The following is a 41498-nucleotide window of genomic DNA, read 5'->3' as shown; positions in this document are numbered from 1 at the left end:
ATCCACCGAGCAGGTTTGGCCAACCACCAGATCACGGGTGACCGTTTTCAAGAAGCGCCATCAGCGGGAACCAAGGCGTGACCGAAGGCAACGACTTGAAGGTCAGAGAGTGGTCCACCCCCGGTGCCGGCGTCCGCGTCGGCGACGGCTCGGCGGTCGTGTCGGGAGCCGCATGGGGCCAGGGCTCCTACACGCAGTACAACGTGGGCGACGCCATCGTCCCGATCGCCCCCACCGGATCCTCAGCCCGATCCGACCTCGTGTGCCTGCGAGTTGAGGACCCGGAGTACGAAGGCAACCGTGACCCAGCTGCCGACGAGATCGGCTACTTCCACGTCGTGTCTGGCGTCTCCGCATCGACGAAGACAGTTCCGACCGGCATGACGGCGATCCCACTGGCTCGGCTTGACATTCCAGCGAACACTGCCACCCTCACCAGCGCAATGATTAAGGATCTGCGGCAAATAGCGAACCCACGGCGCGAACGGAAGCTCTACATGGCCTACCCGTCTGCCCTGAGTGAGCTGAAGTACCAGGACAACAAGTGGCACGCTTGGCCGGTCGCGGCAAGCTGGTCTGTCCCGATTCCCGCCTGGGCCGTCTCAGCCAAGGTCGTCATCACCATCGCCGGACTCCGCATGGCGCGAGCGGACGTATTCGCCTCCATGCAAACGAAGTTCGGCTCCGACCTCGGAGAGAACACGATTATCGACGACAACCAGGGCTCCGTCGTCCGCCGCCAAACCGTCGTCGTAGCCGACAACATCAGCGTCAGCGCGGCCCAGCGCGGTACCACCCAGACCCTGTCGCTGCAGACCTACATGTCCAAAGCCGAGACAGGCGACCTGTCTGTCGACAGCTCGACCTCGATCATCTCGGACGTCGAGTTCACTGAAGCGGTCCTCTAAAAGGTTCAATGGTTGAAATCGCATGTATTTCCCCTGCGAGAAGATGTGCAGGTCGCCAACGATTGTTGCAGTATGGAGGTGAGCGGTGGGGAGGCGAGTCCATCCAAGCTCCAGTGGCGTTCACTCAGAACGCCTCTCCATCGATAACGGACGACGGGTATCGGGCGCACGACTCCAGGGTAATGGGAGATCGAGATGGCCACCGATCGTGATATCAAGTTGAGTAGGCTGTTCTTCGGCAAGGACGACGCAGAGTCTGATTTCGCGGCCGGCGGTCTCCTGCGGCGTGGTTTTCTCGAGACCGCGGCTTACGAGGCTGCTCTGACTGGACGGAAAATGCTCGTTATCGGGCGTAAAGGTTCAGGGAAGAGTGCGATCTGCGTAATGCTTCACTCGGCGCCGGATCTCCCCAAGAAGACATATGTTGTCACTCCAGACAAGATATCCGCAGACGAACTCCTTAGATTTGAATTGCCTGGGATTCCCTCACCTTTGGCGAAGGAATTGGTTTGGCGGTACGTCCTAGCAGTTCAAGTAGCCAAATCGATCGTGAGTCACGCTAGCGAAGAGCATCAGAATGGCGGAACACCCTCCTCTGTGGCCGCATTGCGAAAATTCCTACTGGACAACCAAGAAGGACTCGAGGATCCTCGACTGCACGAGAAGTTTTGGATTATTATCAAGCGACTAAAGTCCTCCATCTCGCTTGATGCGTTCGGTGTAAAAGTAGCCGTGGACGCTCAATATCCAAGTGAGGGCATAAGGGCTTCAAGCGAGCTGGATGTTCTAGAAAAGAAGGTTGTTCAAGCAATGAAGGACCTTCGCTGCGAGGAGGGGCATAAATCAATCCTCATTTTGGTGGACAAACTGGAAGATGTTTGGTCAAACGATCGTAATTCCGACGCAATGGTAGTCGGCTTGCTGGATGCGGCCAAACACATATCCTCAGTATTCTCCGCAGTGAACTGTGTCGTCTTCCTCCGGACCGACATCTATGATTTCTTGCAGTCTGCCGAGCAAGACAAATTCCACAGCGACGAGATTCATATCAACTGGACGGCTGAGCGACTCGTAAAGTTGGCCAGCCTGCGTGCGTGCGCCTCCCTTGGCCTAGAGGGGTCTGATACCGAAGTGTGGCACTCGCTATTCCCCAGTAGGTTTTCTGGAAAGCCGATCGATGAATACCTGACTAGCCTAACGCTTATGCGGCCTCGGGATATGATCCAGCTCTGCAATGTGTGCCGCGATACTGCGGTAAAAAACGGACACGATGCAGTTTGGGACTCCGACATAAAGGAGGCTAGTGTTCAGTTCTCGAACTGGAAGCAAGCGGATCTCGTAAGAGAGTACGTCGTCAACTATCCTTTCCTATTGGATTTGTTTGTCCTGTTTCAAAATTCTGGCTATCTAGTTACCCGCCGAGTGCTTGAGGGGCGAGTTGCTTCACTAAGGGAGGCTCTAGCTTCACGTTACCCGGGAAGTGCAGAGATTCTTACGGTCAGCGGAATTCTCGACATCCTTTACGCCGTTGGATTCCTTGGTGTGCGTCGTAATGGAAATGTTTCTTACGTCTACGACGACGCCAATCAAATCGAGCCGTATGAGAATGAATTTTTGATCCATCCTTGTTTCCGTTCGGCCTTGCGATCGACTTCAGCTATGGACCTTCGCACGTACGAGCCAGTGGTTGCTAGGGAGCGCGTGAGTAGTCGCCGTGTTGAGAGGGGAAAGGCTCCTCCGGTCAGAGGTTCCAGGGCGTATTACTTTATCCGCGAAATGGCTACCTGGGGAGAGCGAATCCGGCTCTTGGTCACCAGGAGTGACTTCCCTAAAGAAGTAGGTGACGAGATAAAGCAAAACCTGGAACTGTACGAGAATGACATTCATGTAATGCTGGGCGGAGAAAATATTAACGCCTCAAACGTGGTCTCTTTGATGAACCAGTCAAGAGATTTCTTCGTCGGCCTCGCTGGCCGCTTGGAAGAGAGTGATCTAGTTTCAGGGCGGCATGAGCGAGAACTCGTTAATACGCTTTTCGATGCGGCGCGAAGCATTGAAGAAATTGGCTCCAGCTTGCTGTATGCGTGATTTGCCGTTCCAGTAACGAGTGATACGTTATTGACCATGCTACCCAGCATGAACAAATGCGGCGCGGGGGAGAAGCCGGAACGCGCCCGATGGCATCTCCGTCGTACCGCTATCTCACAACCGACGCGCTCACCAACAAGGTCCTGGCCTGGGATCTGCCCCTGACCGGTGTCGAGTTCGGGCCCGCACTGTGCGCGACCGGCAGCCTCACCGGCGCGGTCGAACCCCGCTTGGCCCACCTCGTCCGCTCCCAACTCGACCCCGGCAACACCAAGATCTACGCCGAGCGTGACGGTCGGCTGTTGTGGGGCGGCCTGATCTGGCGAGCCGACCCCCAGGGCCAGCAGCTCAACATCGAGGCAGCCGGCTGGGGTTCCTACCCCTACCGGCGCTACGACCTCCACGGCCAGCTCAACGCACGCGGCCCCTACACCTACGCGGATCCGTGCAAGGTCATCCGCGACGTGTGGGCGTACTGCCAGGAGACGCCGGACGGCCAGCTCGGTATCCAGGTCGACGACACCACCTCGAAGGTCACCGTCGGGACTCCGGAGGACCCCTACCGGATCGACTGGTGGGACACCCCCTCGCTCGGTGATGTCGTCTCGGACATGGTCGCCGTCGAAGGCGGCCCCGAGTGGACCGAAGAAGCCGCCTGGCACAACGGCACGCCGGAGGGCCGCGTCCGCATCGGCTGGCCCCGCCTCGGCCGCCGCCGCACGGACATCGACTTCGAGTCCGGCGTGAACGTCGTCAAGGCGGTCCCTGTCGAGTACGACGCCGACAACCTGGCCCAGGTCGTCATCGCGCTCGGCGCCGGCGAGGGCCGCAACCGACGCCGCGCCGTCGACGCCGTACGGGACGGTCGGCTGCGCCTGGAGCACCTCCTCGAAGTACCGGAGGAGAAGGCGAACGACCGGCTGGCTGCACGCGCCCGCACGGAACGCATCTCCCGCCAGGTCATCGGCGAAGTCACCGAGATCACAGTCCGCGACCACCCTGCAGCCCGCTTCGGTTCCTGGCAGATCGGCGACGATGTACGGGCCCGGGTCCACGACCAGTGGACCGACTTCGACGTCTGGTCCCGCATCGTCGGCTGGCAGATCCAGCCCGCCTCTGGCGACACCCCCGAACAGGCCGTCATCCAGCTCCAGCGCGCAGACCGCTTCACCTACGGGGGAGGCACCGCGTGAGCAGCGACATCGCCCGCCTGGCCGCCCGCGTTGCCGTCCTGGAACGGCAGCTGGCCCGCACCGCCCGCACCGCCCGCATGGCGTACTCATCCATCGAGGACGGCGCGATCGAGGTCTACGACCAGGACGGCACCCTGCGCGGCAGCATGGGGCTCCAGGACGACGGCACCGTCGGCTTCGTCGCCCACAACGGGCCGCCACCTCCCACCCCCACGCCGCCCGTGGTCGAGTCCGCGCTGTCCGGGCTCACCGTGACCTGGCCCGGAACGTGGACGGACGCCGAGACCGCTCCGCTCGATCTGGCCGAAGTCCAGGTCCACCTGGCGACGACCGCCGACGCTGCCCCGGACACCACCAGCGCCGTGGCCGCCTTCCACACGACCGCCGGCGGAAGCATCACCCTCGCCACCGACACCTACACCCCGCTGTGGGTGCACCTGATCGCGGTCAACACATCCGGCACAGCCGGAGAGCCCTCGACCGCTGTGCAGGGCCAGGCCCGGAAGGCCGTCCCCGCCGACCTGGTCAACGCGATCATCGACGAAACCAAGCTCGCCCGCGGCGCGGTCACCGACGCGGCGCTCGCCCTGGGGGCCGTCAACTCCACCGCGCTCGCGGACGGCGCGGTGCTTGCCGAGAAGCTCGCCGCCAACTCCGTGACGCTGGGCAAGGTCGCGAGCGGCGCGATCACCCTCAGCGCGCTCGGCGGCGCGCTCGCGGACGCCACCAGCCAGCGCCTCGTCGACACGATGGGCGAGGCCGCCGCCTGGCAGACCGCCGACCAGGGCAGCGGCGCCACGTGGGTGCACCTCACCGGCGTACCGGACGCTCCCACCGGCCGAAGCGTCGGTGAGGCCCGCGGCTTCATCCGGCTCCGTGGTACGACCCTCGTCCCGTACGAGCCCGGTGGCCTGTACCGGATCAGCGCCCGGATCCGGGCCACAGCCCAACTCGCCTCCGGCCCGGACGCGTTCTACGTCGGGGTGCTCGGCGTGGGGGCAGACCAGACCACCTTGGTCAACCGCGCCGGGGCGAACAGCCCGAACAGCCACTACTACATCGCGGCGTCGTACCGGTCACTGCCGACCACGGACGGCTGGGTCACGGTCGTCGGCTACCTCAAGGACCGCGCGGCCGCGGGCTCTGCCGGCCCGAACAACGACCCGCGCTCGCCCGGCATCGTGCACGACGCCGTCCGCTTCATCACCCCCTACTTGTGGCTGAACTACGCCTCGATGGGCGTCTCCGGCTCCCCGGCCGTCATGCAGGTCGACGCCGTTGCCATTGAGGCGCTGAAGACGGGGATCGTCGACGCGACCAACCTCGTGAGCGGTTCGGTGACCGCCGCCGCACTCGCGGCTGACTCGGTGATCGCCGGGAAGGTCGCGGCCGATGCGATCACGGGACGCGAGATCGCCGCGAATTCGGTCACGGCGACCGAGATCGCGGCGGCCTCGATCTCGACCGACAAGCTGGTCGTCGCGGGCGGTACGAACGTGCTTGGCGACCCTTCGTTCGAGGGTGCCTACACCGCGGCGATCGCCGCGAACGTATGGTCCGTCGTCTCCGGCGGCAACGGCTCCGCGAAGGCGCTCCGGGTTGACGCTGCGGCGACGGCCGCCACGACACGGTCCCTGAACCTCACGTCGATGCCGATCCTGAGCGGAGAGCAGCTCTACCTCGCCATTGACGCTAACGCGTCCGCCGACTGGGCGGGCGGCGCCCTCAAGTTTTATGCCCGGTGGCAGGACGGCACCGGGGCCACCGTCGGCTTCGGCGTCGCCCAAGTCGACGTCCCGGCCCGCGGCTCGTGGCAGCGCCTCGCCGCCACCGTCACGGCGCCGGCCAACACCACCGCCGCCACGGTGTGGGTGGAGACCTACCAGTCGACCGCCGGAGCCGTGCTGTGGGACAACGCCGTCGTCCGCCCGGTGGTCCCGGGCGTACAGATCGCCGACGGCGCCGTCACCGCGCCCAAGATCCTCGCCGGAGCGGTGACCGCCGAGACGATAGCGTCCTTGGCCATCACGGCCGAGAAGATTGCGGCGCTGTCCATCACCACGGACAAACTGAACGCACTCTCTGTCACGGCGGACAAGATCGCGGCCAACGCCGTGACAGCAACGAAGATCTCGGCGGGCGCGATCGAAGCGACCCACATCAAGGCCGGGGCAATCACGGCGGACAAACTCGACGCCGACGCCATCAACGGCAAGACGATCAACGGAGCCGTCCTCACCGGCAGCACCCTCCAAACTGCCGCGAGCGGACAGCGAGTTGTCATCAGCCCCGGAAACACCAGTCCGGAGACCGGATCGATTGAGTTCTATTCCGGCAGCGCCGATGAGTCAGCACCGGCAGAACTCAACACCGCCATCGCATACTCCTCGGACTCCTCCAGGACCTACGAAGTGCCCAGCGTCTCCCTCAGCGCACCCAGGGTCACCGGCTCGATCCAGGAGACAGGACTGTTCCTGCAAAGCCACTCACCGGGGTACGCGGGAGGAGTCTTCAACCTCTACGCAAACGACTTAATCGGCAACGGAGTTGCGTATATCAACGGCTACGGTGCCGACACGTTGGCCGCCGGATCCTCGATCGAACTGTACGTGCGCGACGCACCGCCCAGCTCCGCCCAGTCCGCGGCCAAGCTCACCTCCAGCGGATTCGCCATCGATCGAGACCTCAGCGTCAATGGCAAATCCCAGGGGCGCGGATTCGTGACTCAGAAGACCGCGACCGCCAACGTCACCTTCTCGAGCACGGAAACGGCCCTGATCACCACCACGGCCATCACGTTCAAAGACGGCCGCGCTTACCGTGTCTCCCTCTCGGGCCTGCACAGCGCAGCTAGCGACAGCTATGCGCTGTACCGGATCCGGAAGAACTCCGTGTCGGGAACGATCTACAAGGACCAGATACGGGTCAATAACCTGCAAGCCTCCGCAGCGAACGCGACTGTTTCCGTCCAGACCATCCTGACCAACACGACCGGAAACGACATCACAGCGGCATTGTGCTGGACCGGAATTCAGGGCGCCGTCGCGCAGACGTGGACGCTCGCCGCTAACAGCAGCAACGTCGCCTACCTCCTGCTGGAGGACTGCGGGTCCGCCGACGACTACGCAGGCCAGGCCATTACCTGACCGGAACCGGTCAGGTAATGGCCTGGCGTTCCTGGCTGACTAGTGCAGGACGCTATGGTCTCGATCCAGGGCTTCCCGCTCATCGCCCAGCCCACCCACGCCTATCCCTCACGGCCTACCACATACGGAATCGCGCTACCCCCCAGCCCGTAGCAGCGAATTTCGCGCCGACTCTAACCGCGTCGTCGCGGTGGCTTCCGCGCGAGTCCACTCTGGCGAGCCTGTCGGCGCGTCTTCGCTTCCTGGTGACGACGACGGTCCTTCCACCACTGCAAGCGGTCACGGGAATCCTGAGGGAAGGTCGTACGCACAACCGCGACCACCACCCCCAGGCACAACCAGGTCGCGACGCACCACGCTGGCACACCATGCAACGCAGAGGCGATCTCACTAAGCCCGACCGGGCTGGGTTGCGGTGGCAGAGCACGGGACACGGCCATACCTCGTTTCATGGAACTAGACACCTTCGATGCCGACTTGATGCCACTGTGTTGGGAGCCGGGAGCTTGCGGGAAGCGGCAAGGGGCATTTCCGCAGATCGGCAAGGTTCCCGGGCCGGGAAGGTGCAAGGCTCTTGTCGACGAGAGAGCAGGAGGGGAACGCATGAACGAGCCGGCCGGCACCGACCCGCTTGCGGATGCCTACGCGGCAGCCCTACGGGAGGTGCTCGATCGAGCGAAAGCCAATGGCGCGACGCAAGCGTCACTTGCCACGCAGCTTCACCTCTCGCAGTCCACCGTTTCACGCTACCTATCGGGTCAGCGAATCGCCCCGAAGAAATTCATCGAGTCAGAAAGTCGAACGGGGCCGCGCCTGCCCTGCCTAGTGGATTTCCTTGCAGATTACGGCGTGAAAATCTCAGCTGAGGAACTAGAAAGTCTTCACGGGCTACGTCGATCTGCTCAAGCGGCCAGCCGCAACCTGACGGCGCAGCTAGCAGTTCTACATGAATGGGCTGCAATGCCCTCAGTGGCAGATTCAAAGGAAGAACTGAACTCCACGACCTGGGTTCCACCCAAGAGTACGCCCGAGTTCGTCCTGGAGCTCCCGAAACAGCGCCGAGATGCATCCTCCGTCGAATCTCTCAGGGAGCGAGCGCCGGCGAGACAAACTGGCCTCGGTATCGATTCCCTGACACAGGAACAACTCCGGAGCGAGGTCGCGGAATTAAGGCGCGAATTGCAACGCCTGGCCAAAACTCGGCGTTATATTCGCCCGCGCACTATAGTCACGACACTGGCCTGCTGTCTGATGGGCGGGTTGGCGCTCGCCGGAGTCGAGTGGACCCTACTCACCTTCGCGGGCAGCAAGGCTCTCGCAACATTCCTGATCACCTTTGGCATCAAGATTCCCGCACCAGGATTTCTGTTCGTATGGGTCACCGCTACAGTTTCGTCAGGAATTTTGGATTGGCTTCGCAGATACTTCAGGGCAATTCGCGTATTTTGGTTCGCTTTTGGGTGTCAGATTGTCGGCACTCTTTTCGGTGCCTGGCTTGCACGTGCGCCGGTCCAAGGGCTGCGCGGTTTGGCGATGGGTGTTGCTTTAGTGGCATTCAGTTACTGGGCACGAACTCGCGTTCGCGCAAGTGTTAGGAGACGGCGGGAGCTCTTCGATGGATCCCGCTGACATGCCGACGGAAATACCGTATTCGCTTAGGCCCGATGGGGAAGCTGTGTAATTCACTACGGCGAGTGTGAGATGCACCGCCACGACCTGACGGGCACCATCAAGGCGAACGCCGCCCACTGTAGGCGTACTGGCTGCAGTCCGGCTACGGCCCGCGCCGCTCGCGCCTTCACCTGGCTGCTGGCCGTCATGAGCGTGACTGTGCTGCTCCTAATGGGCGTCGGCCTGCCCACCCACGACCCCGACCTCGCCACCACCGGAACCCTGAACGGCAGCCGGATTAGTCTCAACACCCGACCCAAGCGCATCACCTGGACTCGAGCCGAGAAAGCCACTCGCGTCGCCGTAAACTCGGTCGCTTCCGCTCCAGCGGCCAGAAGCTCACCACTGCCGTACCTAGATCGAGATGGCATCCCGCCTCCTCGAACCTACCCTTCTCGCTCTAGGCGCTCTCGCCATCCGCGGACGCATCAAAACGCTGACCGCCGTTTCGGGCACAACCCCGAAAAACGGCCCTCAAGGTGGCCAGTCCAGCACTGCCCCGCGTCTCATAGACTGATCTTCAGCGGCGCGGGGCTGCCGAAGGGAGCACCGTGAGCGCGCCGCCGGGACAGGACCCCACGCCGTGGGAACTGCTGCGGGCCATGCAGCAGATGCGCGACGACCTCCGGGCCGACTTCGCTGCCTTCAGCGCGCGGCTCGCCGAGATGGTGACGAAGATCCAGTACGACGCCGACCGGCGGACTGACGAGGTACGGATCAAAGCCGTCGAGGACGATGTCGCTCAGATGCGGCGCGAGCGCGAGGCGGAGCGCCAAGAGGCCCGCGGTGTACGGCGGTTGGCTCTTACCGCCCTCGTGGCGCCGGTCGTGGTGGGCGTGATCGTCGCGATCGTGACCGGCAAGCTCGGACTGTAGGCTCAGAACAGCAGGCGCGGGGGAGAACAAGGAACGCGCCATGCCTCATCTCTGGCTGCCTGGAGCTGAGCGGCACCCGCTCAGCGACACCGCACCCACCGACACGCAGTACGACCCACGCGTCATCTGGCACATCACATGGGACAAGAACGCCACGGCAGCCAAGCCCGCCGATCTCGTGGCGTTCGACAAGCTCGTGCAGTACTTCACCGGTGGCGGCAAGGCCGTCGCGCCGCATCTGCTCTGGGATCCCTTCACGGGCAGGACCGCCCAGTTCTACCCGGCGAACAGCCGGTCCAAGTCGGTCGTCGACCTGGCCGGTGGCACCCGGACGAACCGCACCGGGAAGGTGTGCCTCCAGGTCGAAACGCTGTTCTTCCCGTACTGCCGTGTGAATGGCAAGTCGTACGCGACCGTCCGGGACACCCCGGCCAAGGGACTCGACAAGATCCTGGCCTGGGCGCGGAGTTGGGGGGTGCCGGACGCCTGGCCGATGGGCGCCCCGACCTGGAAGGTGAACCGGAGCGAGCACATCTGGGAGACCGAGGGCGGGCACTACGGCCACGGCCAGACGCCCGAGAACACCCACACGGACCCGGGCCCGATGCCGAAGTGGCCGACCTCGACGTCGACGACGCCCAAGCCGGGTCCGCCGGCGTTCCCCGGCCGAAGTGCCTTCGGGCCCGGCAAGTCGAACGCTTCGATTCTCCTGCTGGGCCAGCAGCTCGTGCGCAAGGGCTGCGGCAAGCACTACCGCGTCGGACCGTCCCGCGACTGGGGTGAGGCGGACCGCCTCAACGTCGTCGACTTCCAGCATGCCCAGAAGTGGACCGGATCCGACGCCGACGGCTACCCCGGCCCTGAAACCTGGCGCCGTCTCTTCGCCTGATCGCCCTGACCAGCACAAGGAGCACATCACTATGAACCTCTACGCCTCGCTGCTGCGCACGGGAGTTCCGGCCGCCGTCGGCTGGCTCGTCGCGGTGGCTCTGAGCCACGGACTCGATCTCGACGCCACGGCCGTCACGGGAGTCCTGACCCCGGTCGCCACCTTCTCCTACTACAGCGTCTTCCGGCTCGCCGAGGAGCACCTGTCGCCTCGGTTCGGCTGGCTGCTCGGCTACGCCCGTCCCCCGAAGTACGAGAACACGGCGCTCACCCTGCCGCGTACCTGACCCACGATGAGGTGACGTCGAGCAGTCCGAGAGCCAGCATGGAAGAAGACCCCCGTCTCGCGACGGGGGTCTTCGACCTCTTGGAGACTCCAGCCTACCGCCCCTCAGGCGGGTTCCGACTCTGCTTCCATGTTGGTTACAATCTATATGCAGACGTGACGTGAGCTGGAGGCGATGGAGTGGCAGAGGACAGGGCGCCGGCGGGAAGGAAGCCGTACCTGGCCGGCGGAGCTGAGTTCGCCGCGCTGTACGGCGTGAAGCGGCTTCAAGTCAGCCAGTGGATCAGCAGGGACCACACCCTCGACTACCGCTACGCCAAGATCATCAGCGGGTCGCCGTATTGGCTCCTCCAGTTCGTGAAGGGCTTCGGAGAGACGACGCCGCGCCCGAAGCACCTCAATCAGGCGGAGCTTGAGAGGCTCACGAAGGAGCAGGACCCGGGCTACTGGGTGCGGGAAGTTGAGCAACTCCCCCCGCTGGTGGGTCAGGCTGAGCTGGTGGCCCTGTTCCAGCTGCCCTCCGGCGAGCTCCTGCGCAAGGCGATCAGTACCGGCCGGTTCCGGCCTGCCGACTACAACCTGTCCGGATCGCCGATCTGGCTTCTGGAACCGGTCGTTGCAGATGCACCCGCACTGCAGGCGGGTGCACGTGCCGTGGACTGGGCCATCGACAGCAAGGTCTTGGCTGCCCTGCGTGAGGGCAGCTACGACGGGCCCGGATCCAGGATCGTGCCGCGCGGCAAGGCGGCGAACAAGACTGCCGGATAATCGCAGGTCAGAGGCTTTGGATTCTTGATTTAACCCCTGATTGCATATAGAATAGAAGCGCACCCGAGGGGGTGCGCTCCGTTCGTTCAGGGGGGATCATGTGTCGTTCCAGAGGGCCGCCGAGGGTGCCTTGATGGTGTTGTCGATCGACAATCCTTCCGCCTGAAGATAGATTCCAACACTTCAATGTGCTAGGTCTATGTCTGAGGGGGGAGTCTTGCTGATCGAACAGCCGCCGTTGTTCGGCACCATCCAGCCCGTTCGCCACCCCGCCGATGTCGGCAGCCTGACCATCCAGCAGCGATTCGAAGCGTTTCACGCGCTCAACCCCTGGGTTCTCAGGGCGCTGATCCGGATGACCGCCGACTGCGCGGAGAAGGGGTTCGGCCGCATCGGTATCGGGATGCTCTTCGAGCTCCTGCGCTACCAGTACGGCGCGGCGACCCGAGGCGACGAGTTCGCGCTGAACAACGACTACCGCTCCCGGTACGTACGGCTCCTGCTGGCCGAACACCCGGAGTGGACAGCCCTCTTCGAAGTCCGGGCCCTGCGCGCGGACTGACCACGACCTCTTGGAGCCGGATCGTGAACGCACCGGCGGGCACCGCAAAGCCGCCCGCAGTCCAACTCAAGACTCGCAAGCCCACGGGGATCGTCCCCTGGCCCCTCCTCCTCATCGAGGGCGAGGAGGGCGCGGGCAAGACCTACTCGGCCGCCCAGTTCTCCAGCAGCGACTGCATCGGACAGATGTATTGGATCGACCTCGATGAGGGATCGGCCGACGAGTACGCGGCTATCGAGGGCGCCAACTATCTGATCATCGAGCACGACGGCACCTACCGAGACATTCTCGAACAGGTTGAGGCCGTGCATGCCGAGGCCAGGCGTGCGGCGGCAGCCGGAGAGCCTCCGGTCGTCCTGACCATCGACTCGGGATCCGCCCTCTGGCGGATGCTCACCAACTGGACGTACGAACGCGGTCGCCGGACACGCAAGAACCGTGCCCTGCTTCAGGAGGACCCGGACGCCGCGTTTGACATCGGCCGGAACCTCTGGAACGACGCCACGGAGCGGTGGAACAGGATCATCTATCTGCTGCGCACATTGCCCGGCATCGCCATCGTGCTGGCCCGCGGCAAGCAGGTCAGCGCCACGGACGACAACGGTCAGCCGGTCCCGAACAAGACCGAGTGGAAGGTCTCGGCTCAGAAGGACCTTGGTTTCGACTCGTCTTGCTGGGTGCGTATGAAGCGCAATGCCGACCCGCAGGTCATCAAGGTCCGATCGCTTCGGATGCGCGTCGAGCGGAACAAACCGCTGCCGCTGCGGGACTTCAGCATCGAGGACCTGGTCTTCAACAAGCTGGGCTGCTCCGTCGAGTCCCAGCCGCGCATCATGCCCCCGCTCGTGGGCGATCTGGTACAGCCCTGGCTCGCCCGCATCGCCGGCCTGACGGACAAGAAGCTCCTGGAGGCCCTGTGGCGGGCCGTCCCGGATCCGGTGAACCGCCTGAGCCACGACGAGATCCTCACCATCCGGGCCGCCGCCGAGCAGCGCGCCGCCGAACTCGACAGCCCCCGGCGGGAGATGGGGGAGGGCCCACTGTCCGACGCCGAGAAGCTCCGTGCTGCCGCCCAGCGCAAGGCCGACGAGCAGGACGCGGACGCCGAGCAGTGACCGCCCACGCTGACCTCTTGGAGACCCTCATGTCCGTAGCCACAGTTGACGGCATCGCACCTTCCATCTGGGATGCTGCACACGGCGTGGACGCCCGGCGTCCCCGCTCTCGTCAGACGCAGCTCGGCGCCTCCGACACCGTGTGCGGCCGACGTGCCGCCTACATCCTGCACGGCACCACACCGACCGATCACCCCGACAAGCGAGCGGCGATCCTCGGAACCTTCATTCACCACGGGCTGCTTGAGTCCGCGCGCACGGAGTACGGATGGCTGGTGGAGCGCAGCGTCCAGGACAACCTGATCCGAGGACATGTCGACGTCGTACAACTCGACGCGGCGACCGCCGCTCGCCTGCCCGCTCGTCACCGGCCAGCGATACCCGCCGACATCCTCACCGTGGAGGACGTGAAGACCAAATCCACATACCTGTGGGACCGCGTTCTTCGCTACGGAGCCACGGCCGCCGAGCTGCGGCAGGTCCAGCTGTACGCGGGCGCGCTGTTCGAGGTCGGGTTCGAGGACGTTCCCGGCCAGCGGTATCTGTCCCGCCTGGGACCTCTGAACATCGGTCGTATTCGCTTCCGGTTCATCAACCGGGACTCCGGCGCGGAGCATGTCCAGGAGATCGACTTCGATCCGCAGCGCGCGGCCGAGGCCCAGTGGTGGGTGGAACGTGTGCGTGAGACCGGCAGTCCCGAAGAGATGCCCCGCGACTTCAATGGCCCTGGCCTGGACGCCATCTGCGACTACTGCCCGTTCCGCTCCCTGTGCTGGCCCGGGGCAGCTCCGGGCGTGCCCGAACAGACCGCGCTCATCCGCAACGACGCCGACCGCGAGCAGGCCCTCATCGACTACGTGAAGGGGCACGAACTCGCCAGCGAAGGCGACAGGATCAAGAAGTTCGCGCGCAAGAAGCTCGACCAGTCCCCGGAGGGGATCTACGGCCCGAACAAGCTGTCCTGGCGCGGCGGCAACGACGAGGAGAAGGACGACGTGGAGGCGATGGTCGATCTGCATGAGATCGCCGGAATCCCGGTCCCGATGACGCCGGACGTCAACCGCATGGTCAAGAACCTCAAGGATGCAGGACTGCCGATTCCCCGCCGGAAGACAGGCAAGAAGACGCCCGCGGTCATCAACATCGCGCCGGCCTGACCGACTCCGATGAGTCTCAGCCCCGCCCGGGAGCAACCGGGCGGGGCACCCCGTCCTGCCGCTGTGCCTGTACCGCCCAAGGGGAACCGTGTCCATCCAACTGATGATCGCCGCGGCCTACTTGCCGCCTGACGAGCTCAGCCAGAGCCAGAAACTCGCCCTCATGAAGATCGCGGACAGCGCCGACGACGAAACGCGCCTCGCGCGCCCCGGTCTCACCCGTCTCGCGGCCTGGGTCGGCGTGACCGACAAGCGCGCCATCACCATCGTCACGGAGCTGATAGCCAAAGGGCTTGTCGAGCGCGTGGAGACCGGCAAGGCAGGACGCGCGGCGGTCTACCGGGTCTTCCCTCTCGGGATACCGCCCACACCGACCACGCAGGAGCTGAAGGAGCGCCTGGAGGCCCGCAAGGCTGCTCCCAAGAACGCCAACAAGGCCCGCTCCGGAGTCGCGCGTTCGGCCCCCGCGAAGCCTGCGATGACCTATCAGGACGTCGAAGACCGTGAGGCCGCTCGCCGGGAGAAGGCCGAATCGCCGCAGGTCGAAGCTGGGTTCCACGGTGGGAACCCAGGCAAGGGGGAAGGGTTCCACCGGGGGAACCCAGACGAGCAGGACAGCCGGGTTCCACAGGTGGAACCCGGTGAGTTTCACGGGGGGAACCCAGTGGGTTCCAACGGTGGAACCCCTTCCTTTCCTGGTCCTTCCTCTGTCCTTCCTTCCCCCCCTACCCCCACGGCTGACGCCGCAGGGGAGCCCGCATCCGCTCCGCCAGACGACTCCGCCCCGGAACGCGGGGAGCCGTCAAAGGGGTGCACGAAGCACAGAGGGCGCCCTGCTGCTTCTTGCCGTGGGTGCGGCACCAATCCGCGTGCAGGGCGCCGGAGGGAACAGGAGGAGGCCAAGGACGAGGAACGGCGGGCGCACGGGCGCTTCTGGGACGACTGGCACGAGGACGCCGCCAGACGCCGTCGACGGGTTGCGGAGCACCCAGAGGCGACGGAAGGGGCGCGCAGAGCCGTGCGCGAGGCCGTACGAGCTCGGAAGGGCGGCAGCCAGCGAAAAACTTAGACCCCCGAAGGAAAATTTCGCCAGAAATATGGACACCCCTGGTAATGCATATAGAATAAAACCAGAAGAGAGGGAAGGGCCCCCTCTTGATCGGGAGGACGATATGGACTATCTGCCCACTCTCCGTCGCTGCCACAAGGGTGCGATCGTGCTCGACAACGGCGCTGCTGCCCGCGAGCAGATCCACAGCCTCGCCGACCTCTACCGACAGGACCCCGAGGGTGTCGGAGACCTGCTCATCCAGATCGCCGACCTGAAGGACCTGGTTGACTGCGAGCGTCACCTCGGCGGGCTCGGGTACGCCAAGCCGGTGCGGGACGAGATTGTCGGCGAACTCCTCGGCGACATCGGCGGTGCCGAGATTCACCTCGACCACCGCGACAACCACAGGGCGCTCATGCAGGCCCGCGAACTCACCAACCAGGCGCAGGACATCGCCGAGGTCGCCGGTCGTCGCGTCGGCGAGCTGGAGGCCCTGACCGCGCGAGCCCGGCAGGAGCGGCGGCGCACGGCGCCCCGACTGGTGTTCGTCACCCGCCTCTGGTGAACACACCCAGGTGCATCAATTTGCCCTGAGATAGATCCCAACTCTGTACTGTTGGCAGCCACAAGACCTCTTGGAGAAGGAACTGTGAGCAACGAACTGGCGCCGCTGGCCCCGATGCCCGTGCACAACAACACCGACGACCCGCTCTGGCTGGCCCTGTGGAACGCGTACGAGCCGGTCATCACCGCGCTGCGCCGCATCCCGCTCGTGACCAACGTCGAGTCCGGGAACATGTTCGCCATCACCGCCGAGCTCACCGACGGCTCGCATCTGTGGATCTCCTCGGCCGAGGACCTGCCCATGGACCCGGGCGCGCTGGAGGGCTTCCACGTCAAGCGCCTCCACGACGACAACCCGAACATCGACGAGGTGCTCTACGACTCCACGGAGAACGGAGAGCAGGCAGAACACGGCAACAACACCGTCCCGCTCATCCAGGCCATCACGGCTTTCGTCACCGAGCGACGCCTCGCGCCACGCGTCATTGACCAGGTCTCCGTCCGGCTTCAGGGCGTGACAGCGCAGCGCCTGCCGCTGTCCAAGCTGCTCAACGGCCCGTGCACGGACAACGACGCAGCGATCACGGAGTACGGCAACGTCGTACGCGCCATGGCGCAGAAGGGCTGGACGTGCGTCCACGCGCAAGGCGGTACGGACTGGCCGCTCAGCGTTTGGGCGCTGAACGACGAGGTCGGCATCCTCTACCTCGCGTCCGCCGGGCAGGTGATCGTCTGATGCCGGGCACCGAAGCGGTCCCGCCGAATTCGGCGGAGGAGACCGGCAAGCGCCGCTGCGCCTGCGTTATCGCCCATCCGCAGGACGAGGCCGAACGAGCCCGAGCCCAGGCCGCGTTGGACAACGGCCTCGCGACCAATGACGCCCACGGGGTGCTCGTCGCGTGCATGCAGCTGCTTCAGCCCTGCCCGGCTCGCTACGAGGTGGTGGCGCGGTGACCGTGCTGTACGTGCTGATCGTGCTCGCCCTCGCTGTTGGTGCCGGCTTCGCCGTGATGGTGATCGAAGAGCGCCGCTGGGAGGCCCGGAGCCGGGTCCCGCGGCCCACGACGTACGGCGAAGCCCACCGCAGCCTCGCCGCTCACCGCTGATCGCGCTGCCCGGCCCGATTTCGGGCCGGGCAGCCACAGACCTCTTGGAGAACACCCCGTGGGAAACGACGTCTACATCCAGACCTCTGACGGCAGGAGAGCCGAAGGAAACGGCACCTACTTCCGGTTCGCCTTCACCGCACTGCCGCGCACCCTCGACGCGATGAAGAACTTCGGGATGCTCGTCGAACTGCCCGTCCCGCTATACCCGGAGCTGGCCGCCTATGGGCTCGCGGGCGTGGACCTCCGGCCCGGCACCAAGTACGACGCGAGCACGACTAACCGCGTCGCCGAGTTTCGGACCGCCTACCAGGCCGTCAAGGACGCCTCCGAGGCAGTGCCGACCGGCATACCCAGGTACAAGATCGACTCCAACGACGGCTTCCTCGTGACGGTTGCCGAGATCACCGCCGCCCTGGCCACTTACGACGCTCATGCAGGCGTGGCCATCGCAGAGATGCCCGTGGGTGACCCGACCTGGCGGATCTGGATCGACTTCCTGCGTCACGCGCAGGCGCTCGGCGGATTCCGCACTCACTGATCTCGGCCGTTGCCCGGCCCCGCGATACGGGGCCGGGCGCGCAGGACCTCTTGGAGAACAACTACCCACATGGCCACGTGGATTGACCTTTTGTGTGGCGCTGGCGGCAGCAGCACTGGACTTGTCGAAGCCGGGCACGAGCTGCTGCTCGGCATCAACCACTGGCGGCTCGCGATCGAAACGCACGCCGCCAACCATCCCAACTGTGAGCACGCCGTCATGACGCTCAGCGACGGCTTCCCCATGCGCATGTTGCCCAAGGCCGACGCCCTGTGGGCATCCGTCATCTGCACCGAGATCAGCCCCGCGGGCGGCAAGCCCCGAGAGACGAACCAACTTGATCTCCTCGACCTGCTCGAGGAGGAACGCGACGACTGGGAGTCCCTGACCAAGGACGCCTTCGAGGCGACGAGGGTTACCGCGTGGTGCGTGGTGCGAGCCGCTGAGGCGAAGCGGTTCAAGGCCATCGTCGTCGAGAACGTCGTCGAATTCGGCCTGGACTGGGTCCTGTTCGCGACCTGGCTTCAAGCCATGGAATTGCTCGGATACCAGTACCAGATCGTGTGCGTCAGCAGCGCCCACGTCGGTGACGAGGTCAACCTGCGCGCTCCGCAGTGGCGTGATCGGATGTACGTGGTCTTCACCCTCAAGACCATGCGCAAGCCCGACCTGGAGCCCAGGCCGCTCGCTCCCTGCGTCGTCTGCGGTGAGGACGTCCACGCCGTCCAGTCGTGGACCAAGACCGACGGCCTGCGCATCGGGAAGTACCGGCGGGACTACATCTACCGCTGCCCCAACACCCGTTGCCGCCACGCCATGGTCGAGCCGTACGTTCGTCCGGCCAGCGACATCATCGACTGGAACGATCTCGGAAAGCGGATCGGCGACCGCAAGAAGCCCCTCGCTGACACCACCATGGACCGCATCCGCGCGGGCCGCCTCAAGTTCCCCTGGCGTCCCTACGCGATCTCGCTCACCCACGGCAAGGACGGCGGGGACAGGGCGTTCGCTGTCCAGGACCGGCCGCTGCCCGCCCGGACGGTGAAGCAGGGCGACGCTCTTCTGGTGCCGACCGGCGGCTCGTGGAACACCGACGCCGTTCCTCTCGACGTGCCGATGCGTACGCGCACCACCCGCGAGAGCGAAGCCCTGCTGACGATGGACCCGTTCATCATCGAGTACCGCAACCACGCCACCGCCAGCCCCGCGAGCGACCCGCTCAGCGTCGTCACCGCCCAGGGCAACCATCACGGCCTCGTCACGCACGCCGGCGCATTGGCCGACCGCGCGCGGAACACCCTCGTCGTGCCGTACCGCAAGGCCGCGGTGACGACGGCCGCCGAACCCATCCACACCCTCTCCACCCGCGACTCAGCCGCTCTGGTGCAGAACGTCCCGGACATCTACGACTGCTACTTCCGGATGCTCAAGCCCCGCGAACAGCTCGAAGGGCAGCGGTTCCCCAAGAAGTACGTCGTCTACGGCAACCAGGCCGAGCAGACCGCGCAGGCAGGTAACGCGGTCTCGGTCAACGTCGCCCGGTGGATAGGCCAGCGATTGGAGCCTGTCCTGTGACCGGATCACGAACCCTGATCGGCACCCACGTCACCTCGCACGCTCCGTGCTTCGGCGACGAGGACTTCGCCGTTGCTGACGACAGGTGGAAGAACGGCCTGGAACTGGTCGCCATCTGCGAACCCGTCCTCTACGTCTGCGGCCGCTGCCCCTATCGGGCCGCCTGCATCCGGCAAGTCGTCCCAGCCAAGAGCCTGTTCACCGGCGTCTGCGGCGGCCGGATCTGGCTCAACGGCGTGATCATCCACGAACTGCCGGATGCCGACCCCACCGAGCTGCCAGTCCCGGTCATCCGCAAATCGTGCGGCACGGCCGCCGGATCGCGTGCTCACCGCCGGGCCGTAGAGCAGCAGTGCTCCCGGTGCCTGCCCCACTACCGCCCCGGACCGAACCCACTGGACGCGGAGGAGCAGTCCGCGCAGCAGCTCGAACTCCCCGACGCTCCCTGACCAACCGAGAGGATTCACAGTGAAGCACCTGACCGCCACATGCACCGGCACCCCGGAGGGCTACCGGATTCGAGTTCTGGACGAGGACCACGACGTCTGCTTGGTGCAGCTCCTCTTCGACTGGGACAGCTTCCGCCCGGCCAGCGCCGGTCACCGGCTGATTGAGCACGGCTACAGGATCCGACCCGACGCCCGAGCTTCGGACGCTGTGAACGGCTGGAGAGAGGTCCCGGGGCAACCCCGAACCTGGTCCGTTCCGGTCATACCGACGAACGGGGACACTTCAGATACGCAGACGATGGTCGGCGAGCGTCTCGTCGAGGCGGTCTCTCACTGGGCGGAGGGACGCCACGACCAGGCCCGGGAAGTCCTAGCGGACCTTGCGCGGAACGGGACCCCCTCGCTGCTGTACGGCGCCGCGACGGGTCTCGCGCTTATGGCGAAGGAAGCCTTGGCGAAGATGCAGGGCCTCAATGCCGACACGGCGTTCTGGATCATTCTGACTTCCGACGGCAGCCGTCCCGAGGACATCCTCCCGCAGCCACACCTCTTCGCAGCACGCTTTATCACCGCGTTCGCTAACGGGGACACCGCGACCACGCTCGCCCTTTATGGAGCCGCATTCACCGCACCAGATCCCGAACTGCTGTCCCACTGCTTGGAGATGCTGTTGGCGGCCACCGGTGAGGCAGTGCGCGCCGCCACTCCGGGGGCCGATCGATGACCAGCTCTGCCACCTACTCGTCAGACGGACTGCGCCACGACGTTGCCGACCCGGTGACATGGAGCGTCCGGATCTGCGCGGGGCGATGCGGCACGTGCATCTTCCGGCCGGGCAACCTGATGCGCTTGGAAGAGGGGCGCGTGGCAGAGATGGTCGCCAACGCCATCGCCCAGGAGGGGCACATCGTCTGCCACGCCACACTCGGCACCGATGCCCCCGCCATCTGCGCGGGCTTCGCCGCGCACCGGAACGGTCGTGCCGCTTCCCTCGCCCTGCGCCTGGCCCGAGCCCGTGTCCTTCGCGCCGTCTGGGTTCACGTCGACACCAGAAAGGTGGAGTCGTGACCAGCGTGCTCGCCCTGCTTGTCCTGCTCGCGTGGGTAGCGGGGGCCGTGGTGCTGGCGGACGCCTTCCGGAGGCTGTTCGCCCACGACCCGATCCTGCGACTGGTCTGCCAACTGCGGCCGGGCGTCGTCGCCTTGTACCTCGCAGTGGTCATCGTCGCGTGGCCGGCGGCGGTGGCGGCGAAGGCCCTGTCGGACCTCGTCGACCGGGGCCGCAGGTGACTCATATCAAGCCTGGACGGATCTTCGCGGCCTGCGACCCGCGGGACAGCATCCGCATACGAATCGAGCAGTACAAGCCGGGGGACATGCGCGCCCTGGTCGCAGACGCCGCGACCGGCCGGAGGCGCCGCCTCATGCTGATCTCGGCCTTGCATACGTCGGCCTTCACCAACGCCGGCGTGCCCCGCCGGAGCGGATACGCCCCCGAAACAGCAGAGTCGGCACCGCCCACAGCAGTTGCCCCGGTCGGCGTTCCGGGCGAGGAGGAACCGGACTGGTTCGAGGGGATGCCCGGTCGCCGGTTCAGGGTCGCGCTGCCGCCCCGGCTGACGCTCCTGAACGCCAACCAGCGGCTCCACCATCACAAACGCGCGGAAATCACCAGGGTGTTGAGGCGCGCGGCTTGGGCCGCCTCGCGTGCGGTGCCGCACCTGGAACGGGTCCACATCATCGGCGTCCTGCACCCCGAGGACAGGCAGAGGAGAGATCCGGCCAACTGGTACCCCAGCTTCAAGGCGTGCGTCGACGGGCTGGTGGACCAAGGCGTCCTGGCCGACGACGACCACACGCGCGTCGTCGGCCCGGACATGCGCATGGGGCACGTGGTCGCAGGAGCGCGGCTAGTCCTCCACATACGCGACCTCACGCCTGAGGAAATGGCTGCTGGCCTGCGGAAATAAAGTTCTCCGGTGATCAAGAAAATTCGCCGAAAATCTTGCCCCCCTCCCAAATGCATATAGAATAGAACCAGAAAGAAGGGGGAGCGACCCCCTTCTTCAATCGTCAGGAGAGACCGTGACAGACCCCTTCAGTCCCGAGGGTATCCGCCAGCGCCTGAGCGTCGACCAGATCAGCCCTGCCCAGGTTGACCGGCTGGCCGAGGCCATCGCGGAGTCCCTCCAGCGGACCTGCAAGGAGTGGTTCCCCGGCGCCGAATACGACAACTGGCGGCAGATGCTCCCCGAGCCGCTGCTCGACGTCCTGGTCCAACTCCTCACCTGGGACGAGGACGGTCGAATCGTGGCCGACCGCATGCCCGCCGTCGCAGTCACCTGCATCTTCCTGGATCTGCAGAACCGTCCCATCCCCGTCGGCTGACGCTGTCAACGACTCCGCCCGGCGCCCGGTGACCGCCGCATCCCGGCCGCCGGGCGGCCTTATGTCAAGGAGGCAAGTGAAGTGCAAGATCCCTGCCCGATCGCGGACCGACGGGTGTGTGGGGCCACCCGCACCCTCGCTCTCGCCGTGCTGAGACGCATGGCCGTGACGGCGGTGGCGATCGAGCCTCGCATCAGGACTCTCGTCGCCACCCGCAACGACCCGGGCTACGCCTTGTGGCGTCTGCATGGCGATGACGGACGACTCCTCCTCCGGTTCGACCTGCAAAAGCCGGCGGACCCGATCTGGGACAAGCTCACCGCTGATCTATGCCTACTCGCGCGGCTCGCGGACCTGCGCACGCACCCGCCCGGCTACTACTACGTCCACCCGCTTGCCGACCCGCGTGACGTCGCCGTCCCTCTTCCCGCCAACCCCCGGGGCCTTCCCCCGCGCACGATTGGACCCCTTCAGTGATCGCCACGACACACGCCGACTGCTGTTGTGCACCGACGGCGCGTACGCGCCGCTCGAAGAACGAGGTCAAGGCGTCGGCGGAATCCTCGATCTCGTCGACGACGCGAAGGATGCCGCCGCCCTGGTCGTCGACGACGCGATAACCGCCAGCGTGGACGAGTCCGCCGACAACGCCACCGCGCTCGTCGTGGACATCGCTGAGGCTTGACCTCCCCCTTGTCTGTCCGAGAAGCAGCCGCCCCCTACCCGGAATGCATATAGAAAAGAAGCATTCGGGGGTGGCTCACATCCGCAACCGGAGGCACCCATGTCCGCCCGCCCCTCGACACCGACGCTCAACACGCCCGAACACCACTTCGGCGCCATGTTCTTGATCCTCATGACCCGCTCGCCGGACGACGAGACGTTGCGCGCTGCGCTGCGCCTCGCCGAAAACGCCGCCGTCGCTGCCTGGGCGCTGCGCCCGGAGGGGCTGATCACCCTCACCGTCGAGCAGTACCGGCAGCTCCTCGACTACACCGCCGCCTCCGAGGTCTTCGACCTGGCCCTGTTCCTGGGCGGCGACAGGAAGCAGATCCGGACCCTCATGGACTACATCGCCGGAGTCATGGCGGAAGTCCACCCGCGCTACCCCTCCCCGAACCCCCAGGCGTGACAGGCCTGTTGGCCTGCGCAGTACCCCGAAGGAGAACCGTGACCAGTCCACCCGACCCGCAGTGGTGGGTCATCTACCACGAACCGACCCCCATCGAGATGACGATCACCGCTGTCGAGCCTCCTCCCAGCGACGACGCCGCCCACGACAAGCGGTGCGCCGAACTGGAGGCATCCGGCCAACTCGCCTATGTCATCTCCGCGCCTGACCAAGACGCCGCCGCAGAGATCGCCGGCCGGGCCTGGGCCGAAGAGCTCGTCACCAACCCGGCACGCCATGCCACCGCTGAGGCGTACCTCGCCGCCAACCGGCGGCCCAACTAACCGAATTGGAGAACGACATGAACCCCGACATGCTGAAGGACCTGTGCGCGAGCGTCGTGAGCCGCTTGAGCCTCCGCCCCACCACGGTCGAGGCCGCGCTACTGGTCACCCTTCACCACTTCAGCGGTGAATCTCGCAATCCCGCCGTCGCCCACATCGGACTCACCCCTGATCAGTACGTCCGGCGGTCCCTCTCAACCCCCCGCTTCGAGGCCACCCTCGCGAGTGCCGCCCTCAAGGCCGAGGGCCGAGAAGCCGACGCCCGCCTGAACTGGGAGGCGTACGTACAGCGGGAGCAGGAAACAGCCAGGCTTGCCCATGAGGCCATATCGAAGACGGCTCTCCTCGCCGACGCCGACGCTATCCACCGCATCGGTCGTCAGCTCGGCCTCTGCGGCGAATGCACGGACCAGCTCGTCTCCGGCGTCGTGCTCACCCTGGCGCTTGGATACCCCTACCGCACTGCTGATCAACGGCACCTCAGCCTGACGGACCTGCTCGCCCAGGTCACCACCGAGGAACTGACCGAGCTGTTGCGGCACGCCGCGCAGTCGGCGACGGGCCGCACCGAAGAGGCCGCCGCCACGCTCCGGCGCCTGCAGCGCGAAGCGCGCTGACATTCCCCCGTGGCGGCCTGCGTGCCGCCACGGGACGCCTCGATCGCACCGAATCCAGGAGATCCCATGAGCCAACTCGACCTGTTCGCCGACGCCGGCGAGCCCGAAGAACAGCCCACCCCAGCGACCCCCGTGACACCGCCTCGCAGATTCCTCGCCGATCTGCCGCCGGCGCCCCGACCTGTCACGATCGCCACCCGGCCCCGCACCGCGCTCGCCACGGTCAAGCGCATCCTGGGCCACTACCGCCCGTCACAGAGGAACCCGCACGCCCACGCATTCGACCTGGCAGAGGCCGTCAGCTCTGCCTGGCACCACGCGCATGGTGGGAGCCGCATCGAAATCCCCGTTGGTACGGTCGCCGCGCTCGCCCTGTGGCCCCTGCGCGGCCCGGACGCATACCTCGCCGCCGACTGGTGGCTCAGCCTCGACGATACCGAGCTGCTGGCCGCCTTCCGCGAGTGCTGGGCCCGCATGTGGATCATGCGACCTGACCTCGTAGACCGGGCCACGCCCCTGCACAAGTGGGTCGACGACGAGAAGCCCGATCCTCGGCGAGCCGTCGCCGTACGAGCCGTCGTCGAGGCCGCGATCACCAACGGACTCCTGCATCTGACCACCAGCGATGACCCCGATCTCCGCTCCACCACCGATGTGATTGGAATTCTGCTCACCGTCATGCGCTCCGAGGATGCTCACGACGCGCTCGCGGAGATACACACGCCGCCGGACGTCGCCTATCTGATGGCCAGAATGCTGCTCGACGACATGCCGCTTGAGCCCGGCATGAAGTTCGACGAGCCTGCGGGCGGGACCGGCGGCATGTACCGCGCCACCGTGCAGGTCATGCGTGAACGGGGCATCGACCCGCACCAGTTCGGATGGTCGCTGACGGACATCGACCCCCTCGCGGCGGCGGGCGCGGCTGTCAACGCAATCCTCTGGGACCTCGGCCCGCACGTGCTGATTGGGTGCGGCGACACCTTGCACGAGGGCAACGTGTACGCCAGGGCCGCCCAAGAGGCACTGGAGTCCCTGGAGCGCCGCGATCGACTGCACTCGCAGGCCGTCTTCCTCGCGGCCATCCAGAAGGTCGAGGCTCTGATGCACGATATAGCGGCCTGACCTGCGGGAATTGCCTTAGTCGATCTTGAACTCCTCCCCGAATGCATATAGAATAGAACCATAAGGGGAGGGGAGTCATGGAAGAGCCACCGTTCACATACCCGTACTGCCGCAACCACGACATCCGGTGTCAGAAGCCGGGCTGCGAGGCCTGCGCCTGCGACCACTGCTTCGACTGCGGAGCCTGCCCCACCGAGGCGTGCGACCACGACGCCTAGCCCACCACGACTTCCACAACGCATCACGACTGGAGCGCACATGACCTACAAGAAGGGCGACCGCGTCGCCCTCGTGCACACCACCGACCCGCACACCGAACTCAAGCCCGACGACGAAGGCACCGTCCACCGGTTCGACGCCAACCTCTCCATGCTCTCCGTTAACTGGGACAGCGGCTCCACCCTCTCGATGCTCCTCGACGACGGCGACGAAGTGCGCCCCGCGTAGCCACCCGGGGCCTGCCCCGGCAGGGGCGGGCCCCGCTCCACCCGCAGACCTCTTGGAGAACGCCACATGCTCATTACCGACGCCGCAGTCCGAGAAGCCGCGGCCAACCTCGCCCAAAGCCTCGGCGGAGACTGGGCGATCGACACCGCAGCGCCCGCCGACGGCGCAGCGCACCTCGTCTACAGCGACGGGCGAGGTATCAGCTTCCGCCCCATCTTCGGCGGAACCACCGTCCAACTCTGGATCACCGGCGGCCGCGTACACCCGCTCCCCGACGACGCCACCCTGGCCGACCGCGCCCTCCGCGAAGCACAACTCACTGCACGCCTGGCCGAAGGGCACCGCTACAACAAGGCGACCACCCTCGTCACCGAAGCCGACGAAGATCCGGAACTCATCATCCTGCGCACCCTCGAAGGCGACCTCCTTCCCGCCTTCGACTACAAGCCCCGATACGTCGGCCACCGACCCTGGATAGACCTGTTCGACAAAGCCCTCTCGCAAGTCATGGATGAAGCCCCGCCGGCCACGGGCACCTCGCTGCGCGACGGTGGCCCCGAAGCCCACACGACACCGCCGGACGTCGGTGAAGACGCCGAGCCCGCGGCCGACACCGAAGTTGGCCCCGAAGCCGACAGCGACTCGGTGATCCAGCCTGACCCAACCCCCGCGCCCGACGCTGACCAGCAGGCCGACACTCCCGCAGCCGACGAGGTCCAGGAGGAAGGCCCGTCACCTGTCGAAGAACCCGACCCCGAAGTTGCGCAGTCCCCGGGTTCCGGGCCCGAGACCAACCCCGCCTCGGAGCCGGGGCCCTCCGGTGAGAGCGGCGGTGAAGCGGATATCCAACCGGCGACTGAGGCCAGCCCCGGCACGAAACAGCGCGCCCGCAACCCCACCCCTAGGCGCCGCCCGGAGACCAGCTCCACCTGACCGCGCACGACTCGACCAGGGGAGCACGGCCCGTGCCGCGCTCCCTCCGGAGCGCGATAACCAACGAGACCAGCGCCGTTGGTGACCCTCCTTGGATCTGCCGATACGATGCTCGGGGTGGCCTCAGATCGACTCGCTTTTATTCCACGCCTTGAGGGGGAGCGGGTCAGTGGCGGCAAAACCAACGGCTATCCCAAACCTGCGCACACTCGCTCCAGGTGCCAGGCGTGCCGCAGGTGTCAGAACCATGCTTGTGACACAGGGTCAGGACTGTCCGGTTTCGCCGCCGTCGCGTTCGGCGACGGCACGAGCAAGAAGATTCCGAACATTTCGTGTCAATGAGTGGTCCTCGCCGAGGACTCGCATGCTGTCGGTCAGGGTCTGTTCGAGCAATGGGATGGCCTGTCCCAGGTCCCCCGCCACACCGTAGGCGAACGCGAGGTTGTTGCGGGAGACAAGAGTGTCGGGGTGGTCCTCGCTTAGCGCCCGCACCCGGCCGGTCAGGGTCTGTTCGAGCAATGGGATGGCCTGTCCCAGGTCCCCCGCCCGCAGGTAGGCGCCCGCGAGGGTGCTGCGGCAGGCCAGGGTGTCGGGGTGGTTCTCGCCCAGGGCCCGCACCATGTCGGCCAGGGTCTGTTTGAGTAACTGGATGCCCCGCGCCAGGTGCCCCGCCTCTTGATACGCGCGGGCGAGGTTGTGGCGGGAGGCCAGGGTGTAGGGGTGGTCTTTACCCAGCACCCGCACTCGGTCGTCCAGGGTCCGTTCGAACATTGCGATGGCTCGTTCCGGGTCCCCCGCCTCCCGGTAGGACAGGGCGAGGTCGTGGCATGAGGCCAGAGTGTCGGGGTGGTCCTCGCCCAGCACACGCACTCGGTCAGCCAGGGTCCGTTCGTGCAGCCCGATGGCCCGTCCCAGATCCCCGGCCTCCCGATAGGTGCGGGCGAGGTTGTGGCGGGCGGTCAGAGTGTAGGGGTGGTACCCACCCAGCACTATCACCATGTCGGTCAGGGTTCGTTCGTGCAGCTCGATGGCCCGTCTCAGGTCCCCCGCCGACCGGTAGGTGCAGGCGAGATTGTGGCGGGTGGAAAGGGTGTCGGGGTGGTTCTCGCCCAGCGCCCGCACCATGTCGGCCAGGGCCTGTTCGAGCAACGGGATGGCCTGTCCCAGGTCCCCCGCCGACCGGTAGGCGTTAGCGAGGGTGCTGCGGCAGGCCAGGGTGTTGGGGTGGTCCTCACCTAGCACCCGCACGGTGCCAGCCAGAGCACGCCGGAGGTGGCCAATCGCGCGGGTGAGCTGGCCCTGACCGTCGAGGAATTGCCCGGTGAGGTTGAAGAGGTATGCCGTGGAGTGAGTGTCAGTGTCTGCGGGTGAATGGTCGGCCAGGGCGTCGATATGGGGGATCAGGGTGCGCCAGGTGGGCCAGTCGACGGGATCGTCCCAGTCGGCGGGCAGGGCGTCGTGCAACTGTTTGGTCGCCTGGGTGAGGGCCTGGTCGACGAGTTGGGGCGTTCGGTGGCGTTCGCTGGGGTCGGGAGTACGGGTAACGGCCTGGACGAGCCGGTGGACGGCCAGGGTCTGGGCGGCGGGGTCGGCGGTGATCATGCTGTAGGCGTTCAGGATGCCGATCGCTTTGATCAGTGCGGGCGGGTTGGCGAGGCCGTCCAGGATGGTCACGGGGATCTGGTCAGGTGCGTACCAGGCCAGCAGGCGCAACAGGTCGGCGGCTTGGGGCTGGAGAGCGGTGATCCGATCCAGGGTAACGTTCCAGATCTTGGCGATGGTGTGCTCGTGCGGGGTGACGACGGCGCCGTCGCCGTACATCTCCGCCGGGTACTCGTCGAGCAGTGCGAGGTAGGCGCGGGGGGTGAGCGGATTCTGCGCGAGGTAGGCGGCTGCCTGTTCGACAGCCAGGGGGAGGTGGCCCAGTTCGGCGCACAGTTCGGAGGCGCCGTCCAGGTCCCTGGGGCCGGCGTGGGTGGCAATGCGGGTGAGCAGGTCCAGGGATTCGGCTTCATCCAGAACGTCAAGGCGTACGGTCGTGGTGACGTTGTGCCAGACGGTGGCAAGTCTGCTGGTGATCAGGAAGCGGCCGTTGGTGGGTCGCGCGAGCAAAGGGGCGATGTCGGAGGGGTCGTTGACGTTGTCCAGGATCAGTAGCCAGCCGGAGTGGGTGGCAAGCCACTGCAGGGCACGCTCGGCCAAGTCCTTTGGCGAGAGCGCATCGGGCAGGCCCGATTCCAGAGCGGTGGCCAGTTCGACCAAGCCCTCCTGAACGCTGGTGGCACTGGAGGCGTTGATCCATCGGACCGGGGTGCAGCCGTGGGCGCGGGTGGCAGCCCAGTGGGCGGCCAGCGTGCTCTTGCCGATCCCGCCCAGCCCGTGCATAGCCTGCACCACCACCCCGCCCGGAGCCGCCAGTGCAGCATCCAACCGGTCTAGTTCGGTCGTGCGCCCGACGAACATCCGTGGTCGCACCGGCAGATTGTCCAGTCCAGCCGGAGCCGCCACTTCAGCGGGTGGCCGAACCGCCCCGGGCGGCAGATACACCACCCTGGCACCGTCCCCGGTCAGCACTGGGGCGTAGCTGTCACCCCCGATGGCGGCGGCCCGCTCGGCGTTTGCCTCCGCCCGTGAGTCGGTGGTGGGCGGTTCTGGCTGCGTACTGGTGTGCCTGAAAGGCCACTTCACGAGTGGTCGCCCCCAGCCTGGTCGCCGGTGGACAACGGGCCGGAGTTGGTTCCGCCGATGGCGATCCCACGGTTCCCGGAAGCAGACACCGTATCCGGGGCTGGCAGCGAAGCGGGGTGTGGTCCGGCAGCAGGCTGAGCGGGTAGGGGCTGGGCGGGCGTGGTTGTGTCGCCAGTGGAGACGGGAGATTGGTTGTCCCCGCCGATGGCGACGGCGCGCTCGGCCGTGGCTACAACCGAGCGGCCGGAGGTTCCGGTCGCTGGGGCCTGAGTGGTGGCGAAGCCCTGGCCCCACAGCACGGCCAGCGAGCCCAGCACCGCGCCGAGCGCGCCGGCCAGTGACCAGCGGATCGCGGGGTCCTTGAGTAGAGGCGGCAACACGATGGCCCCGCATAGCCACGCTGGCACCGCGAAGGCCGCGGCCGTTATCAGCCCCGCCACCACCCACCTAACGTTCCGTCCCATGTCGCCCCCACCCGCGCCGAATGTCCGTGTCTATCACCACGATGGCAGCAACATCCCCGCCCCGACCCGCCTTTGCGCATACAGGGCACGCCGAGCCCGGCATGTGGCGACCGCCACGAGGCAGGGAGAGCCCCAGGCGGAGGGTTCATCCTTCACACCGCGCGCCCCAAGCCTCGCCCCGCCCGCTCTCTCCAGCGCACTCTGGAAGAGGGGCGACTGAGCCGGATAGGCTGACGAGACAACGTCTGGCCTGTGGAAATGGCCACAGAGGCTCCGCCCCGAGCAGAGGGGCGGAGCCTCTGCGCGTTGGAATGAAAATCCGCTGCGGGCGGGTTCGAAGGCCCGTCCTTGAGCTGGCGCGATCGCCTTTCGTGCCTTCGGCCCGATCCTGTCGGGCCTCTTTGAGGCCGAGTTGAGGCCGCAAGGACAGGAACAGACTGACAAGGGCTGACCAGCCCCAACCTGGGTAACCGCATCTGACCTGCGAAAACGTCAAGGATGAGCATTGATCGGCAAGGACCGCCAAGATCCTCAAAGGACTCATAATCCGTCGGCCGTGGGTTCGAGTCCCACCCGCCCCACCACTCACTTCTATGACCTGCGGAAACGTCTCACCACGGGTGCGACTCAGGGCCTTCGGCCAGGAACTGAATCCGCTGCTCGTGGGTTCAACTCCGGTTCTGTCAGCGTGCGTTGGGATCACAGCAACCTGCGCAGACGGTGCGGGCGACGGTTTCGAAGTCGCGGTCGTGAGGGAGCGGAGTGAGGCCGGCTTCCTCGGCGGCGGCCACCAGGAGATCGACCGGGCCTGCGGTGCGGTCCGTGGCGGAACGGGCCGAGTGGAGGACTTCCCGTTCGGCCGCTGTTCTGGCGGAGCAGGGCGCGGGCGAGGGCGGAATGCGGATGAGGTAGTCGGCGACGGTCACTCGTTCGCTCGGTGTCGCGGGCGTCGCGTGCGGCGGTATGAGTGCTTGTCCCGCAGTCAGGGGCATGCCGGTGTCGATGAGGAACGCCGCCGCCTGGGGCAGCGCGAGCGGGAAGTGTCCGAGCCGGTCCGCCGGCGCGTGCAGTTCCCTTGTGTCGTCCCGCCTTCGTCCACCGTGAGCCGTGAGCGGAGGTAGTCGACGGCCTCCTCGGGGCGCGAAGGTTCCGACCGGCACGATCCGGGCGGACGAACGGATCACCGCCGCGTCCCGCCGACGGGTCGTCACCACGCTCCCGACCCGCAGGTCCGCCGGTTCGTCGACGTCGTCCAGGACCACGAGCCGTGGCCGCGTCGTCGTACGCAGCCAGGCCACGAAGAGGTCGGCCTGGGTCTCGTCGTCCCAGCCGCTCCCGCCCTCTCCGCCCGCGACCACCCGCCACGCGCGGGCCGACCACGACCTCGATGCCGTCAGGGCGATCGAACGGCTCACGGCCCTCTTCGCCAGGCTGCCCACCGATCTCGCCCCGTGGGCTCACGACGCCCTGCCGGACCTGCCGCTGAGGGACTGATCGGGATGTGCCCCGCGCGTGACGGACCACATGAAGTGCTGGATCAGCCGCAGCGCCCGCTCTGTGTCCCAGAGCCGAGGGGAGGCCAGGGGGCCGCTCTCCGCGCACAGCTCGTCCGGTGGGAGATCCGCCATGCTGGGCAGGGCGCGCAGCACGTCGGTCAGCAGCGTGCGGAAGTGCTCGCCGACCGGTTCGGCGGCCGCCCGACGCAGTCGTTCCAGCGCCGTCTCCACAGCGGAGAGCCGGGCGAGCACGGCAGCATCGTCGACGGCCTCCCCGGGCGGCGGTGCGAAGTCCATGGACCGCAGGACTCGTTCGGCCACGGCGGAGTCGACCGGCGCGGCCCGCCACTCGTGGGCATCGAGTGCGACGTCGGCGCGCTGCACGATCTCGGCCACCGCCCGGGCGATCGGCCGGGGAAGCAGGGCGAGCGGGCGGCCGGTCCACTCGCGCGCGTACTCGGCGAACGAAGGGTCGCTCCTGATGTCGCTGCCCACCTCGATGTAGTCGATGTCGATCCGCTCGTGGGCCTCGGAGTGCTCCCACAGCAACTCCACCGGGTGGTAGGCGTGCTCGTCCAGGAACCTCCACCATGCCTCTCGACCGAGGGGGGAATCGAGCAGCGGCAGCACGATCCTGCATGCGTAACACACCACGTCGACAAGTTCGGCCACGTTTTCCTCCATCGGTCGGCGGCCTCGAACCCTGGTCGGGGCCGCCGACCGCCCATTCTGCGCGGGTCGGCGGGTTCGGTGCGGTGTTGTGCCCGTCGGGGTGCTGTGAAGAGGGAGCCTCGGTGGTGCCATTGCGCGTACGCTCGCGCCCAAGGAGGGCGCCATGGCCGGGCATGCGAAACCGATCAGGATGTGGTGGCTGGTCACGCTGACCGCCGTGACCATGGCGGTCATAGCGGTCGTTCTCGTGCTCCAGGCCGACTCCGGCGAGGCGACCTCGCCCCGGCCGAGCGATCCTCCCTCGGCCACCTCGTCCGTCCTCGGATAGGCAGTTCTCAGCCCGCTTCCCCGTGCAGGTCGTCGCGCAGGCGGCGCAGGTCGTCGGCGTGGCGGCCCAGGCCGTTGAGGCGCAGCCGGGCTGCCTCCGTGCGGGGGCCGGGGCGGAGCGTGAAGGCCAGGTCGAGGGATTCGCGCAGCATCCAGAGGTCGTAGGCGAGGAGCCGTGCCGCCTGGGCCTGCGCCCGCTGCAGATCCGGCTCGGTGAGTTCGAGGTCCTGCAGTCGGGTGCGCAGGCGGTGCAGGGTGCTGCTCTGGCGGCTGCACATACGTGCCGTCCGGCGGGAGACGGGACCCGGTTCGCCACAGGCGGCCACCGCCTCGTCGGCCGGTGTCTGGGCGGCCACCGCCTCGTCCAGGACGGCGACCAGCGCGAGCAACTGGGTCCGGCGCGAAGGGCGGGCGGGTGCCGGGCGGTGGGCGAGCGTCCGTGCGGCGCGGTGCCACCGGACGGCGCCCTGGGGTGTGCGTAGGCGCATGGCTCCAGTGTGCGCCGCGGACGCCGGGAGCCGACCGTCACGGCCAGTGTGGTTGGAAGACCGCCGTGAACAAGATCCTCCAGGAGCTGGGGAAGACCGAGCGGCCCTCATGCAGCGCTGGCAGCCGGGGGACGCGGTGTACGTCTGGACTTCCGGCCGGGCGCCTACGGTACGGCGACCGCGCTGACCGAGGCCTTCGCCGACGCTCCCGTCCGCCACAACGGCCGGTGTGGATCCCCGTGGGCCGGCGCGCGCGTCCCGTACCTCCCGAGGCGGTACTCCACTGGGCCGATCCCGACTGGTTCAAACCGGCTCGAACATAACGGGCTAATGGGTTTCTAAGGGTCGTCCTCATCACGGAGGAGTAGCGGTTTCTGTCCCAGGTCGTACTCCGGAGGCATGGCAGGTGTCTCCGTGGGCACGATGTGGCGAAGTGGCGCGCGGACCAGGCTGGTTCACGTAAGCCAGCCGGTCCGAGGAGGGCGTCATGAACCGTCAGACCCGCGTCCGTGTCAACCGCAGGCCCGCCACGCCCCGCGACACCACCATCGACCGCAGGACGCCGTCGGGGCGGATCCTGCCGTACTGATGCCGCACGCGGACCACCCCGCGGATCCTGCGAGGAGTGACAGCCGACTTCCGGGGTACGCGGGCTGACATCAAGGGAGCCGGTGGGGCAGGGGAGGCGGTGGTGAGCATGCACGTCGACGGGAGTGGTCGGCAGTGACCCCCGACGACGACGCAGGCCTCGCCCCCTTCGTGCACCCCGCGCTCCTCTACGCCGACGAGGACGAGTACCTCGCGGGCACCGTCCCCTTCGTCCGGGACGCCCTCACGGCCGGTGAACCCGTCGCCGTGGCCGTGCCCGGGGAGCGCCTCCGGCTGATCCGGGACGCGTTGGGCGAGGACGCCGCGTCCGTGCGGTTCCTGGACATGCGGGAGGCCGGGCGCAACCCCGGCCGGATCATCCCCGCGGTGCTGCGTGCCTTCGCCGACGCCCAGCCGACCGGCACCCGCGTCAGCATCATCGGCGAACCGATCTGGGCCGGCCGTACACCCTCCGAATACCCCGCCTGTGTCCAGCACGAGGCACTGATCAACGCCGCCTTCCGGGGCCGGAGCGCGACCATCCTGTGCCCGTACGACATCCGGCGCCTCGACCCGCAGATCGTCGCGGACGCCTACGCCACCCACCCCACCCTCGTCCTTGGCTCCGGACGGCGGGAGGACAGCCGGGCCTACGCCCCCGGGGACGTCGTGGCCCGCTACAACGAACCGCTGCCGCCCGTACCGGTCGTCCCGCCCTCCCTGTCCTTCCGCTTCGACACCGACTCCCTCTCCGAGGCCCGGCACCGCGCCGTCGACGAGGCCGTACGCCTGGGCCTCGCGTCTCCGCGGGTCGAGGACCTGGCGCTGGCCACCGCCGAACTGGTCACCAACAGCGTGGTGCACGGCGGCGGTTCGGGCGTGCTCGGTGTGTGGGCCGAGGACGGGTACGTGGTGTGCGAGGTCCGCGACAAGGGCCATCTGACCGATCCGCTGGCCGGCCGCAGACCGGTCCCGCGTGACCAGCGCGGCGGCCGTGGGCTCCTCATGGTCAACCTCCTCGCGGACCTGGTGCGCGTCCACACCGGTCCGGAGGGCACCGCCGTGCGCTGCTGGTTCGCCCGATGACCGGGCGTCCGGCTGCTCGGCGTCCGTCCGGGGCTCACATGACGGTCGCGCCGAGCACCAGCGGCTCGATTCTGCCCTCCAGCATGTAGCCCAGGCCCTGTACGGCACACACGTCGGGCCGTTCGGCGATGTGCACCGGCATGCCGGTGGCCTGCCGCACCATCTCGTCCAGCCCGGGCAGCAGCGCGCTGCCGCCCACCAGCATGATCCCGCGGTCGACGAGGTCGGCGACCAGATCGGGCGGGCACTCCCGCAGCACCCGGCCGATGACGTCGACCACTGCGGTCAGCGGGGTCTCGATCGCCTCGCGCACGGCGGCGGTGTCGACCTGCACCGAGCGGACGAGACCGGTGACCACGTCCCGCCCCCGGATCACGGTGGACTTCGGACCCTGGGCGGTCAGCCCTATGTCGGACAGCGCCAGGTGCAGGGGGCGTACGGACTGGCTGGGGAGCATCAACTCGTGCTGGTGGCGCAGGTGTTGGACGATCGCGTGGTCCACGGCGTCGCCGCCGACGGGAATGCGTTCGGAGCTCACCGTCGAGCCCAGCGAGAGCACGGCCACCTGGGTGGTCGCCGTCCCGCAGGCCATGATCATGGTGGCCTCGGGCTGCTGCACGGGCAGCCCGCACCCCACGGCGGCGGCGATGAGCGTGTCGACGAGCTCCACGCGCCGTGCGCCGAGCCCGACCAGCGTCTCGACGGCCGCCCGCCGGGCCAGCGGGTCGGCCTCGTGCGGGGTGCAGGCCGCGGCGCGCAGGAACGGCTTGCGGCGCAGGGCGCGGCGGAGTCTGTCGCCGAGCAGGCCCCGGAGCATGCGCTGCGCCATCTCGATGTCGACGACGGTGCCGCCGGACACCGGGCGCACCACGCGGATGTGGCCCGGGGTGCGGCCCCTCATCCGCTCGGCGAAGTCACCCACGGCGATGAGGGCACCGCTGCGGGTGTTCACGGCGGCGACGGACGGCTGGTCGACGACGAGGCCGACGCCCCTGACGTAGACACGGGTCCGGGCCGCCCCCAGGTCGACGGCGAAATGGCAGCGCCGCAACTGCTCCAGACTTGCGGTCATGCAGGGTCCTCCAGAAAAACGCAGACCGTGGGGCCGCCGGGCAGCGGGTCCCAATGGCATCGTGCGGTGCCGGAGGGGGGTGGCGCCCTTTGTGGGGGGCCGGTCGGGGCGCGGCTGAATGGGGGTTCTGCGGTTTATGTTCGGCGCCTTCGTCGTCGCGAGGACATCAGCTCGATCGAGCACGCCACCGACGGACCCGGCACCGGCCGCGACGCGGCGCGCCTCCTCCGTGAAGTGGGTGAGGAGGCGTTCGGAAATGTCATGACCGGCCGGAGTCCGCGGGAGTCGGCTGCGGCGGTTCCGGAGCGGGCCGGGACTGCTCCGGCGACCAGCTGAGCTTGACCACCAGATGCCCCTCCGCGGCGCCCTTCGCGATGACCGCGCCCGTCTCCGCGCTGAGCTTCACCCCGAACTCGAGCTCCACGGTGTCGGGCCTGAGCGAACCGTCCCGGAACACCCTGAGCGCCGACTCGGCCGCCGCCCGCACCCCGTCCAGGGCGTTTTCGAAGGTCCGCGCGGCCTGGACGGGGCCGCCGCCGCGGGAGACGAGCCGGGCGCCGGTCTCGCTCTGCACGCCCTCCACGACGACCCGGGCACCGTCCTCGGTCCTGAACTCCATCAACCCGTCCATGGCTGCCGCTCGCCCCCCGTGTGCTGTGTGACCTCGCCGAACTTCATTGTCGCCGACGGTGCTTGGCGATGTCCCGGGTTCTGCGGGGACGGGATGCCGGTCAGGGCCCGACGATGCCCCGGATCACCCCCAGCTCCACCAGGTCCTGCGGCCGGATCCGCAGCTGGTCGGCCGTCGCCTCGACCTCCTCGGCCGGCCGCTTGAGGATCGCGGCCGCCGGCTCCGGTGCGATCACCGAGAAGTAACTGTCCGGCGTGGCCCAGGTGTTGCCGGCCGCGGCCAGTGCCAGTGCGCCGCCGGAGCCGCCCTCGCCGATGACCAGGGTGGTGACCGGGACGCGGGCGGCCGCGACCGCGCCGAACAGCTCCGCGATCGCGGCGCCCGCGCCCTGCCGTTCCGCCTCCGCGTCGTTGGCCGCACCGGGGGTGTCCACGAGGGTCAGCACGGGGATGCCGAGCCGGTCCGCCAGCCGGACCAGGCGGGTGGCTGTGCGGTAGCCCGCCGGGCGGGTGGGGGCGCCGGTCTGGGCGGCGTAGGCGACTGTGCGACCCGCGTGTTCGCCGAAACCGCAGACCATGCCCGCTGTGTCGGTGCCGCCGCAGCGGTCGCCGTGGATCGCTACGCGGCGCGTGAAGTAGGCGTCCAAGTAGGCGTGGGCGCGGGGGCGTTGGGGGGAGCGGGCGCGGTGGACCGCGTCCCAGCCGGTGGTGGGGAGTTCCTGGGTGCCGAGGGCGAAGGGGAGCGGCGCTGCTGGTGGTGGCGCGGTGGGCCGTATGGCGTCCGCGGCGCCGCTGTGGCTGGTCGCGCCCACGCCGCGGAGTCGCATATGTTGCAGCCCCGCGCCCCTTTGGGGCGCGGAAAGCAGCCGCAGCCACGACCCCAGCGTCTCCCGTAGTTCCGCCGGAGGCACCACCGCATCCACCGCCCCCGCCGCCACCTGCGCCTCCGCCGTATACGCCGTCGGGTCCGCGTCCGCCGGCCGTACCCGCGACCCTGCGAAGCCGACCTGTGCTCCCGGCAGAGCGAGGATCACGTCCGCGCCTGCGCCGAGGGTGGCCCAGCCGCCGCCCGTTGTGGGGTCCCGGAGGACGGCGATCTGGGGGAGGCCGGCCTCTCGGGTGAGCGCCGACTGGCGGGCCACGCGCTGGAGTTGGGTGAGGGCGAGCATGCCCTCCTGCATACGGCTGCCGCCCGTGGCGACCAGCGGCACGACCGGGAGGCGGTGGGCGCGGGCGTGGCCGTGGGCGGCCTCCAGGCGGTCGCCGGTCCGCTCACCGAGCGAGCCGCCGAGGAAGCCGAACTCGAAGGCGATCAGCACCGCCTGCGTGCCCGCGACCCGGGCCGTGCCGCACACGACCGACTCCGTCTCGCCGGTGCGCTCGACCGCGCGGGCACGGGCGGCGTCGTAACCCTGCCAGGCAAGGGGGCCGTCCGGCACGGACTCCCTGGCCGGGTACGGGAGTTCGGTGAAGGTCGAGGGGTCGGTGACGAGCGCGAGCATCTCGCGGGCGGAGAGGCGAGGCTCAGGCACGGTGCAGTGCCCGCTTCATGATCTTCCCCATGTCGTTGCGGGGCAGGCGCTCCAGGTAGTGGACCACGCGCGGACGCTTGTGCGGGGCGAGGCGGCCCGCCACATGGTCCGCCAGCTCTTCGGGGCTGGGCGGTGATTGGGGGTCCTCCGGCACCACCCATGCCACGATCCGCTCACCCAGATCCGCATCCGGCTCCCCGGTGACCGCCGCCTCCCGCACCCCCGCATGCTCCAGCAACGCGTTCTCGATCTCACCGGCCCCGATCTTGTAACCCCCGCTCTTGATCAGGTCGGTGGCCTTGCGGCCGACGATCCGGACGTAGCCGTCGGACTCGCGGACGGCCATGTCGCCCGTCCGGAAGAACCCGTCGGCGGTGAACGCGGCGGCCGTGGCGTCGGGCCGGTTCAGGTACTCGGTGAACAGGTTCGGGCCGCGCACCTGGATCTCGCCGACGCTCTCGCCGTCGTACGAGGTGATCGCCGTCCCGTCCTCCTCCACCAGCCGCAGCTCGACACCCGGCAGCGGCACGCCCACCGTGCCCGCGCGCGGCTCGCCGTCCGCGCGCACGCTGGTGTTCATGAGGGTCTCCGTCATGCCGTACCGCTCGATGACCCGCCGTCCCGTCGCGGCCGCGATGCGCTCGTGGTCGTGGACCGGGAGCGCGGCGGAACCGGAGACCAGCAGCCGGGCCCGTCCGAGGGCCTTCGCCAGCTCCGGCTCCTCGGACAGGGCGCCGGCGATGCGGTGGTACATCGTCGGCACCCCGAACAGCATGGTCGCGCCCTCGTTCAGCTCGCGGGCCACGCCCTCCGTACTGAACCGCCCCAGGTGGCGGACGGATCCGCCGCGCCGGAGCGGGCCCAGGATGCCCAGCACCAGACCGTGCACATGGAACAGCGGCAGCCCGTGCACGAGCACGTCGTCACCGGTCCACTGCCAGGCGTCGGCGAGCGCGTCCAGCGTGGTGGCGATCGCCCGGCGGGGCAGGACGGCACCCTTGGGCGGGCCGGTCGTGCCGGAGGTGTAGACGATCAGGGCGGGGGCCTCGTCGTCGATCAGGAGGGCGAGGGCAGTGCTTCCGGTGCCGGTCACGTCGACATCGATGCGCTCCAGGTCCCGTACGGGCGGCGGCAGTTCGTCACCGGGAGCCGCGAGCACCACGCTGGGCGCACTGTCGGACAGGATGTGCCCGAGCTCCTTCTCGCCCGACTTCGGGTTGAGCGGTACGGCGGCCGCCCCGGCCCGCAGCGCCGCCACCACGGCCACCGCGGTCTCCAGCGCCGGCGTGGCCCAGATCGCGACCCGTCCGCCGGGCGGGAGCCGGGCCGCGAGGGCACCGGTCGCGGTGGTGAGCTCGGCGTACGTCAGGGACCGGTCGCCGAAGCGCAGAGCCACCCGCTCGCTCGGGCTCTGAAGGGCGGGAAAGAGACAGGACACGCGATGCACTCCATCCGTCAGGGCGGGAACGACACCCTCGTTCCTACACCAGCCGCCCCGCCGGCGGCGATCAGGAGGCTTCTCGCACCACGTCCGCCACCACGCAGCTCACGTTGTCCGGACCTCCGGCCTCGTTCGCCGCGTCCACCAGGGCCCTTACGGCCACGTCCGGGGCGCCGGTGGTGAGGAGCTCTCGTATACGGGCGTCGGGAAGCACGGTGGGCAGACCGTCGGAGCACAGGAGGTAGCGGTCGCCGGGGGCGGCGTCGTGCAGACGCAGGTCCGGGGTGCCGGTGCCGAGGGCCTTGAGCAGGAGGGTGCGCTGCGGATGGGCCGTGGCCTCCTGCTCGGTCAGACGGCCCTCGTCGATCAGCGACTGGACCACCGTGTGGTCGTGGGTGATGCGGAACAGCTCCCCGTCGCGCAGCAGATAGACGCGGGAGTCGCCGATGTGGACGAGGGCGAGGCGGGAGCCCGTCCAGAGCAGGGCGGTGAGGGTCGTGCCGTTGGCGTCGGGGTCGTCCGTCGCGTCCCGGACCGCCTCGGTGGCGCCCTGCACGGCGTCCTCCAGGAGGTTGAGCACACTGCCCGCCGACACCTCCTGAGTGTCCAGGAACCTGAGCGCCTCGACGGCCGCGCTGCTCGCGGGCGCACCGGCCGGCCCGAAGCCGTCGGCGACGGCGAGCAGCCGCGCGCCCGCATAGGCCGTGTCCTGGTTGGCGGGCCGCACCCGGCCGCGGTCGGAGTGGGCGAAGTACCGCAGTTCCAGCATGGTGGTGTCCTTCCTGGTTTCTTCCGTCAGGTGATCCACGAGGAACGCGGCGAGATCCCGCCGTACCGCCGTCTCGGCCTCCACCCGCGCCCAGTACGCGCGGATCTCCCGGGCGGCGGCCCCCGGTTCGAGAGCGCACACCTCCCGGATCCGGGCCAGCGGCATGCCCAGCCGCCGCAGCCACGCCACCAGCCGGGCCTGCTCCAGCTGCCCGAGGGCGTAGTAGCGGTAGCCGGTGTGCGGGTCGACCCGGGCGGGGCGCAGCAGCTCCAGCTCGTCGTAGAGGCGAAGAGCCTTCGGCGAGAGCCGGCAGGCCCGTGCGAACGCACCGATCGTGAGCATGTCCCTGCGCATCCGGCAGTCCTCCCCGTGTTCCTGTCACCGATGCTGCGGCTTCACCGAAGGGGAAGGTCAATCCGGTTGCTTCGGTTGCGGGGACCATGGTTAGCCTGCGAAACGACTGACCGCCGTATCACGTACGAACTGGAGCCCGCCGTGCCCCGAGTCGCACTCGCCACCTACGACCCCGGCGCGCAGCCGAGCAAGGACCGCGATCTGCCCGTGCTGGTGCGGGCTCTGCGGGACGCCGGAGCCGAGGCCGTCGCCGTCCCGTGGGACGCCCCCGACACCGACTGGAGCGGCTTCGACCTCGTCGTCATCCGGTCGACCTGGGACTACAGCTGGCGGGCGGAGGAATTCGTGGCGTGGGCCGAGAAGTGCGCCGCGGTCACCCGGCTGGCCAACCCGGCCGAGGTCGTGCGCTGGAACACCGACAAGCGCTACCTCGGGGACCTGGCGGAGGCGGGAGTAGCCGTCGTCCCCACCCGCTACCTCGCACCCGGGGACGCCCCCGACCTCCCCGACGACCACGAGTACGTCATCAAGCCGACCTCGGGCGCGGGCGCCCGGTACGCCGCCCGCTACACACCGGACGACCACGACAGGGCCGTACGGCACCTCGCGCGCATGCACGAGGAGGGGCTGACCGCGATCGTCCAGCCGTATCTTTCCGGCATCGACGTCAGCGGCGAGCGGGCCCTGCAGTTCTTCGGCGGCCGCTTCCTGCACGCCGGCCGGAAGGGCGCCGTGCTTTCGCCCGGCACCGCGTACGACGCCGCAAAGGTGGCCCACCCGGACCTGGTCCCGTGGACCCCGACCCCGGCCGAACTCGCCGTCGCCGAACGGGCGTTGGCCGCCGTACCGGATGCACCCGAGCTGCTGTACGCGCGCGTGGACCTGGTCGACGGGGCGGACGGGCAGCCGCGGCTGATGGAGCTGGAGCTGGTCGAGCCGAATCTGTTTCTCGGATTGCATCCGGGGTCGGTGGCGGTGGTCAGG

Annotated in this window: 47 protein-coding genes (2 of these 47 running past the window's edge); 37 read left to right on the top strand and 10 right to left on the bottom strand. The window is 67.7% G+C overall.

Features of this window, described 5'->3' with window-relative positions; translation table 11 throughout:
- Positions 1-77: 77 nt before the first annotated feature.
- The 34 genes from ABD355_RS42760 (at position 78) to ABD355_RS42595 (ending at position 26907) form a co-directional block, all read left to right on the top strand.
- Positions 78-908, top strand: coding sequence for a hypothetical protein (locus ABD355_RS42760; RefSeq protein ID WP_344406705.1), 831 nt, complete (start codon positions 78-80; stop codon positions 906-908).
- 195 nt (positions 909-1103) lie between these two features.
- Positions 1104-2996, top strand: coding sequence for a P-loop ATPase, Sll1717 family (locus ABD355_RS42755; protein WP_344406704.1), 1893 nt, complete (start codon positions 1104-1106; stop codon positions 2994-2996).
- Between the two features lie 89 nt (positions 2997-3085).
- Positions 3086-4189 carry a hypothetical protein gene (locus ABD355_RS42750; RefSeq protein WP_344406703.1) on the top strand — a complete coding sequence of 368 codons (1104 nt, stop codon included), beginning with the start codon at positions 3086-3088 and terminating at the stop codon, positions 4187-4189.
- Positions 4186-7335 (top strand): hypothetical protein, encoded by a 3150-nt coding sequence (locus ABD355_RS42745; RefSeq protein ID WP_344406702.1) that lies wholly within the window; start codon positions 4186-4188, stop codon positions 7333-7335. The genes ABD355_RS42750 and ABD355_RS42745 overlap by 4 nt, the downstream gene beginning before the upstream one ends.
- Before the next feature lie 603 nt (positions 7336-7938).
- The gene (locus ABD355_RS42740) at positions 7939-8964 is read left to right on the top strand and encodes a helix-turn-helix domain-containing protein (RefSeq protein ID WP_344406700.1); all 1026 of its coding nucleotides are present in this window, start codon (positions 7939-7941) and stop codon (positions 8962-8964) included.
- 593 nt (positions 8965-9557) lie between these two features.
- Positions 9558-9881, top strand: coding sequence for a hypothetical protein (locus ABD355_RS42735; RefSeq protein ID WP_344406699.1), 324 nt, complete (start codon positions 9558-9560; stop codon positions 9879-9881).
- Positions 9882-9921: 40 nt separating this feature from the next.
- Entirely contained in the window at positions 9922-10770 is an 849-nt protein-coding gene (locus tag ABD355_RS42730; RefSeq protein WP_344406698.1) for a peptidoglycan-binding protein, read from the top strand.
- 31 nt (positions 10771-10801) lie between these two features.
- Positions 10802-11056 (top strand): hypothetical protein, encoded by a 255-nt coding sequence (locus ABD355_RS42725; RefSeq protein WP_344406697.1) that lies wholly within the window; start codon positions 10802-10804, stop codon positions 11054-11056.
- Positions 11057-11235: 179 nt separating this feature from the next.
- The gene (locus ABD355_RS42720) at positions 11236-11823 is read left to right on the top strand and encodes a hypothetical protein (protein WP_344406696.1); all 588 of its coding nucleotides are present in this window, start codon (positions 11236-11238) and stop codon (positions 11821-11823) included.
- 217 nt (positions 11824-12040) lie between these two features.
- Complete coding sequence (locus ABD355_RS42715; protein ID WP_344406694.1) at positions 12041-12385, top strand: hypothetical protein; 345 nt, start codon at positions 12041-12043, stop codon at positions 12383-12385.
- A 23-nt stretch (positions 12386-12408) separates the two neighbouring features.
- A complete protein-coding gene (locus tag ABD355_RS42710; protein WP_344406693.1) occupies positions 12409-13500 on the top strand; it encodes an AAA family ATPase in 1092 nt (363 codons plus the stop codon).
- A 29-nt stretch (positions 13501-13529) separates the two neighbouring features.
- Positions 13530-14657 (top strand): PD-(D/E)XK nuclease family protein, encoded by a 1128-nt coding sequence (locus ABD355_RS42705; protein ID WP_344406691.1) that lies wholly within the window; start codon positions 13530-13532, stop codon positions 14655-14657.
- 88 nt (positions 14658-14745) lie between these two features.
- Complete coding sequence (locus ABD355_RS42700) at positions 14746-15726, top strand: helix-turn-helix domain-containing protein (protein WP_344406690.1); 981 nt, start codon at positions 14746-14748, stop codon at positions 15724-15726.
- A 103-nt stretch (positions 15727-15829) separates the two neighbouring features.
- Entirely contained in the window at positions 15830-16273 is a 444-nt protein-coding gene (locus ABD355_RS42695; protein WP_344406689.1) for a hypothetical protein, read from the top strand.
- Between the two features lie 84 nt (positions 16274-16357).
- The gene (locus ABD355_RS42690) at positions 16358-17008 is read left to right on the top strand and encodes a hypothetical protein (RefSeq protein WP_344406688.1); all 651 of its coding nucleotides are present in this window, start codon (positions 16358-16360) and stop codon (positions 17006-17008) included.
- The gene (locus ABD355_RS42685; RefSeq protein ID WP_344406686.1) at positions 17008-17226 is read left to right on the top strand and encodes a hypothetical protein; all 219 of its coding nucleotides are present in this window, start codon (positions 17008-17010) and stop codon (positions 17224-17226) included. Before ABD355_RS42690 ends, ABD355_RS42685 begins: the two co-directional genes overlap by 1 nt.
- Positions 17223-17378, top strand: coding sequence for a hypothetical protein (locus ABD355_RS42680; protein ID WP_344406685.1), 156 nt, complete (start codon positions 17223-17225; stop codon positions 17376-17378). The genes ABD355_RS42685 and ABD355_RS42680 overlap by 4 nt, the downstream gene beginning before the upstream one ends.
- Before the next feature lie 58 nt (positions 17379-17436).
- Positions 17437-17919, top strand: coding sequence for a hypothetical protein (locus ABD355_RS42675; RefSeq protein WP_344406684.1), 483 nt, complete (start codon positions 17437-17439; stop codon positions 17917-17919).
- Between the two features lie 69 nt (positions 17920-17988).
- On the top strand, positions 17989-19494 hold the full coding sequence (locus tag ABD355_RS42670) for a DNA cytosine methyltransferase (RefSeq protein ID WP_344406683.1): 1506 nt from the start codon (positions 17989-17991) through the stop codon (positions 19492-19494).
- Entirely contained in the window at positions 19491-19943 is a 453-nt protein-coding gene (locus tag ABD355_RS42665; protein WP_344406681.1) for a hypothetical protein, read from the top strand. Before ABD355_RS42670 ends, ABD355_RS42665 begins: the two co-directional genes overlap by 4 nt.
- 19 nt (positions 19944-19962) lie before the next feature.
- Positions 19963-20667, top strand: coding sequence for a hypothetical protein (locus ABD355_RS42660; protein WP_344406680.1), 705 nt, complete (start codon positions 19963-19965; stop codon positions 20665-20667).
- A 140-nt stretch (positions 20668-20807) separates the two neighbouring features.
- Complete coding sequence (locus tag ABD355_RS42655; RefSeq protein WP_344406679.1) at positions 20808-21011, top strand: hypothetical protein; 204 nt, start codon at positions 20808-20810, stop codon at positions 21009-21011.
- Positions 21008-21232, top strand: coding sequence for a hypothetical protein (locus ABD355_RS42650; protein ID WP_344406678.1), 225 nt, complete (start codon positions 21008-21010; stop codon positions 21230-21232). Before ABD355_RS42655 ends, ABD355_RS42650 begins: the two co-directional genes overlap by 4 nt.
- Positions 21229-21912: a hypothetical protein gene (locus tag ABD355_RS42645; protein WP_344406677.1), complete on the top strand. Its 684-nt coding sequence runs from the start codon at positions 21229-21231 to the stop codon at positions 21910-21912. The genes ABD355_RS42650 and ABD355_RS42645 overlap by 4 nt, the downstream gene beginning before the upstream one ends.
- A gap of 115 nt (positions 21913-22027) precedes the next feature.
- Complete coding sequence (locus tag ABD355_RS42640; RefSeq protein ID WP_344406676.1) at positions 22028-22330, top strand: hypothetical protein; 303 nt, start codon at positions 22028-22030, stop codon at positions 22328-22330.
- An 81-nt stretch (positions 22331-22411) separates the two neighbouring features.
- A complete protein-coding gene (locus ABD355_RS42635; RefSeq protein ID WP_344406675.1) occupies positions 22412-22807 on the top strand; it encodes a hypothetical protein in 396 nt (131 codons plus the stop codon).
- 25 nt (positions 22808-22832) lie between these two features.
- Positions 22833-23015, top strand: a complete 183-nt coding sequence (locus ABD355_RS42630; RefSeq protein WP_344406674.1) for a hypothetical protein — start codon at positions 22833-22835, stop codon at positions 23013-23015.
- 99 nt (positions 23016-23114) lie between these two features.
- Positions 23115-23462 (top strand): hypothetical protein, encoded by a 348-nt coding sequence (locus ABD355_RS42625; protein ID WP_344406673.1) that lies wholly within the window; start codon positions 23115-23117, stop codon positions 23460-23462.
- Between the two features lie 38 nt (positions 23463-23500).
- Positions 23501-23785: a hypothetical protein gene (locus ABD355_RS42620; protein WP_344406671.1), complete on the top strand. Its 285-nt coding sequence runs from the start codon at positions 23501-23503 to the stop codon at positions 23783-23785.
- A gap of 17 nt (positions 23786-23802) precedes the next feature.
- Entirely contained in the window at positions 23803-24402 is a 600-nt protein-coding gene (locus tag ABD355_RS42615) for a hypothetical protein (protein WP_344406670.1), read from the top strand.
- Positions 24403-24468: 66 nt separating this feature from the next.
- The gene (locus ABD355_RS42610) at positions 24469-25527 is read left to right on the top strand and encodes an N-6 DNA methylase family protein (RefSeq protein ID WP_344406669.1); all 1059 of its coding nucleotides are present in this window, start codon (positions 24469-24471) and stop codon (positions 25525-25527) included.
- Positions 25528-25604: 77 nt separating this feature from the next.
- A complete protein-coding gene (locus tag ABD355_RS42605; protein WP_344406668.1) occupies positions 25605-25745 on the top strand; it encodes a hypothetical protein in 141 nt (46 codons plus the stop codon).
- 40 nt (positions 25746-25785) lie between these two features.
- A complete protein-coding gene (locus tag ABD355_RS42600; RefSeq protein ID WP_344406667.1) occupies positions 25786-25974 on the top strand; it encodes a DUF4314 domain-containing protein in 189 nt (62 codons plus the stop codon).
- 66 nt (positions 25975-26040) lie between these two features.
- Entirely contained in the window at positions 26041-26907 is an 867-nt protein-coding gene (locus ABD355_RS42595) for a hypothetical protein (RefSeq protein WP_344406666.1), read from the top strand.
- Positions 26908-27171: 264 nt separating this feature from the next.
- Here ABD355_RS42595 and fxsT read toward each other — a convergent pair whose 3' ends face one another.
- The 3 genes from fxsT to ABD355_RS42580 all read right to left on the bottom strand — a co-directional run bounded on the left by fxsT (position 27172) and on the right by ABD355_RS42580 (position 32227).
- Positions 27172-29457, bottom strand: coding sequence for an FxSxx-COOH system tetratricopeptide repeat protein (gene fxsT / locus ABD355_RS42590; RefSeq protein ID WP_344406665.1), 2286 nt, complete (start codon positions 29455-29457; stop codon positions 27172-27174).
- 1285 nt (positions 29458-30742) lie between these two features.
- Entirely contained in the window at positions 30743-31474 is a 732-nt protein-coding gene (locus tag ABD355_RS42585; RefSeq protein ID WP_344406738.1) for a PIN domain-containing protein, read from the bottom strand.
- 42 nt (positions 31475-31516) lie between these two features.
- Positions 31517-32227, bottom strand: coding sequence for a hypothetical protein (locus tag ABD355_RS42580; RefSeq protein ID WP_344406664.1), 711 nt, complete (start codon positions 32225-32227; stop codon positions 31517-31519).
- Between the two features lie 163 nt (positions 32228-32390).
- Here ABD355_RS42580 and ABD355_RS42575 point away from each other — a divergent pair, with 163 nt between their 5' ends.
- Positions 32391-32555: a hypothetical protein gene (locus ABD355_RS42575; protein ID WP_344406663.1), complete on the top strand. Its 165-nt coding sequence runs from the start codon at positions 32391-32393 to the stop codon at positions 32553-32555.
- 7 nt (positions 32556-32562) lie between these two features.
- On the opposite strand, the gene ABD355_RS42570 is transcribed toward ABD355_RS42575, so the two are convergent.
- Complete coding sequence (locus tag ABD355_RS42570) at positions 32563-33042, bottom strand: hypothetical protein (RefSeq protein ID WP_344406662.1); 480 nt, start codon at positions 33040-33042, stop codon at positions 32563-32565.
- Positions 33043-33765: 723 nt separating this feature from the next.
- Between ABD355_RS42570 and ABD355_RS42565 the strand changes: the two genes are divergently transcribed.
- Positions 33766-34716, top strand: a complete 951-nt coding sequence (locus tag ABD355_RS42565; RefSeq protein ID WP_344406661.1) for an anti-sigma factor RsbA family regulatory protein — start codon at positions 33766-33768, stop codon at positions 34714-34716.
- Between the two features lie 34 nt (positions 34717-34750).
- Here ABD355_RS42565 and mreB read toward each other — a convergent pair whose 3' ends face one another.
- The 5 genes from mreB to ABD355_RS42540 form a co-directional block, all read right to left on the bottom strand.
- Positions 34751-35788: a rod shape-determining protein gene (mreB, locus tag ABD355_RS42560; protein ID WP_344406660.1), complete on the bottom strand. Its 1038-nt coding sequence runs from the start codon at positions 35786-35788 to the stop codon at positions 34751-34753.
- Positions 35789-36047: 259 nt separating this feature from the next.
- The gene (locus ABD355_RS42555; protein WP_344406659.1) at positions 36048-36419 is read right to left on the bottom strand and encodes a CU044_2847 family protein; all 372 of its coding nucleotides are present in this window, start codon (positions 36417-36419) and stop codon (positions 36048-36050) included.
- Positions 36420-36519: 100 nt separating this feature from the next.
- Positions 36520-37920, bottom strand: a complete 1401-nt coding sequence (locus tag ABD355_RS42550; RefSeq protein ID WP_344406736.1) for a carboxyl transferase domain-containing protein — start codon at positions 37918-37920, stop codon at positions 36520-36522.
- Positions 37921-37942: 22 nt separating this feature from the next.
- Positions 37943-39388: an acyl-CoA synthetase gene (locus tag ABD355_RS42545; protein ID WP_344406658.1), complete on the bottom strand. Its 1446-nt coding sequence runs from the start codon at positions 39386-39388 to the stop codon at positions 37943-37945.
- A gap of 70 nt (positions 39389-39458) precedes the next feature.
- Entirely contained in the window at positions 39459-40514 is a 1056-nt protein-coding gene (locus tag ABD355_RS42540; RefSeq protein ID WP_344406656.1) for a MerR family transcriptional regulator, read from the bottom strand.
- Positions 40515-40655: 141 nt separating this feature from the next.
- On the opposite strand from ABD355_RS42540, the gene ABD355_RS42535 reads away from it, so the two are divergent.
- On the top strand, positions 40656-41498 hold the 5' portion of the coding sequence (locus ABD355_RS42535) for an ATP-grasp domain-containing protein (protein WP_344406655.1). 30 nt of this gene lie beyond the right edge of the window; only the first 843 of its 873 coding nucleotides appear in the window; it begins with the start codon at positions 40656-40658; the stop codon falls past the right edge of the window.
- Positions 41494-41498 carry the end of a hypothetical protein gene (locus ABD355_RS42530; RefSeq protein ID WP_344406654.1) on the bottom strand. The gene runs 622 nt beyond the window's last position, so only the last 5 of its 627 coding nucleotides appear in the window; the start codon falls outside the window, past its right edge; the stop codon is at positions 41494-41496. The two genes, ABD355_RS42535 and ABD355_RS42530, sit on opposite strands and share 35 nt — an antisense overlap.

Source organism: Streptomyces longisporus, from assembly GCF_039532765.1.
Classification (GTDB): Bacteria; Actinomycetota; Actinomycetes; order Streptomycetales; family Streptomycetaceae; genus Streptomyces; species Streptomyces longisporus.
Note: the sequence above shows the minus strand (reverse complement) of the source record. Positions and strands in the feature narration are given on the sequence as shown.

What these genes read in the sequence shown, in the direction of transcription:
- ABD355_RS42550 (WP_344406736.1), bottom strand. Translation starts at nt 37,920, where the DNA reads ATGCTCGCGCTCGTCACCGACCCCTCGACCTTCACCGAACTCCCGTAC.
- mreB (WP_344406660.1), bottom strand. Translation starts at nt 35,788, where the DNA reads ATGACCGCAAGTCTGGAGCAGTTGCGGCGCTGCCATTTCGCCGTCGAC.
- ABD355_RS42575 (WP_344406663.1), top strand. Translation starts at nt 32,391, where the DNA reads ATGGCCGGGCATGCGAAACCGATCAGGATGTGGTGGCTGGTCACGCTG.
- ABD355_RS42670 (WP_344406683.1), top strand. Translation starts at nt 17,989, where the DNA reads ATGGCCACGTGGATTGACCTTTTGTGTGGCGCTGGCGGCAGCAGCACT.
- ABD355_RS42605 (WP_344406668.1), top strand. Translation starts at nt 25,605, where the DNA reads ATGGAAGAGCCACCGTTCACATACCCGTACTGCCGCAACCACGACATC.
- ABD355_RS42540 (WP_344406656.1), bottom strand. Translation starts at nt 40,514, where the DNA reads ATGCGCAGGGACATGCTCACGATCGGTGCGTTCGCACGGGCCTGCCGG.
- ABD355_RS42610 (WP_344406669.1), top strand. Translation starts at nt 24,469, where the DNA reads ATGAGCCAACTCGACCTGTTCGCCGACGCCGGCGAGCCCGAAGAACAG.
- ABD355_RS42750 (WP_344406703.1), top strand. Translation starts at nt 3,086, where the DNA reads ATGGCATCTCCGTCGTACCGCTATCTCACAACCGACGCGCTCACCAAC.
- ABD355_RS42600 (WP_344406667.1), top strand. Translation starts at nt 25,786, where the DNA reads ATGACCTACAAGAAGGGCGACCGCGTCGCCCTCGTGCACACCACCGAC.
- ABD355_RS42740 (WP_344406700.1), top strand. Translation starts at nt 7,939, where the DNA reads ATGAACGAGCCGGCCGGCACCGACCCGCTTGCGGATGCCTACGCGGCA.
- ABD355_RS42705 (WP_344406691.1), top strand. Translation starts at nt 13,530, where the DNA reads ATGTCCGTAGCCACAGTTGACGGCATCGCACCTTCCATCTGGGATGCT.
- ABD355_RS42695 (WP_344406689.1), top strand. Translation starts at nt 15,830, where the DNA reads ATGGACTATCTGCCCACTCTCCGTCGCTGCCACAAGGGTGCGATCGTG.
- ABD355_RS42725 (WP_344406697.1), top strand. Translation starts at nt 10,802, where the DNA reads ATGAACCTCTACGCCTCGCTGCTGCGCACGGGAGTTCCGGCCGCCGTC.
- ABD355_RS42625 (WP_344406673.1), top strand. Translation starts at nt 23,115, where the DNA reads ATGTCCGCCCGCCCCTCGACACCGACGCTCAACACGCCCGAACACCAC.
- ABD355_RS42755 (WP_344406704.1), top strand. Translation starts at nt 1,104, where the DNA reads ATGGCCACCGATCGTGATATCAAGTTGAGTAGGCTGTTCTTCGGCAAG.
- ABD355_RS42595 (WP_344406666.1), top strand. Translation starts at nt 26,041, where the DNA reads ATGCTCATTACCGACGCCGCAGTCCGAGAAGCCGCGGCCAACCTCGCC.
- ABD355_RS42685 (WP_344406686.1), top strand. Translation starts at nt 17,008, where the DNA reads ATGCCGGGCACCGAAGCGGTCCCGCCGAATTCGGCGGAGGAGACCGGC.
- ABD355_RS42570 (WP_344406662.1), bottom strand. Translation starts at nt 33,042, where the DNA reads ATGCGCCTACGCACACCCCAGGGCGCCGTCCGGTGGCACCGCGCCGCA.
- ABD355_RS42555 (WP_344406659.1), bottom strand. Translation starts at nt 36,419, where the DNA reads ATGGACGGGTTGATGGAGTTCAGGACCGAGGACGGTGCCCGGGTCGTC.
- ABD355_RS42615 (WP_344406670.1), top strand. Translation starts at nt 23,803, where the DNA reads ATGAACCCCGACATGCTGAAGGACCTGTGCGCGAGCGTCGTGAGCCGC.
- ABD355_RS42730 (WP_344406698.1), top strand. Translation starts at nt 9,922, where the DNA reads ATGCCTCATCTCTGGCTGCCTGGAGCTGAGCGGCACCCGCTCAGCGAC.